Annotated in this window: 50 protein-coding genes, 1 tRNA gene and 3 pseudogenes (2 of these 54 cut by a window edge); 8 read left to right on the plus strand and 46 right to left on the minus strand. The window is 48.1% G+C overall.

The window, feature by feature from the left end; translation table 11 throughout:
* The 5 genes from EBB54_RS15500 to EBB54_RS15520 all read right to left on the minus strand — a co-directional run.
* On the minus strand, nucleotides 1–339 hold the beginning of the coding sequence (locus EBB54_RS15500) for a cysteine desulfurase family protein (RefSeq protein WP_125128104.1). The gene continues 819 nt to the left of window position 1, outside the view; the window shows 339 of its 1,158 coding nt (coding positions 1–339); it begins with the start codon at nucleotides 337–339; the stop codon falls past the left edge of the window.
* A 67-nt stretch (nucleotides 340–406) separates the two neighbouring features.
* Nucleotides 407–1,141: a 16S rRNA (uracil(1498)-N(3))-methyltransferase gene (locus tag EBB54_RS15505; RefSeq protein ID WP_004072757.1), complete on the minus strand. Its 735-nt coding sequence runs from the start codon at nucleotides 1,139–1,141 to the stop codon at nucleotides 407–409.
* Nucleotides 1,142–1,265: 124 nt separating this feature from the next.
* Complete coding sequence (gene prmA, locus EBB54_RS15510) at nucleotides 1,266–2,228, minus strand: 50S ribosomal protein L11 methyltransferase (RefSeq protein WP_125128105.1); 963 nt, start codon at nucleotides 2,226–2,228, stop codon at nucleotides 1,266–1,268.
* 21 nt (nucleotides 2,229–2,249) lie between these two features.
* Nucleotides 2,250–2,768, minus strand: coding sequence for a cyclic pyranopterin monophosphate synthase MoaC (gene moaC, locus EBB54_RS15515; RefSeq protein WP_004072759.1), 519 nt, complete (start codon nucleotides 2,766–2,768; stop codon nucleotides 2,250–2,252).
* 143 nt (nucleotides 2,769–2,911) lie between these two features.
* On the minus strand, nucleotides 2,912–3,424 hold the full coding sequence (locus EBB54_RS15520) for a ferritin (protein WP_125128106.1): 513 nt from the start codon (nucleotides 3,422–3,424) through the stop codon (nucleotides 2,912–2,914).
* Between the two features lie 385 nt (nucleotides 3,425–3,809).
* On the opposite strand from EBB54_RS15520, the gene EBB54_RS15525 reads away from it, so the two are divergent.
* Nucleotides 3,810–4,661, plus strand: a complete 852-nt coding sequence (locus tag EBB54_RS15525) for an SDR family oxidoreductase (protein ID WP_125128107.1) — start codon at nucleotides 3,810–3,812, stop codon at nucleotides 4,659–4,661.
* Nucleotides 4,662–4,705: 44 nt separating this feature from the next.
* Here EBB54_RS15525 and EBB54_RS15530 read toward each other — a convergent pair whose 3' ends face one another.
* The 6 genes from EBB54_RS15530 to EBB54_RS15555 form a co-directional block, all read right to left on the minus strand.
* A complete protein-coding gene (locus tag EBB54_RS15530) occupies nucleotides 4,706–5,212 on the minus strand; it encodes a helix-turn-helix domain-containing protein (RefSeq protein ID WP_125128108.1) in 507 nt (168 codons plus the stop codon).
* 136 nt (nucleotides 5,213–5,348) lie between these two features.
* Nucleotides 5,349–8,630 (minus strand): YfhO family protein, encoded by a 3,282-nt coding sequence (locus EBB54_RS15535; protein WP_125128109.1) that lies wholly within the window; start codon nucleotides 8,628–8,630, stop codon nucleotides 5,349–5,351.
* Nucleotides 8,631–8,644: 14 nt separating this feature from the next.
* Nucleotides 8,645–9,655 (minus strand): glycosyltransferase family 2 protein, encoded by a 1,011-nt coding sequence (locus EBB54_RS15540; RefSeq protein WP_125128110.1) that lies wholly within the window; start codon nucleotides 9,653–9,655, stop codon nucleotides 8,645–8,647.
* Nucleotides 9,656–10,186: 531 nt separating this feature from the next.
* A complete protein-coding gene (locus EBB54_RS15545) occupies nucleotides 10,187–12,862 on the minus strand; it encodes a hybrid sensor histidine kinase/response regulator (protein WP_125128111.1) in 2,676 nt (891 codons plus the stop codon).
* Nucleotides 12,863–12,879: 17 nt separating this feature from the next.
* Nucleotides 12,880–14,736: an ABC transporter substrate-binding protein gene (locus EBB54_RS15550; protein WP_125128112.1), complete on the minus strand. Its 1,857-nt coding sequence runs from the start codon at nucleotides 14,734–14,736 to the stop codon at nucleotides 12,880–12,882.
* A gap of 20 nt (nucleotides 14,737–14,756) precedes the next feature.
* Nucleotides 14,757–16,538: an extracellular solute-binding protein gene (locus tag EBB54_RS15555; protein WP_125128113.1), complete on the minus strand. Its 1,782-nt coding sequence runs from the start codon at nucleotides 16,536–16,538 to the stop codon at nucleotides 14,757–14,759.
* Between the two features lie 335 nt (nucleotides 16,539–16,873).
* Here EBB54_RS15555 and EBB54_RS15560 point away from each other — a divergent pair, with 335 nt between their 5' ends.
* A complete protein-coding gene (locus EBB54_RS15560; protein WP_125126599.1) occupies nucleotides 16,874–18,772 on the plus strand; it encodes an IS1634 family transposase in 1,899 nt (632 codons plus the stop codon).
* A 357-nt stretch (nucleotides 18,773–19,129) separates the two neighbouring features.
* Nucleotides 19,130–19,990, plus strand: a complete 861-nt coding sequence (locus EBB54_RS15565) for a phosphoribosylaminoimidazolesuccinocarboxamide synthase (protein WP_125128114.1) — start codon at nucleotides 19,130–19,132, stop codon at nucleotides 19,988–19,990.
* A 72-nt stretch (nucleotides 19,991–20,062) separates the two neighbouring features.
* Here the strand turns inward: EBB54_RS15565 and EBB54_RS15570 are convergent, their stop codons facing one another.
* The 4 genes from EBB54_RS15570 to EBB54_RS15585 all read right to left on the minus strand — a co-directional run bounded on the left by EBB54_RS15570 (nucleotide 20,063) and on the right by EBB54_RS15585 (nucleotide 23,629).
* Nucleotides 20,063–20,293 carry a hypothetical protein gene (locus EBB54_RS15570; protein WP_004072778.1) on the minus strand — a complete coding sequence of 77 codons (231 nt, stop codon included), beginning with the start codon at nucleotides 20,291–20,293 and terminating at the stop codon, nucleotides 20,063–20,065.
* Complete coding sequence (locus tag EBB54_RS15575; protein WP_125128115.1) at nucleotides 20,290–21,561, minus strand: DUF4317 domain-containing protein; 1,272 nt, start codon at nucleotides 21,559–21,561, stop codon at nucleotides 20,290–20,292. The genes EBB54_RS15570 and EBB54_RS15575 overlap by 4 nt, the downstream gene beginning before the upstream one ends.
* Nucleotides 21,562–21,664: 103 nt before the next feature.
* The gene (locus EBB54_RS15580; protein ID WP_125128116.1) at nucleotides 21,665–22,423 is read right to left on the minus strand and encodes an alpha/beta fold hydrolase; all 759 of its coding nucleotides are present in this window, start codon (nucleotides 22,421–22,423) and stop codon (nucleotides 21,665–21,667) included.
* Between the two features lie 120 nt (nucleotides 22,424–22,543).
* Entirely contained in the window at nucleotides 22,544–23,629 is a 1,086-nt protein-coding gene (locus tag EBB54_RS15585) for a hypothetical protein (protein ID WP_125128117.1), read from the minus strand.
* A 446-nt stretch (nucleotides 23,630–24,075) separates the two neighbouring features.
* On the opposite strand from EBB54_RS15585, the gene EBB54_RS15590 reads away from it, so the two are divergent.
* The 3 genes from EBB54_RS15590 to EBB54_RS15600 all read left to right on the plus strand — a co-directional run bounded on the left by EBB54_RS15590 (nucleotide 24,076) and on the right by EBB54_RS15600 (nucleotide 28,539).
* On the plus strand, nucleotides 24,076–24,987 hold the full coding sequence (locus tag EBB54_RS15590; protein WP_125128118.1) for a helix-turn-helix domain-containing protein: 912 nt from the start codon (nucleotides 24,076–24,078) through the stop codon (nucleotides 24,985–24,987).
* 144 nt (nucleotides 24,988–25,131) lie between these two features.
* Entirely contained in the window at nucleotides 25,132–26,796 is a 1,665-nt protein-coding gene (locus EBB54_RS15595) for an alpha-glucosidase (RefSeq protein WP_125128119.1), read from the plus strand.
* 75 nt (nucleotides 26,797–26,871) lie between these two features.
* On the plus strand, nucleotides 26,872–28,539 hold the full coding sequence (locus EBB54_RS15600) for a glycoside hydrolase family 13 protein (protein WP_125128120.1): 1,668 nt from the start codon (nucleotides 26,872–26,874) through the stop codon (nucleotides 28,537–28,539).
* Between the two features lie 162 nt (nucleotides 28,540–28,701).
* Here the strand turns inward: EBB54_RS15600 and EBB54_RS15605 are convergent, their stop codons facing one another.
* From EBB54_RS15605 to EBB54_RS15635, 7 genes are all read right to left on the minus strand, one after another.
* Nucleotides 28,702–30,267, minus strand: coding sequence for an alpha-amylase family glycosyl hydrolase (locus tag EBB54_RS15605; protein WP_243127686.1), 1,566 nt, complete (start codon nucleotides 30,265–30,267; stop codon nucleotides 28,702–28,704).
* Nucleotides 30,268–30,495: 228 nt separating this feature from the next.
* On the minus strand, nucleotides 30,496–31,596 hold the full coding sequence (locus EBB54_RS15610; protein WP_004072812.1) for an ABC transporter ATP-binding protein: 1,101 nt from the start codon (nucleotides 31,594–31,596) through the stop codon (nucleotides 30,496–30,498).
* A 101-nt stretch (nucleotides 31,597–31,697) separates the two neighbouring features.
* The gene (locus EBB54_RS15615) at nucleotides 31,698–32,513 is read right to left on the minus strand and encodes a YesL family protein (RefSeq protein ID WP_125128121.1); all 816 of its coding nucleotides are present in this window, start codon (nucleotides 32,511–32,513) and stop codon (nucleotides 31,698–31,700) included.
* 71 nt (nucleotides 32,514–32,584) lie between these two features.
* On the minus strand, nucleotides 32,585–33,445 hold the full coding sequence (locus tag EBB54_RS15620) for a carbohydrate ABC transporter permease (protein WP_125128122.1): 861 nt from the start codon (nucleotides 33,443–33,445) through the stop codon (nucleotides 32,585–32,587).
* Nucleotides 33,445–34,512, minus strand: a complete 1,068-nt coding sequence (locus EBB54_RS15625; RefSeq protein WP_004072816.1) for a carbohydrate ABC transporter permease — start codon at nucleotides 34,510–34,512, stop codon at nucleotides 33,445–33,447. Before EBB54_RS15625 ends, EBB54_RS15620 begins: the two co-directional genes overlap by 1 nt.
* Before the next feature lie 93 nt (nucleotides 34,513–34,605).
* Nucleotides 34,606–35,955: an ABC transporter substrate-binding protein gene (locus tag EBB54_RS15630; protein ID WP_004072818.1), complete on the minus strand. Its 1,350-nt coding sequence runs from the start codon at nucleotides 35,953–35,955 to the stop codon at nucleotides 34,606–34,608.
* Between the two features lie 397 nt (nucleotides 35,956–36,352).
* Nucleotides 36,353–37,552: a LacI family DNA-binding transcriptional regulator gene (locus EBB54_RS15635; RefSeq protein ID WP_243127687.1), complete on the minus strand. Its 1,200-nt coding sequence runs from the start codon at nucleotides 37,550–37,552 to the stop codon at nucleotides 36,353–36,355.
* 250 nt (nucleotides 37,553–37,802) lie between these two features.
* Between EBB54_RS15635 and EBB54_RS15640 the strand changes: the two genes are divergently transcribed.
* A tRNA-Trp gene (locus EBB54_RS15640) sits at nucleotides 37,803–37,873 on the plus strand.
* 447 nt (nucleotides 37,874–38,320) lie between these two features.
* Here the strand turns inward: EBB54_RS15640 and EBB54_RS15645 are convergent.
* The 4 genes from EBB54_RS15645 to EBB54_RS15655 form a co-directional block, all read right to left on the minus strand.
* Nucleotides 38,321–39,226 carry a DUF5688 family protein gene (locus EBB54_RS15645; RefSeq protein ID WP_125128124.1) on the minus strand — a complete coding sequence of 302 codons (906 nt, stop codon included), beginning with the start codon at nucleotides 39,224–39,226 and terminating at the stop codon, nucleotides 38,321–38,323.
* 14 nt (nucleotides 39,227–39,240) lie between these two features.
* Nucleotides 39,241–39,606, minus strand: a complete 366-nt coding sequence (locus EBB54_RS15650) for a hypothetical protein (protein ID WP_004073880.1) — start codon at nucleotides 39,604–39,606, stop codon at nucleotides 39,241–39,243.
* A 169-nt stretch (nucleotides 39,607–39,775) separates the two neighbouring features.
* On the minus strand, nucleotides 39,776–39,964 hold the full coding sequence (locus EBB54_RS29925; RefSeq protein WP_148099371.1) for a hypothetical protein: 189 nt from the start codon (nucleotides 39,962–39,964) through the stop codon (nucleotides 39,776–39,778).
* A complete protein-coding gene (locus EBB54_RS15655) occupies nucleotides 39,954–40,808 on the minus strand; it encodes a hypothetical protein (protein WP_243127688.1) in 855 nt (284 codons plus the stop codon). The genes EBB54_RS29925 and EBB54_RS15655 overlap by 11 nt, the downstream gene beginning before the upstream one ends.
* Nucleotides 40,809–40,981: 173 nt before the next feature.
* Between EBB54_RS15655 and EBB54_RS15660 the strand changes: the two genes are divergently transcribed.
* Nucleotides 40,982–42,454 (plus strand): DDE-type integrase/transposase/recombinase, encoded by a 1,473-nt coding sequence (locus EBB54_RS15660; RefSeq protein ID WP_125128126.1) that lies wholly within the window; start codon nucleotides 40,982–40,984, stop codon nucleotides 42,452–42,454.
* Nucleotides 42,455–42,732: 278 nt separating this feature from the next.
* Here EBB54_RS15660 and EBB54_RS15670 read toward each other — a convergent pair whose 3' ends face one another.
* From EBB54_RS15670 to EBB54_RS15760, 20 genes and pseudogenes are all read right to left on the minus strand, one after another.
* Nucleotides 42,733–42,918: a hypothetical protein gene (locus tag EBB54_RS15670; RefSeq protein WP_125128127.1), complete on the minus strand. Its 186-nt coding sequence runs from the start codon at nucleotides 42,916–42,918 to the stop codon at nucleotides 42,733–42,735.
* Nucleotides 42,919–42,985: 67 nt separating this feature from the next.
* On the minus strand, nucleotides 42,986–43,912 hold the full coding sequence (locus EBB54_RS15675; RefSeq protein WP_125128128.1) for a YqaJ viral recombinase family nuclease: 927 nt from the start codon (nucleotides 43,910–43,912) through the stop codon (nucleotides 42,986–42,988).
* Nucleotides 43,909–44,310, minus strand: a complete 402-nt coding sequence (locus EBB54_RS15680) for a DUF3848 domain-containing protein (protein ID WP_243127689.1) — start codon at nucleotides 44,308–44,310, stop codon at nucleotides 43,909–43,911. The genes EBB54_RS15675 and EBB54_RS15680 overlap by 4 nt, the downstream gene beginning before the upstream one ends.
* Nucleotides 44,298–45,230, minus strand: coding sequence for a DUF932 domain-containing protein (locus EBB54_RS15685; protein WP_125128130.1), 933 nt, complete (start codon nucleotides 45,228–45,230; stop codon nucleotides 44,298–44,300). The genes EBB54_RS15680 and EBB54_RS15685 overlap by 13 nt, the downstream gene beginning before the upstream one ends.
* Nucleotides 45,231–45,621: 391 nt before the next feature.
* A complete protein-coding gene (locus EBB54_RS15690; RefSeq protein WP_243127690.1) occupies nucleotides 45,622–46,551 on the minus strand; it encodes a YARHG domain-containing protein in 930 nt (309 codons plus the stop codon).
* 309 nt (nucleotides 46,552–46,860) lie between these two features.
* Nucleotides 46,861–46,965 (minus strand): annotated as a pseudogene (locus EBB54_RS32500) (zinc ribbon domain-containing protein); the annotation flags it as partial.
* Nucleotides 46,966–47,064: 99 nt separating this feature from the next.
* Nucleotides 47,065–47,643 (minus strand): hypothetical protein, encoded by a 579-nt coding sequence (locus EBB54_RS15695; RefSeq protein ID WP_148099372.1) that lies wholly within the window; start codon nucleotides 47,641–47,643, stop codon nucleotides 47,065–47,067.
* Nucleotides 47,644–47,746: 103 nt separating this feature from the next.
* Nucleotides 47,747–48,472: a hypothetical protein gene (locus EBB54_RS15700; protein ID WP_125128133.1), complete on the minus strand. Its 726-nt coding sequence runs from the start codon at nucleotides 48,470–48,472 to the stop codon at nucleotides 47,747–47,749.
* A 5-nt stretch (nucleotides 48,473–48,477) separates the two neighbouring features.
* On the minus strand, nucleotides 48,478–48,840 hold the full coding sequence (locus EBB54_RS15705) for a hypothetical protein (protein WP_125128134.1): 363 nt from the start codon (nucleotides 48,838–48,840) through the stop codon (nucleotides 48,478–48,480).
* Nucleotides 48,841–48,983: 143 nt separating this feature from the next.
* Complete coding sequence (locus EBB54_RS15710) at nucleotides 48,984–49,316, minus strand: LPD28 domain-containing protein (protein ID WP_125128135.1); 333 nt, start codon at nucleotides 49,314–49,316, stop codon at nucleotides 48,984–48,986.
* A gap of 165 nt (nucleotides 49,317–49,481) precedes the next feature.
* The gene (locus EBB54_RS15715) at nucleotides 49,482–50,480 is read right to left on the minus strand and encodes an Rpn family recombination-promoting nuclease/putative transposase (protein ID WP_125128136.1); all 999 of its coding nucleotides are present in this window, start codon (nucleotides 50,478–50,480) and stop codon (nucleotides 49,482–49,484) included.
* Between the two features lie 615 nt (nucleotides 50,481–51,095).
* On the minus strand, nucleotides 51,096–51,374 hold the full coding sequence (locus EBB54_RS15720; protein ID WP_170178096.1) for a hypothetical protein: 279 nt from the start codon (nucleotides 51,372–51,374) through the stop codon (nucleotides 51,096–51,098).
* Between the two features lie 14 nt (nucleotides 51,375–51,388).
* A complete protein-coding gene (locus EBB54_RS15725; RefSeq protein WP_125128138.1) occupies nucleotides 51,389–52,576 on the minus strand; it encodes a ParB/RepB/Spo0J family partition protein in 1,188 nt (395 codons plus the stop codon).
* 5 nt (nucleotides 52,577–52,581) lie between these two features.
* Nucleotides 52,582–53,406: a ParA family protein gene (locus EBB54_RS15730; protein WP_125128139.1), complete on the minus strand. Its 825-nt coding sequence runs from the start codon at nucleotides 53,404–53,406 to the stop codon at nucleotides 52,582–52,584.
* The gene (locus tag EBB54_RS15735; RefSeq protein WP_125128140.1) at nucleotides 53,403–54,278 is read right to left on the minus strand and encodes a hypothetical protein; all 876 of its coding nucleotides are present in this window, start codon (nucleotides 54,276–54,278) and stop codon (nucleotides 53,403–53,405) included. Before EBB54_RS15735 ends, EBB54_RS15730 begins: the two co-directional genes overlap by 4 nt.
* Nucleotides 54,279–54,412: 134 nt before the next feature.
* A complete protein-coding gene (locus EBB54_RS15740) occupies nucleotides 54,413–55,291 on the minus strand; it encodes an RpnC/YadD family protein (protein ID WP_125128141.1) in 879 nt (292 codons plus the stop codon).
* 527 nt (nucleotides 55,292–55,818) lie between these two features.
* The gene (locus tag EBB54_RS15745) at nucleotides 55,819–56,436 is read right to left on the minus strand and encodes a hypothetical protein (protein WP_148099373.1); all 618 of its coding nucleotides are present in this window, start codon (nucleotides 56,434–56,436) and stop codon (nucleotides 55,819–55,821) included.
* 411 nt (nucleotides 56,437–56,847) lie between these two features.
* Nucleotides 56,848–57,099: pseudogene (locus EBB54_RS15750) on the minus strand (Uma2 family endonuclease); the annotation flags it as partial.
* A gap of 69 nt (nucleotides 57,100–57,168) precedes the next feature.
* Nucleotides 57,169–57,535, minus strand: a pseudogene (locus EBB54_RS32640) (IS4 family transposase); the annotation flags it as partial.
* On the minus strand, nucleotides 57,529–57,671 hold the 3' end of the coding sequence (locus EBB54_RS15760) for a hypothetical protein (RefSeq protein WP_125128144.1). 307 nt of this gene lie beyond the right edge of the window; only the last 143 of its 450 coding nucleotides appear in the window; its start codon lies beyond the right edge, outside the window — the gene reads right to left on this strand; the stop codon is at nucleotides 57,529–57,531. The gene EBB54_RS15760 and the pseudogene EBB54_RS32640, both read right to left, overlap by 7 nt.

Raw genomic sequence — 57,671 nt, forward strand, 5'->3', positions numbered from 1 at the left:
CTCTTCCTCCTCCAGATGGCGCATCGTATTCAGGATGGCCGGGTGCTCAATGGCAGACGTGATCAGGTGGTTTCCCGCCCTGCGCGCCGCCCTTGCGGTTCCGATGAGCGCCAGGTTGTCACTCTCCGTCCCTCCCGAGGTAAAGAAAATTTCCTTGGGATTGACCTTTAAAAGCCTGGCAAGCGTTTCCTTTGATTCTTTCACATAGTGCTCTGCCTCCACGCCTTTGAGATGCATGGAGGAAGGATTGCCGTAATCCCTGCACATCACTTTATAAACCAGTTCGCCGACCTCCGGATAGCACCGGGTGGTCGCCGAATTATCCAAGTATACTTCCATGATATCTTTCCTTTTTTATTTCTTACCTATAAAATATGACGGAACCGGGAGAGACGTGCACATTTCCCTATTCCAGATGGTACAGCAGCATGGACAGCACGACAAATCCGGCCGTCTCCGTACGCAGGATGCGCCTGCCAAGCGTCACCGGAGCCGCGCCCTTTTCCATGGCCTGCTCCACCTCCGCTTCCTCAAATCCACCCTCCGGCCCGATGAAGATTCCCACCGACTGCCCCGGATAGATTCCTTCAATGGCCCGCCGGGTGGCCTCCATCCCCTCCGCCTTTTCATAGGGGATCAGAAGCACGTCCAGCTCCTTCGCGTATGCAAGCGCCTCCGAAAAGGTCATAACGCCCGCCACCCGCGGAATCAGGCTGCGCCCCGACTGCTTTGCGGCAGATTCGGCGATGGCGTTCCACCGGGCGTTTTTTTTCTCTGCCTTCTTCTCATCCAGCTTGACCACCGTACGTCCCGTCACCATCGGAACCAGCTCATACACCCCAAGCTCCGTGGCCTTCTGGATGATCAGCTCCATCTTGTCGCTCTTTGGAAGTCCCTGAAACAGGCAGATCTTCGAGGAAAGCTCCCGGTTTTCTTCCCAGGTATCCACGATCTCAAACCACACCCGCCCTGTGTCAAATGTCTCCAGCGCGCAGAGGTACTGCATCCCTTCCCCGTCGCTGACCATCACCTGGTCTCCCGGCTTCATGCGCAGGACATTTTTAATATGGTTCACATCCGCGCCTTCCACATAGAGCCTTTTGCCCTGTATCTGCGAATGTTGTATAAAAAAACGATGCATGTTCTATTCTCCTTAACAAAGAGTTTCGCGAAACTCGCGCCTGCGGCGGCCGCAGTGCGGCATCTGCCTCATACGCCGCAGTGCGCATCCCCCGGAGGTTTTTATTCTATAGGAAAATGGTCTGTTACGATTCACAGTGTTTTCTCGCCGTCACACAGACCCACTCGCCCTGGTAAGTCACCTCCATGACCTCCAGCCCGGCGCGCTTCACGGCCTCCACCACTGTCTGCTCCTTGTCGTCGATGATCCCGCTGGTGATGTAGATCCCGCCGGGTTTCATCCGGGATACGACCACCGGGGTCAGCTCCACAAGCACGTCCGCCAGGATATTTGCCGCAACAATGTCATAGCTCTCGCAGCCCACCTTCTCCTGGACCGCCGGATCATTGATGATATTTCCGATCATCACCTGGTACTGGTCCGGCCGGATGCCGTTCACCTGCATGTTTTCATGGGTGGCCTCCACGGCGCAGGGGTCCAGATCCGTTCCCACCGAATATGCGGCCCCGAACTTCAGCGCCAGCATGCCTAAGATCCCGCTGCCGCATCCCACATCCAGGATTCTGGTCTGATCCGTCACGTATTTGCGGATCTGCCGGATACAGAGCTGGGTCGTCTCATGCATCCCCGTGCCGAATGCCGTGCCCGGGTCGATGTGAATAACCATTTTTTCGCTGTCCTCCGGCTTCACGTCCTCCCAGGAGGGAATGATCAATATATCGTCTACATAAAACTGGTGAAAATACTGCTTCCAGTTGTTCATCCAGTCCAGGTCTTCTGTCTGGGACTCCTCAATGGAGCCTTCCCCCACGTCCGTCCAGGCCGAAAGCTCCTCCAGAGCGGAGCGCACATCTGCAAGGATCTGCCCCGCGTCCTCCTCCTCATCCAGATAAAAACTCAGGTAGGCCACTCCGTCGTTGACTTCGGTCTCCGGCAGGATGTCCACAAACATCTGCTCCTTGTCCGCCGCGGTCAGAGGAACCTTGTCCTCGATCTCCACCCCCTGGATGCCCAGATCCATCAGCATACTGCTGACAATGTCCTCCGCTTCGGCTGTCGTTTTCAAACGAAATTTATTCCATTTCATGGTTGTTCCTCCTCGTCTGTCTTACCACAGGTGCAGTTCCTTCGCCTTCTGCGTGGTACTCTGGTGGTTCTCATTCTGGATCTCCCCGCTTTTGCCGCCGGTCTTCCGGCAGAGGTAGATCTCCCCGATCTCCATGGACTTGTCCAGCGCTTTGCACATATCGTAAATCGTCAGCAGCGCGACGCTGACCCCGGTCAGCGCTTCCATCTCCACCCCGGTCTTGCCCGTTGTCTTTACCGTGCAGTAGCAGTAGATCGTGTATTCCTCAGGCACCATCTCAAACCGCACCCGGCAGTTTGTCAGGGGCAGGATGTGGCACAGCGGGATCAGCTCCGAAGTCCGCTTGGCCCCCATAATCCCCGCCGTGGACGCCACGCCCAGCACGTCGCCCTTGCCCACCGCTCCGGACCGGATCGCCTCGTACACCTCAGGGCTCACCTGGATCTTCCCGGTGGCCGCGGCCTCCCGGACCGTGTCCTCCTTATTGGTCACGTCTACCATGACCACCTTTCCTTCTTCATCAAAATGCGTCAGACCCATGACCATTTCCCCCTGTCTGTTTCATAGATTGATTCTGCTCCGTTCCCATTGGCTGATTCTGCCCTTTATCCGGCAAAAACGGGCTGTTTTATTTCCTTTATCATTGTATTGCATGCAATATACGTTCCTGCGGCGGTTCAAGGCTACAGTACCAAAGAAGGCGCGGAATAAACCCTAGCCCCCAGTTCATTGTCCAGCATATACAAACTCTTGGGATCGTCTCCGAACAATTCGAATTTCTTTACAAGCGTCTCCGCGTTGTTTTCTTCCTCCCCCTGCTCCTTCACAAACCAGTCCAGAAACTGCATGGTACGGAAATCCTTTACGGAATATGCCGCGTCATAGATCGTATGGATCAGTCCGGTCACGTACTGCTCATGCTTCAAGCCTGCTTCGAGGACAGACTTTGCATCCGTGATCTCCACAGAGGGCCTGTCAATGGCCTCCAAAACCACCTTTTCCCCATTGTTCTGCAGATACTGCAGCATCAGCATCGCATGGTCGCGCTCCTCCTGGGCCTGAATCCTGTACCAGTTGCCGAACCCCTCCAGCCCTTCGTCATAATAAAAATTTGAAAAATCCAGATAAAGGTACGCGGAATAGAACTCCTTGTTCACCTGCTGATTTAACAAATCCACCACTTTCTTATCCAACATCTGTATATCCTCCTTCTGTACTTAAAAGGCACTCCCACCCTTAAGTGTGTCTGCTTCCGTGAAACGGCAGGAATATATTTTCCGGCCGCTTTTTCTGTTCTCTATTATACACTTCTGCTTTCCTTCTGTAAATATGGAATAAACACGGCTGTTCTGTTCAAAACTCAGCGGCTTCCAGCCCCTGAAACATTCTTTACTATTATATCAAAAACAGCCTTTGCAGACAATGCGGTTTTCCAAAAATATGTTGTTGTATTTTCTCTGGGGGATAAAACCAGAAAAAGAGATTGAAGAAGCAGCAGCAAACCGCTATAATAACCACAGAAAATCCCACATCGGCAGCCCTGATGCCGTCCGGAAAAAAATATACGAAATGAGGTTCATCATGAAACGATTACTGATCACAGGTGCCTCCGGCTTTCTCGGCAGCCGGACCGCCGACTTTTACGCCGGGGAATACGACATCTGCGCCCCCGCCCACACCAGACTTGACATTACGAACCCGGAAAATGTATACGCCCTGTTCCGGGAGTTCCGACCCGGCTTCGTCATCCACTGCGCCGCCGTTTCCGACCTGGGCATGTGCGAAAAAGACCCGGAAGGCTCCCGCCGGATCAACGTGGACGGCAGCCGGAACATCGCCGCGGCCTGTGCAGAATTTTCCGCAAAATGCCTGCTCTGCGGCTCCGACCAGGTTTACTCCCAAAACGGACGCAAAGGCCCCCACCGCGAGGAGGAGCCCATCGACCCGCCCACCGTTTACGGCCAGGAAAAGAAAACCGCGGAGGAAGAATGCCTGGCCGCAAATCCCGACTGCATCATACTGCGGCTGTCCTGGATGTACGACACCTGCACAAAAAATGCAGGAGAGCACGGCGATTTCTTCCGAACGCTGGCCGCAAGGCTGCAGGCTTCGGAGACCTTCGCCTATCCCACACACGATATGCGCGGGATCACCGACGTAAACGAAGTCATCCGCAATTTCCGGCAGGCCCTGGAATGGAACGGGGGCATATATAATTTCGGTTCCCCCAATGACAGGAGCACCTACGAAACCGTCCGCGCCATGCTCACATCACTTGGGCTGGATACAGGCCGCCTTCTGAAAAATGAAGAGGCTTTTGCATCGAATCCCAGAGATATCCGCATGGATCTCCAAAAATCCATTGACGGCGGGATCACCTTCTCCGCAACCCTGGACGCGCTGATCAGACATGGGCGGACATTTTTAAAATAATTTCCAGCTGTGCGGTTGCTAATCCGACAGCCGGAAATTATTTTTCATGTTTTACGTGTTAAGAAAATCCCAATGACTGCGCCAATCAGGATCATCGGCGCTGCTCTCACAAACAGCCATTCTAATGCGTGAAATGCCACTCCGAGAACGGCGGTTTCGGGATCTCCATAATCCCACCCCAAATAAGGACTTTCCAATGCCGATAAGGCTGCAAAAATGACTGCTGTGACTATGCACAATACGATAAAAAACCAATGCAGAATCCGTTTACCTGTGGTTTTTCTCCGGGCAAGCTGCAGGTTTATCACCTCCAGCTTTGCGGAAATTGCTTTTAAGTCATCCGCCTCCGACTCAATAACGGTTTCTCCAAGCAGCGTACTCACGGGTGTTTCAAGCGCTTCCGATATGGAGATCAACATATCAGAATCGGGAACTGATAACCCTTGCTCCCATTTAGAAATTGTCTGCCGCACCACGTTCAGCTTGACGGCAAGCTCTTGTTGTGAAAGTCCTTTTGATTTTCTGATTGCTTTCAAATTTTCGTTAAGCATTAAAATAGACTCCTTTCTTTCTGTTGTTGCCGCTATTGTAGCCGAAACCGCCCGTTGCCGCAAGCAACGCAAATTAACATGGTCCATTTTTCCGTCAGAATGCCGAAAACGTCTGTGCGGCAGGATACTGACCACATCAGATCCGGCGTTTTTTCAGCAGGAAAAGCAACGCCGCCGCTCCGACGACAGAACACCACGCCCCGGCCGTTCTCCCCGGCGCATGATAGACCAGCTCCACATCGTGGCTTCCCTTTCCGATGGAAAATCCCAGAAACGCCAGATTCACCTTCCCATACTCCGCCGCTTTCCCGTCCACCCGGACTTCAAAATTGGAATCATAGGGGATGGACGTCACAAAATACCCGTCCTCCTCCACATCCACAGAACCCGCGATCACATTTCCTTTGGTCCTGTCCGGATCCGGATGAAATTCCGACCGATAGAGCCTGCTGCTTCGCTCCCGGTTCAGCGATTTTTCCCAGTCTCCCATATAACAGGTGAGATCCGAAATCTCATATTCTCCCTTTCCCAGCGAAAGCTCCGCCGATGTTTTCCCCTTTTCCAGCACAACCGCATAGGAAAATATAGTATTTCCATTATAGTAAAAATGATCCCTGGCCGTCAGTTTATTCCGCTCCCCCTCCAGCCACACCGTCACATCCTGGGTCCGACTGTTATAATTCTTCACCCGGAATCTGCAGAACAAAACCCGGTTCTTCTCTGCCGCGTCCCCTCCCCCCGATCCGGAAAGGTCTATTTGAACCGTGCTCTTCTGTTCCGCCCGAATCCGATAGCCCTCCCTCATCTCCGTAATCTCCAGGGAATCCCCGTTCTGCGCCGGCAGCACAAATTCCACCGGTTTTAATGCCTGCCGAACCTCTTCCAAGATCTGCCGATCCATTTTTCCGAGAACTGCTTCCTGATCCCTGTTTTCCATGTATCCGGCCGCTTCTTGTTGTATTTCCGCAGCATCCATGCTTTCGACATCCTCCGATACCATCGCATTTTCTCTGCCGGCGTTCGCTTCCCCCTTACTTTCTCCATCGTCTCCTGCGCCCCCTTCCCGGTCAGGCCGCACGGCCGCATAAGCCAGCGCCATCTGGTTATAAGGAAATTCCAGTCCTCGATAAGCCTGCTCCGAGAGCACCCGGTCCGTCGCATATGCCGCCGGAGCCGCTTCCAGGTTCTGATAGATCCCCCTGTCTCCTGCATTCCCGATCCGCTCATACCCCGGAACCTCTCTTTCCGATATCAGATACCGGACGCCCATGAACTGCAGAAACAGCGGATTTCTCGATACCGACTGCATCAGGTCATTGCGGAAGGGCTCCTCCACTTCAAAAATTGTTTTCCGAAACTCCTGATATTCCCGATTATAAGAGGAAGAATACAAAGAGGAAATGTATTGGCCCATGGTCCGGACCCGGTTCAGCTCCGCGGCGTTTTCCGTCTCATTCCCGACCAGCTCCAGCCGGTAGAATCCGCGGTCCTCCGCCAGTATGTCCCCAATTGCCTGCCCTATGGCCGGGTCGTTCACCTTCTCATAAAACTCCCGGCTCTCGATCCTGCCCGCCTGCTCATGAAACATCGAACCAAACAAAACCAGAAACACCACCGGAGGAAGCATCAAAATCATCGTCTGTTTCCTCCGCCAGTACAGCAGGAAGCATCCTCCCATGATCGCTCCATCCAATAGAAACAATTCTGTGTATTCCGAAGCCCCCGCACTCACTTGCTCTGCCCAGAGAAGCCCAAGGGTTATCACATAGGGAACGGCTCCCATCACGAAGGATATCCGTTTTTCCTGCAGTTTTTTCAGATAGCATGCTATAAGATAACAAAGGAGCGGCAGACAGGGGATCAATGCTTTGTCCCGAACATAGAGCCCTCCGTTCAGCGCCCAGGAAAAAAACGGAACCGTCAGAAGCACCGCGCATCCCCAGGACAGCACCCGGTCTTTTCGTTCCTGGTACCCGAATCCCGCAGCCAGAACCGTAATCATCAGGGTTGGAAGCCCGATCCCATAAGGCGTATAGAGCAGCCGCCCCATCTGTATATTCGGAATCCACAAAGAAGCCAGGCTGACCGAAGCCCTGGAGCCTTCCCTCCCTGCCAGCGCCGCAGCCGTAGGAATCAGGAGGATTCCGCTCATCAGCACAGCCGTCAGCATAGGCTGCAGAAACCGAATCCCGTCACACAGAAAGCCAATCACCGTGATCCTGCGCCCTGTTCTCCCCTCCATGCCTTCCGGCACAACCACAAACCCTGCTCTCCCCTCCATGCCTTCCGGCGCAACCACAACCCCCGTTCTCCTCTCCGTAACCCCCGGCGCAATCCCGAGGCCCCTTCTGTTCCTCACAAAAAACCTTTTTATCCCACCGAATTTTAGATTCCATGCTATATTTTTCGCAGCAGGATATTTTTTAATTTCTTTTATATCCATCTCCGTTTTTACATCGCATACTATGTTTTTATCAGCAGAATCTTTTTTGTTTCTTCCAGAAACTACATAGCATACTACTTTTTTTATCCCAGAACAAACACAGGTAACAGTATGCAAAGAATCTCCGCCAACGTTCCTTCCTCCGGACAACTCTCCCGTTTCTTTTCCGCGCAGCAGATCCGCCTTTCCTCCCTCCGCCGGAATACCTGCATCATCCTTTTCTCCACCCGCCGGAATGCCTGCATCATCCTTTTCTCCACCCGTCGGAATGCCTGCATCATCCTTTCCTCCACCTGCTGGAACGCCTGCATCATCCGCGCACTCCACGTACCTGTAAATCCCATACAGCACCAGCGTCAGCATCCCTCCAATGCTGAAATAAAAACTGGCCAAAATCATCAGGAATACACTGACCGTATACAGCAGTTTTCCTCCCGTCTCAAAATAACGATCCACTCCCAAAAAAGCCATGCACAGAAACGGCATATAATTGACAAACATGATCTGGCAGTAGGAATGGAAGATCATGGGCCCTGACAGAAGATACATCAGAGCAGTCATAAAACAGATGCTGCCGGAAAAGCCCCGTTTCAGAAGCCATCCATAGAACAGCTCCGCGGAAAGCACCAGGCTCACGATGGAAGCCCCCATCAGATAATCCCCCATTTTTACAAAAGGCAGCAGATAGGAGATCAGAATCACCGGGTGAAACAGCCCATAGTAAGAGAAGTTGTAGATATTCTGCCCGCCCCCGATATTTGCCGCAAACTCCGGAAACAAATTCCCCGTCTCATAGAACTGCTGCCGGAAATAGTCCGGAATCACACTGTGCTGGCTGATCCAGTCCACATTGGAACCGAAGATCCCGTACCGCCCCACAAAAAACCAGCAGAAGAACAGGCCCAGCGCCCCCAGAAAAAGAAACGGCAGCGCCCGTCTCCATTTCGCTCCAGCCCCCATACGTTTACTCTTCATCTTCCTTCACCTCTTCACTGTCCGCAGGTTCCCAAAAATCTGCCGGATACCCCCTGTTTCTCCCGGCTGTCCTGCAGTAAAATTACATTCTTTTCCTCCCGGCTGCTCTCCTTCAAGATAAACACCGGCCTGTGCTTCGTCTCCAGGTAGGTCTTGGACAGATACTGACCCACGATCCCCGTACAAAACAACTGAATCCCGCTGACCAGAAAAATGATGCACACCAGCGACGGCCAGCCGGACACCGGGTCGCCCCACACCAGCGTGCGCACGATGATGAACAGGATCATGAAAAAGGAAAGCCCGCAGAACACCATCCCCATGACCGATGCCAGAGACAGCGGCGCCACAGAAAATCCCGTGATCCCTTCCATGGAATACCAGAAAAGCTTGCGCACAGACCATTTCGTCTCTCCGACGGACCGCTCCACATTTTCATATTCCAGCCATTTCGTCTCAAAGCCCACCCATTCAAAGATCCCCTTTGAAAAACGGTTGTATTCGCTCATTTCCAGAACCGCATTCACCATCTTCCGGCTCATCAGCCGGTAATCCCTTGCCCCGCTGACCAGCCTGATCCTGGAAATGCGGTTGATAAAATCATAAAACTTTTCCGACAGAAACGACCGAATCCGCGGCTCCCCGGCCCTGGTCGAGCGTTTTGCCGCCACGCACTCATAGCCATCCTCGGTGACGATCCGGTACATTTCCGGCAGAAGCTCGGGCGGATCCTGCAGATCCACATCCATCACCGCCGCAAAATCCCCGGACGCATATTTCAGCCCCGCATAGATCGCCGCCTCTTTCCCAAAATTTCTGGAAAAGGAAAGAAAGCGGCAGCGTTCGTCCTGTTCACTCATCTTCCGCATGATACGGAGCGTACCGTCCGTCGAACCGTCATCCACAAACAACAGTTCAAACTCCACGTCCGCCATCCCATCCATCACGGCAGACATTTTCTCGTAGTATACCGGCAAAGCCTCCTCCTCGTTCAGGCAGGGAATTATAATACTGATCTTCTTCATATCTTGTCATCTCCTCTTTCCTATTTCAGCCGAAGTCCGCTCTTTTTGCAGCCCGGTTGGCTTCTTTTCATGCTGCAGGCCGCACCCTGACCAGGTGTGACCCGAAGCCAGTAATTACCATATCCATCACTTTAAACCACATATTTTAAAAACCCTTCCAATAAAATCTTAAGTTTTCTTAAAAAACCATCATAGTTTTTCTTAACTCCCTGCCAAACATACACAACCGCCGACCCCTTTTCCTTCTATATAAAAGGCTTCCCAAAATCCCCCGGCAGGATACCTTCTGCATTCACAAAACTCCCCTAAGGGCACCCCGTTATGGCCATTCGGCCTTTTTATAAAGTATATCCACAAATAATCACAAACTGTTCTCAATTTCAAATTATCACAAATTCGTGATTACCTGCTCCGGGCTTTTTCAAACGTCCCCTCCCCCTGGTATCCCCCCGTGCCGCACCGCTGCCCCAAAAAAAGACCGCATCCCCTTGTTACAGGAATACGGTCTCCAAACGTCCGCGCTATAAAATTTTACACTTCCCCGGTTCCGATCACCGTCTTTACGGTCTGCTCCAGAACCGCCATGTCGATAGGCTTCGCCGCATGGGCGTTCATTCCGGCCTCCAATGCGTCCCGGATATCCTCCGCAAAGGCATTGGCCGTCATGGCAATGATGGGGATCTTCCCGGCCAGCGGGTGGTCAGAGCTCCGGATCTTCCGGGTAGCCTCATACCCATTCATCACCGGCATCTGTACGTCCATCAGAATCATCTGGTACTGTCCCGGGACAGAATTTGCAAAGGTGTCCACCACCACCTGCCCGTTCTCACAGATCTCGCAGGAAGCTCCCGCCATATCCAGCAGCTCGCTTAAGATCTCCGCGTTGATCTCATTATCCTCCGCCACCAGGATATGCATACCGTGGAGAGGGCTCAGCTCTTCCGGTTCCGCAGACACTTCGTTGGGCTTCGGATTCCGGATATTCCTGCTCAGCACATCATCCACCTTCTGACGAAAACTGGTAAGGAAGAAGGGTTTCGGCAAAAAGGCATCCACCCCCGCCTCCCTGGCTTCGTCTTCGATTTCCGGCCAGTCGTAGCTGGTGAGCACCAGGATCGGGATATGGTGGGGCACCTCCCGGCGAATGCGCCGCGCGGTCTCCACACCGTCCATTCCCGGCATTTTCCAGTCCAGAAGCACGATATCGTAAGGACAGCCCTTCTGCTCGGACTCCTTGATCCTGCTGACTGCCGTCTGCCCATCCAGGGTATACTCCACCGCAACCCCGGTTCCTTCCATGGTCAGCTCAATGTTCTGGCAGATGACCTCCTCATCGTCCACTGCCAGCAGCCGTGTAATACCGTGTTTCTGCCAATAGCTCTGATCAAATGCATGTTCGCTGATGTGCAGCTCCAAATCCACCGTAAAAGTGGTTCCCTTTCCCTTTTCGCTCTCCACCTGGATATTGCCGCCCATCAAATCCAGAAGGCTCTTGGTGATGGCCATGCCGAGGCCCGTGCCCTGGATTCGGTTCGTCACGCTGTCCTCCTCCCGGGTAAACGCCTGGAACAGCTTCTTCTGGTATTCCTCGCTCATGCCGTAGCCGTTGTCTGCCACAATAAAACGAAAATGAGCAAGCTGCTTGGCGAACTGGGGCAGCTCCTGCACCGTCAGCGAAACACAGCCGCCGTCCGGCGTATACTTCACCGCGTTGGACAGCAGGTTTAAAAGGATCTGGTTCAGCCGCAGCTTATCCATCACCACATGCTCATGCTTCAACTCCCTGCTGTACACCTCAAAAGTATGCCCCTTCGCTTTCATCTGGGGGCGGATGATGGAATCAATATTCTCGATCAGATCCACCATATTCTCATCAGACAGATTCAATGTCGTCTTGCCCGCTTCGATCTTGCTGATATCCAGAATGTCATTGATCAGCCCCAGCAGATGCTGACTGGACGAAGCGATCTTTCGGGTGTACTCCCGCACCTTATCCGGATTGTTCACATCCCTGGCCAGAAGCGCCGCGAAACCTACGATGGCGTTCATAGGTGTACGGATGTCATGGCTCATATTCGACAAAAACGAACTCTTGGCCCGGTTCGCCTCCTCGGCAATCCGAAACGCCTGCTCCGCCGTCTCCTTGGACCGGGCCAGCATGGCATTGGACTCCTCCAGACGCTGGTTCATCTCCTCCTGCCTGCGCAGATTTTCCTGCTCCTGCAAAAACAGCCGTACACTGCTCTGCTGCCTGATAAAAAAGACCAGCGCCAGGCTCAGAAGCACCAGCAGCATCACCGCAAAAATAAGCAGCATCCGTACCACCGCGTTCACCAGGCTCACCGTCCCGGAAGCCACAAATTCCGCCGGGATCAAAAACAGCAGCAGCGTATCGTACTCCGCCAGTGAGGTCAGGCAGTAATAATATTCCGTCCCATTGTGCAGAAAACTGCTGCTGACCGTATCCGTACTCTTTAACACAGACCGCAGATCCCTGCATTTCTGGCCTTCCATCTCCTCCAGCACCTTGAGCACATTATATGACTGGATGGCATTCTCCCTGGAAACGTCGTCGTGCATCCGGGTCCCGTTGCTTTTCAGTATGTATGTCTCATTTTGGCTGCCATAAGCCGCACTGTCATAGTATTCGGTCAGGGTATAGACGTCCTTGAGCAAAACGGCGTGGGTATACACCTCCGCGCCCCCTTCCGTCTGAATCGGGGTCTCCAGCTTCTGCACAAAGGCCCAGTAGCTTCCCTGGTCATAAATATAACTGTCCGAGATAAACGTATACCGCTCCTCCCCGCCGGAGATCAGGCCGATGTCAGACCAGACGCCGTGCTTTCCTTCCCCGTCGCAGCAGTTCCCCTGGCTGTCCAGCAGGACCAGCCGCGAGCTGCTGTCCTCGGTTTCCATCACCTGCTCCAGTTCCCGGATATACGCGCTCACATCCTCCGCCGTATCAAATTGCTGCCGCTTTAGCAGGTTGACCGCGGCGGTAAGGTAGTTCCAGTGAAAATCCAGCGCGTTGCACAAGTTTACACGCACCTGGGAAGTAATCTCGTTGAGCTGCGCAGTACGCTCCACGAAAATCTGCTGCTGCAGATAGTTTGTAATGTAAGAACCGCCGGCCAGCAGAAATACAAGCAGGCCAATGATCAATACTGCCGGCAGGGCAAGTTTCCGTCTATGTTGATTGGACTTCATACAGCCCTCCTTCTTTCTCAATGCAAAATTATATAATCGGTGGGCTCTGCCAGCTGCCTGCCCTCCGTCAGACGATCCGCAATCAGCTGCTTGAAAGACAGCTCCACCTTCTCATACTCCGATGCCCCGGCCTCTGCAAGGATATCCCCATGCATAAGCTGTTCATTTCCAAGCACCGCCAGGTCATAGGTACGATCCCGGTCCAGCTCCCGGCCTTCCAGGGTCAGCCTTTCCAAGTCATAGCCCTGATCCGTCCTGCGAAGTTCCATCTCAAAACCGCTGGAAACATAGAGCGTAGAGTCATTGACGACCGATCCCCGTTTGCCTTCAGCGGCCAGGACATTGTCCAGGTATTCATACAGCTGCCCACCCGTCATCTCGCACCGCAGGATCTCGACAGTCTCCCCTATGGTCAAAAACCCCAGCTCCTCCTGTGTATACTCACCGGCGTAAATATTCCCCGCCACATTGGAGGACTGGCCCACCAAAAGCTGGGCGTCCAGCTCTTCCCGCAGGGAATTGATCACCGCGGATGCCGCCGGACTCCCGCCGTCATCCTGGAATGCATACGGATATTCCGTCTCAATGCAGACGGCTGCAGGCACTTCCTCCTCCTCTGAACGCATCGCCTCATTGAATGCGTCAAACGCAGAACCTGCGTCTGGATATTTTCCCGTAATCATCCCCTGGATCACCATTTCCGATATGGAAAACATGTCCGATGAAGCCAGACGGATATAAAGCCTGTTGTCATCCACATAGGATTTCATTTCGCTGAACATAGGCGATAGCTTCTGCTCCGAACCCTTGCTGTAGGTAATCATATCCTGCCCGCCGGCAATATGCTGCTGTCCGTCCTGATCAAGCATGGCTTCCAGAACATCCAGGATCAGCTCCTTCCGTTTCGGATTTTCATCCGCCCTGGCGCTTGCGGCCACCTGGAATGCCGGGTAGGTCAGATACCAGTTGTCCTCCTTTGTATCCCCCGGATAAGGAATCATGACAGACTCCCCTTCCACTTCGTACCGTCCGGCCTCCCCGCAGGTACCGCGGATCATTGCCGCCTTATGGGAACCGTATGCCGCAAATACCGAGGCGGTATCTCCTTTCAGATCGGCTTCCCCGATCCCGGCGCAGTCGATCAGTTCCCGCATCCGCTCAAATACCGGCATCCAGACCTCCTCGCTGAGCTGATCCGTCTGGCCGCTCTCATAGCGCTGCCGCCACTCCCGTCCCTCCTGGGAATTGAGCCTTGCTATGGAGAACCCCTGGAGGATCTCCATGCACGTATAATCCGCGCCGAAGTTGGAAAGAAAGGGCCGGATGCCCATATTTTTCAACGTCTCGCAGAGATCTAAAAACTCCCGGTAATTGGTCGGGATGCCAAGCCCCTTCGCCTCCAGCAGCTTCTCATTTACCAAAATGCTGTCTACCTCCGCCCAGGTGGGCAGCCAGTTGACCGTGCCGTCACTGTAGGTATAGCTGCGCAGATAAGATGGGTGAAACGCGCCGGCCAGTTCGCTGCCGCTTAAGTCCATCAGGGAATCCTTCCACGCGGCCACATCGCTCAGCGCAAACCGCCTGACCGTCAGGATATCCGGCAAATCCCCATGCTCCTCTTTATACGCATAGAAATCGGTGGAGTTGGTCGCCACATAAAACTCAAAGTCCACCTCCGGAAATGTCTCCTGCAGGTAAGGGCCGTAGCGCTCTGTAAGCTGGTCGCTCCACAACGCAATGGAAACCTGCTCCCGTCCGGCATCCTTTGCCTGCCTCTCCTGCCCCTCAGGAGACTGCCCGCCGCATCCTGCCAGCGTCACAGCTCCTGCCAGCATCACAATTCCCGCCAGGAACAGACTGATCCCTTTCCTCATTTTTTACACCTCTTTCCCGCTTACTCCCACGGATTTCCACCCGGTGAGACTGTCTTCTGTTCTTCCAGCCATTTCCGCAGAAATGTCCGCAGAGATCCTTTCTCCGGCCGGATGCCGTAGGCTTCTGCCGCCTCCTCGGTATAGCCCTGCATGAGGAAGGCGACCCGGTAGGTCTGGTCCTCCTCCAGTTCCTTGTCCCCACGGGTGACCAATAGATACGGGGACGGATCATGATCCCCTGCCTGTTCAAACCCCGCCCGGGCCAGTTCGCTGATCTGTCCGCCGGTCATCTCGGCAGCCGCGTACTCCCCGTCAAATGCGGGAAGCAGGGTGCTGAGCACCTCGGCGTTGATCTTGCCCACGTACAGCTTTCCGGTGATGCCGTAGCGCAGATCCACACCTTTTTTATACTCCCCGCCCACAGGAAGCAGCACGGCATCCGCGTCCACTGCGCTGCCCAGCGCCTTCCCTACCAGGGCGGCCGTCTCCTCCAGCGTAAAGTCTCCGGTGCTCTCAGAAAAATCTATGACTTCGGTATTATGCAGGACTCCCTGCTGCAGCTCATCCATCCGGGCAATACACCCGGCCCCGTCCATGCCGCCTTCTCCCCGAAACCAATCCTTATATGCCTGCCCCATATCGCTGAGGACATTTTCCCAATGGACATACGTCATAGGAAACGCCCGGCCCTCACGCAGAGCCTCATGGGCATCATAGATCATAGAGTCCTCCCCGATGTCCGCACTCTCCAACACGCTCAGCACACAGGGGGTCTCCTCGTTGAGGAATGCTTCCTGCCCCTCAGGAGAATACAGAAGGGCCAGAAGCCGTACCGCGTTCTCCAGCTTTTTCTCATTGCCGGGCTCCGTCAGGCGGCTGCTGATACCAATATAACTGGATGGGCTGTACATATAAATATTCTTGCTGCCGTCCTCGCCGATGTAAGGCATCATTCCCAGCTTGTCGCCGTTAGGCAGTTCCGTAATATTTACACTTTGCACCATCGTACAGAACATGGCCCTGCGGTTTCCCATCTCATCCAGGATCAGTTCCGGATTGATCCGGTCCTCCGGGTCGGTACAGAACATGCCGATATCCAGATACTTTTGAACATAGTCCATGGTCTCCTCCCAGTGTCCCGCGGCAGACGCATCCCCATTCAGGAAATCCTGCTCCCAGTTCACCCCTGCCGGCGTCGTCAGCCAGCCGGTCTTGGCCAGATTGAATACTGCGGAAAATGTATTGCCCGTCAGATGGGTGCCGATCAGTCCGGGCGTCATGCCGGACTGCCTGATCTGAGCGCAGAGCGTCTCCAACTCCGCAAAATCAGCAGGCACCTCCCAGTTGTTCTCCTCCATCAGCGTCTGATTATAGTAAATGCCGTACAAAACGTTGGTGACAGGCAGGAGGTAGACTCCGCCGTCAATGGCCACCTGATCCAGAATCGAGGTAGAAAACCCGTTCAGAAAATCGTAACTGGACAGATCCACCAGGCGCTCCTCTGCCAGATCCTCATCCAGGATCTGGGAGGTAATAAAAATATCCGGAATGTCGTCCGCCCGCATCTGGACCCAACTGTAACCGGTGCGGTTAGCCCCTGCATAATTCGAAAACTCCAATTCAATATCCGGGCAGTTTTGGGCCGCCAGTTCCAGAAAATTTTCATAACCGTTCCATGCACAGAATGTCAGAGCGTCGCTTTCCTCTTCCCGGTCGGGCGCTTTCTCAGAAACCGCGCAGCCGGACAGCAGCAAAACCGCTGCAGCGGACAGCGATAAACGGCGCAGCACTTTTGAACTCATATAAAAAAGCTCCTTTCAAAATACACATAAAACTTTTTTACAGCTTATAGCTATGTTATTTCTTATTATTAGTATGTTTTACCTCCAAAGAAGGTTAATGCAGTGTTTGTATTATACCATATCGATCCTCCTTTTTCAATTTTTAGTTGCCCTTCAGGCTCAGGGTGTCCGCAGCATGGTGCACGGTCCAGGAGTGTACAGCAAGGATTTTTACGGGTTTTAAACACTTTTGAACCGCAAAAAACGCCATAAACCGCAAAAATGCGGCTTTTTTTATGTCAAATTTTATAAAATTATATGTTGTACGGAGTTGTATATTGTGTTATAATGGTATTATGAAATTGAATTATGACAGAAAATCAAAAAACCCAACTTATTTTATCCAGCAAGGATTCCGCAATGGCAAAAAGACTTCTACCAGAAATGTAGCTGTGATCGGTAAACACTTGGATCTTCTTAAGATCACTGATGATCCCCTTGCTTATGCCAAGCAAAAAGTTGCCGAATATAACGAGCAGATGAAAAACAGTAAGGTCTCTATGGAGGTGACAATCGACTTTGACGAAAAGATCAAAGCATCAAATGACCTTATTTCATCGGACACCAGCCGCAATATCGGCTACTTTTTCCTGCAGTCCGTTTATCATAACCTTGCAATTGGCAGCTTCCTCAAAAAAGTATCCGCTGATTCCCGGATCACCTTCGACCCCAACCTTGTGAACCGGTTTCTGACCTGCGCAAGAATACTGGAACCAGAATCCAAGTTTGCTACGCTCCGCCATCTGGGCCGTTATTATGAGCAGCCGGAAATTGGGTACCAGCATATCCACCGGACACTGGATCTTCTGGCTGAAAACTATACCGGATATCTCCAGAACCTTTTCCAATATAGCTGCAGGATTGTCAGGCGTAATACTTCCGTATGTTACTTTGACTGCACAAATTTTTATTTTGAAGTTGAGTCGCCTGATGATGATTATGTTGATGAAGTGACCGGGGAATTTATAAAAGGCTTCCGTAAATACGGCCCTTCCAAACAGCATCAGCCCGCACCATTGGTAGAGATGGGACTCTTCATGGACGCGGACGGGATTCCTCTTTCCATGTGTCTTGCCCCGGGGTCAGATAATGAACAGACACTTGCCATCCCCTTGGAAAAAGAACTGACAAAAATGTTTAAAGGGAAGACGTTTATTTATTGTGCAGATGCAGGGCTGGGGTCACTCAATATCAGACGTTTTAATTCCATGGGTGGGCGGGCTTTTATTGTGACCCAGTCAATCAAAAAAATGGCAGGCACTCTGCAGGAAGCTGTTTTTAACGATTGCGACTACCGGCTTCTTTCTTCCGATGATCCGGTTACGATTGATAGCATGAAAAGCTTTGACCATCATAAAAAAGAAAATTATCGTCTTTATCAGGACAAGGCATACAAAATAATAAATGCTGACCGTCTGGAAGACCTGGGTTTCTATGAAGAAAAAATATGTAAAAATGGAAAAAAGAGACAGGTAAAAGCCAAAGGGATGCTCAAACAAAAGATTATCATCACGTTTTCCAGAAAAACCATGGAATATCAGCGCTATATCCGCAACCGGCAGGTTGAACGAGCCAAGCGCCTGCTAAAGGATTTGGACCCTGAAACATATAAAAAAGGCCCAAATGATGTGACAAGATTTATCAAAAGGGTATCGGATGGGAGCGTGAAGGATATTTACGAGATTAATGAAGAACGGATCAGGGAAGAAGAAAAATACGATGGTTACTATGCGGTTGCTACCAGTCTGGATGATGATGCCGCCCAGATTCTTGAGATATCTTCAAAACGGTATAAAATAGAAGACTGTTTTCGGATTATGAAGACAAATTTTTCCGGCCGTCCTGTATATCATCATACCAAAGAACATATCACCGCTCATTTTATGATATGCTACACAGCACTGCTGATCTACCGGCTGATGGAAAAGCAGCTTGAAGATTACTGTAAAGATTATGACCGCAGGTGTGGTATTGACCACAATGATCCTGCGGAAAGAATGCATTTTACCATTGATAATATCATTGAGATGCTGAAAAATATGAATGTTGTAAATGTCCAGGATATGTACTATATGTCGACCTATACGGGGTCAAAGCTGTGCACTGCACTAAATAGCATTTATGAGCTTGGTCTGGATAAAAAATACTATCAGCCAAAAGAGCTAAATAAAAGAATAAAAAAAATTTCAAGCTAGGATTTCCATACAACATTTTCAAAACACCAAAAAGAAGGCAAAACCTCGTGTTTTCAATGGTTTCGCCTTCTTCTATTAATTCAAAGTGTTTAAAACGGGATTATACCATATCGATCCTCCTTTTTCAATTTTTAGTTGCCCTTCAGGCTCAGGGTGTCCGCAGCATGGTGCACGGTCCAGGAGTGTACAGCAAGGATTTTTATTTTCTTTCCTGCAGGCAGGAAAAAACCTGTTGATTTTTGCGGGAAAAAATGTTTATCTATATATAGGGTTGTCCTGCCCGGAGCGCAAGTTTCCCCGCGGCTTTGGCATAATTCCCACAGAGAACTGAAAATTTAAAAGAGTGAGGTGTACAATATGAAACCAATCAAAGAAGGAAAGGTACGTGAGATCTACGACAACGGCGACAGCCTGATCATGGTTGCCACAGACCGGATCAGCTGCTTTGACGTGATCCTGAAAAACGATGTGACCAAGAAAGGAACCGTACTGACCCAAATGTCCCGTTTCTGGTTCAATATGACAAAAGATATCCTGCCCAACCACATGATCTCCACCGATGTGGCGGACATGCCGGAATATTTCCGCCAGCCTCAGTTTGACGGCAACAGCATGATGTGCCGGAAGCTGAACATGCTCCCCATCGAATGCATCGTCCGGGGCTATATCACCGGCAGCGGCTGGGCAAGCTACCAGAAGGACGGCACGGTCTGCGGCATCCGCCTGCCGGAAGGGCTTCAGGAATCCGACCAGCTTCCCGAACCTATCTACACGCCTTCCACCAAGGCCGAGATCGGAGACCATGACGAAAACATTTCCTACGAACAGAGCATCACCCACTTAGAAACCTATTTCCCGGGCAAAGGGGAAGAATATGCCTCCAAGCTCCGTGATTACACCATCGCGCTCTACAAAAAATGCGCCGATTACGCAAAGACCCGGGGTATCATCATCGCGGATACGAAGTTTGAATTTGGCCTGGATGAGGACGGCAATATTGTCCTCGGAGATGAGATGCTCACCCCAGACAGCTCCCGTTTCTGGCCCGCCGACGAGTACGAGCCAGGACACGGACAGCCCTCCTTCGACAAGCAGTTCGCCCGCGACTGGCTCAAGGCCAACCCGGGAAATGACTGGATCCTGCCCGGAGATATCGTAGAAAAGACTATTGCAAAATATCTGCAGGGATACGAAATGCTGACCGGAGAAACGCTCTGATTATACTCCGCCTGCAAAAGGGCTGTCAGGAAACAGGCAGCCCTTTCGTACTCCTACGGCGTATCTCCCTTTTCATTCCTCAAATTCCAGCACCACAATGTCAAATTTATCCGTTGATTTGATCTCCCGCACGATTCCCTTACGTGCCTTTAACCGCTCATAGCTCCGGTAATTCGCACTCATCCCCAGCATATGCTCCAGTATATAATAGTAGGAGGACGGCAGCACCCCTTCCGTAATGCTCATCTCCTGCCCGATCTGAAAGGCATCCTTGTCCTCAATCGTAAATTCCATCAGCCTCATGCTTCTGCCTCCGCACTTCCGTCATGCTCCAGGTTTCCTACACTTCCGGCATACCCGCCTTCCTCTGCGCTTCCCGCACTTCCGGCATACCCGTCTTCCTCTGCGCTTCCCGCACTTCCGTTATACTCCCCATTTGCGGGCCGTTTGATCGTGCGCACATTGATCCCATTCACTTCGATATGGTCGTCCACCGCGATCACCAGGCACTGCCTGCCGTCGATCACCCGGGTTTCCACCAGATCCGCCCGATCCGGGTTCACCTTGATTACCACGTCGGGCGTCTCTATATTAAATTTCCGCGTCTCCGCGATATTCTCCGCCAGAAGGGACGTTTTTTCCCCCGCCGCCGCGTCGTAATTCTGTTCAAACAGCTCCATATTCTCCGAAGGCACCCCGCTGTTCTCGAACACTTTCTTCATATCCGTCTTATCCAGCTCCAAGGGCTCCGGCTCTTCCTTGTGCTCCGCGATCATATCGTTGAGGGTATCATGGATATTACGGATGATCTCATAATCCCCGTCCTCCCCCAGCGTATCCTCGATGAGAAGCTGGAACGCCTCCTTCTGGGTATCTGCCGACATAGGGCTCCTTGCGCCCAGCACCTGGTCGATCAGCTCCGGCTGCAGATCCTGTGTCTTCTTCGTATAATACAGGATTCCATGGAGGTCTGTATTCCGGTCATTGAACGCAGGAAACAAAAATCCCTTGTCCGGCATTTCCACAATCCAGTCCCGGATTCGATCCTGAATCCGGTTATCCTCCGCATTGTAGGACAGCCCCGCCTTGGAAAGCGTCACCGGACAGATGCTGCACATCAGATATTCATACACATAATCCGAAGAGTCATACATTTCCAGGTTGTCCGATGCCTTTCCCGGGATATCATACATGGCATGGATCAGGATGATATAATAATTTCCCTCATATATGTAATTCTCAATGATTTTGTCATAAAATTCCTCCAGAAGCATGTCGTCTTCCAGCTTACTGTTCTTTAACTTCATCAAAAATTCCTGTGTCCCGCCGGGCATCTCCTGATCCAGCGGGAACTCCATATTGAGCATATTCCGCCCGATCCCTCCGGACAGCGTTTTTTTGAAAATATCAAAATACTTGAACGCCTCTTCCTCCGGCAGCGAAAGAAATGCCTCCTTCGTCTCCATCTGCTTGTTCTTCTCATGATCCACATAACATCCGCAGATCCGCGTAATTGCGCAGTTCGCCGGGGTGAACTGCTTCCGAATCTCCAATACTTCCTTCTTATTCATCTATCTTCCCTCTCTTTTTGTAACCAATTTGCGAAGCAAATTTTAAATGCGCGCAATACCCGTATCATTTTTTCATACGATACTTTACACTACCCCTGTACCATTACCGCCCTCCTGCCAGAAATCCCTTCACCGCCTCTGCGATCTCCTCCGCCCGTGAAGCAATCAGCGGGTGCGCGCCGGTGTCGTAGATTTTATAGCTGATGTCCGGATTCGCGGCATGCAGCCGCGCGCATTCCGCATCCATGTCATTTGCAAGCATTTCATCCTCCCTGCTGACCGTGATGAACAGCGGAACCCGGATGGTTTCTATGGGCCTGCCAAAAATCCGCACCTGGCTGCGCTCATAATTGACAAGCACCTCTGTATCCTGATCCACCACCGTTTCCCAGTCCTCCCCCTGGCACCATTCGTAAAAGCCCCGGGCCTGCACATCCTTTTTGGCGGACTGCCTTTCCCGGATGATGGCGTCCGCAAATCCCTCCGGCAGGGCGCTGCCGTCAAAGCTGTCCGCCACGACCCTGGAAAAAAGCTCCGGCATTTCCAGCGCTGCGTTGATGGCGGCATAAGCCCCGCCGCTGGTGCCGACCAGATTGACCTTTCCGCAGTTCAGCGCTTTACACAGCTCCACGATCTGATGGCCCTGATCAATCCACAATTCATCGGGAAATTTCGCAACCCGTTCCGATTTTCCGTTTCCCAAAAAATCAATCAGGATCACTTTTACATCAGCCGTATACAACGGCAGGATAAACTCGAACATCTTCGAGGAAGCCGTGTTTCCATGAAGAAAGATGCAGGGCTCACCCTCACCGGTCTCCGTGTAAAAAACCTGCTTCCCATTGTAATCAAAATATGCCATACATACCTCCTTATCCTTTCATCCAGAGCCGCACATTCCCGTTCACACCACCGCAGCGAATCCGTCCTGTATAAAACAGCCCTGCGCCGATGAGCCGGATACCTTGCCTAAAAAGCACAATTAAGCATTTACCGGAATGTGATACTGCTCTAATAATGCTCTCATGCGGGCAAGCTCCGCATTTTTGTCGGCGAGCTCCACATTTTTATCGGCAAGTTCGAGAGCCAAAGCATCTCTGTCGGCAGCCAGCACTTCCTTATCGGCAGTCAGCGCTTCTTTATCAGCGGTCAGCGCTTCTTTATCAGCGGTCAACGCTTCCTTGGCTGCAGCCAAAGTCTCATTATCCGCAATCAATGCCGCTTTATTCGCATTCAAACTGTCAATCTCCGCGTACAGACGTTTTTGAAGGACGCTGGGCAGTTCAATCATTGGTTTTGTCATACGATCCACCTCTCTTCCAAAATCGGCATGCTTCTCAAATATGTTTTCTGCGGCACGGCGGAACAGGTTCACATAATCGTCATATTCCTGCTCTGTCAAATATCCCTGTTCCACTTCTTCTTTTAGTATTATCATAACCTTGTCAACGAAGGCTGTCAATTCATTTCTTGTCAATGGAACCTTCCTTTCCGGATTTAACTGGGGACGCAGCCGGAGCAGTACATAGGGCAGAAAAAGGTTCAGGTGCTTTTCCTGGATCTCCTCCAGGGAGTAGGACTGGATTCTCACAGTGGGGATCTGGTAAATGTGTTCGCTTCCGTCCTGAAAAATGATGCGGCAGCGCAGAACATCCGGAATCCGGCTGTTCTTCTCCGGATAAATAACGGCAGAGCGGGGAAAGTGCATGACCAGTCCGTCCAGGTTCTGTTCCCCGGAGGTGGTGTGCTGCATGGCAAAATGCAGATCATAAGCGACCATGCGGATGACCATATCCCGGTCATTGTGCATCTGACATTCCAGATGATAATAGTCCGTGCCATTTACCAATAGCGCGATATCGGACAGTCGGGAACCAGGCGGCGCATCCGGGTGCTCCCGGTAAGTGGAAGATTCTGTGGCCAGCAGGGTGATGGGGGTTCCTCTTGGGTACTCTTTTCCGTAGAGTTCTTTAAAAAGCGGAAAAAGCTGTTCCGGCATGGCATCCACGATGGCTTTGAGAATTTCATCCCACAGCATCGAGCTGCCAGGTTTGTTTTTTGCAGACATAGATGATCCATCCTTTCTTTTGTAAACTATAAACCAATGGGTTTCAATTGCTGTGAAATACGGCGAGATGCCAGAATTGCCGGACAGCCGGAATGGCGTCCGATAGGTTTTCACATGTCAAGTATAACAGACAGAGCTGCGAAAGTAAAGACAGAATTTAGGCCGCTCATAGTAACGACATCGTTACTGAAGCACCCAAAAAGTGTGAACAGTAACATGACATCTGCCCCAACCCGGCGCGTCCTGTAACTCTTTATTGACTTTTCCTCAAAACAATGTTAGGTTGTTATATATGGAAAATCCGCCGCCGGCGTTTTTTCTTCCTACAGAGCTGTACAGTCATCCCGCTGCAGCCGGCAGCCGTCCTGTACACAATGGTATCCAAAAAGGCCATTCCGTACCATGCCTTACCAACGAATTTCTGAAAAAAACAGAGGAGGATCTACATGCAGCCGCAATTATCCAATCTGAAAGAAATCCGCCCCCACGGCACGAAAGCCTTTCCCTGCGCTATCTATCAGACCCGTTCCGGGGGCAAGGGAGTACTTGTGAAGCACCACTGGCACGACGAAGTCGAGATCCTGTATTTTTCCGGCGGACAGTTCCGCTTAGAGATCAACATGGAACAATTCCGGATTCGCTCCGAATGCCTGTACTTTATCAATCCCGGCGAGCTCCACAGCATCATTACCGAGCACTCCGGAAGTCTCGGAGAAGATGCGGTCGTCTTTTCCCCCGGCATCCTGAACTTTGATTCCTACGATGCCGCCCAGATGCAGCTGATCCAGCCCATGCAGAACGGGAAAATACGTTTTCCCCGGTTTCTTCTCCCCGACCACCCCGCATTCGGCCCCATTTACGGAGCGTTTAAGGATGTGATGCAGTCCTTCGGCCCCCTGGCCAAAGACCTGTCCCAGTGCGACGGCGCAGTCACCGACGACCTGACCAGCCAGCTTTACATAAAGTCCTCTTTGCTCCGCATCCTTGCAGTCCTTTCCAGCCATCAGCTCTTCACCCCCATGGAAAAAAACCATGACAAACGGGTAGAAGGAATCAAAAAAACACTGACCTACATCAAAGAAAATTATAAAGAAAAAATATACATCCGGGATCTGGCAAAAGAAGTCTGTATGAACGAACAATATTTCTGCCGCTTTTTTAAAAAGGCCATCGGCCGCTCGCCCATTGAATATGTCAATGAATACCGCATCAAACAGGCCATCCGCCTTCTCGAAGAAACCGACCTGCCCATCACGGAGGTCTGCCTGGAATGCGGCTACAACAACCTGGGCAACTTTCTCCGGGAGTTCCGGAAATATACGGACACCACCCCGCTGCAGTACAGGAAAAAAGGATAGCAGACGACTCGTCCAAAAAATCCCAAAAAGTCATAATATCGTATTTTTTAATCAGATAAGCGAAAGACAAAACCATTTTCAGATATTATAATACAGCTATAACGAACGGAACACTAAAAAAAGAACACAATAGGAGGCAGCATTATGACGAAAAAATGGTGGCATGACAAGGTAGCATATCAGATTTATCCAAAGAGCTTCTGCGATTCCAACGGGGACGGCATCGGCGACCTCCCGGGCATCATCGGCAAGCTGGATTACCTGCAGGACCTGGGCGTAGACATTATCTGGCTCTCCCCCTGCTATCCCTCCCCCCTTGCGGACGAAGGCTACGACATCTCCGATTATTATGATATCGACCCCCGTTTCGGCACCATGGAGGACATGGACCGTCTCCTGGCCGAGGCAAAAAAACGCAATATGTACATCCTCATGGACCTGGTAGTCAACCACTGCTCCGACGAACACGAGTGGTTCAAAAAAGCCTGCCAGGACCCAGAAGGAAAATACGGCAACTTCTTCTATTTAAGAGATAAAAAAGAAGGGGAACTCCCCACCAACTGGCGTTCCTATTTCGGCGGCCCGGTATGGGAGGATCTTCCCGGAACCAACAAGCAGTATCTGCACGTGTTCCACAAAAAACAGCCCGACCTGAACTGGGAAAATCCCGAAGTCCGGGAGGAAGTCTACAAGAACATCAACTGGTGGCTGGACAAGGGCCTGGGCGGCTTCCGCATTGACGCCATCATCAACATCAAGAAGGCGCTCCCCTTCCGCAATTACGAGCCCGACCGGGAGGACGGCCTGTGTACCATCAAGGCCATGCTCAGCGAAGCAAAAGGGATCGGCGAATTTTTAGGGGAAATGCGGGACCGCACCTTTAAGAAATACGACGCCTTCTCCGTGGGAGAGGTCTTTGACGAAAAGCCCGAAGAGATCCCGGATTTCATCGGAGACAACGGCTACTTTTCCAGTATGTTCGACTTCAACGAGACGATTTTCGGGGAAAGCGACAAGGGCTGGTACGACATGCGGCAGATTACGCCGGACGACTACAAAAAATGCTGCTTTGAAGCCCAGGCAAAAGTCGGCGATATGGGATTTTTATCCAACATCATTGAAAATCACGACGAACCCCGCGGCGTCAGCCGTTATATCCCCGAAGGCGACTGCTGCACGGAAAGCAAAAAGATGCTGGCGGCACTCAATTTCATGCTCCGCGGCCTTCCGTTCATTTACCAGGGACAGGAGCTGGGTATGGAAAATGTCCCCATCTCTTCTATAGAAGAAGTGGATGACATCTCCGCCATCAACGAATACCAGGTTGCGCTGGACGCAGGGCTTTCCGTGGAAGAAGCGGTGAAGGTCATTTCCAAATACAGCCGCGACAACGCCCGCACCCCCATGCAGTGGACCGACGGAGCCAATGCCGGATTTACCACAGGCAAGCCCTGGCTCAAGGTCAATCCGAATTACACCGATATCAACGCAGCCGCACAGCAGGACGATCCGGATTCCGTGAGAAGCTTCTACAAACAGCTCATCGCCCTGCGCAAAAACCCGGAATACAAAGAAACCGTGGTATACGGCGCTTTGGAGCCGGTATGGGAGGAACAGCACAACCTGATGGCATATTACCGCAAGGGCGACAAGACGCTGCTGGTGATCGGCAATTATCAGAAGGAAGAGCAGGCAGTGACATTACCGTCCGCATACAAAAAGGTACTGCTGAACAACTACTCCGACATTGCACAGACAGACAACACAATCCAACTGCACGGATACCAGGCGGTCATATTAGAAATGTAAAAAACGATTTATCATACATCGCATGTAAGGGCCTGAAACACAGGCCCTTAGTACTCAAGGAAGGAGCCTACAATTATGAACAGAACATGGTGGAAAGAAGCAGTCATTTATCAGATTTACCCACGCAGCTTTATGGACAGCAACGGCGACGGCATCGGCGACCTTCAGGGTATCATCAGCCGTCTGGATTACCTCAAATACTTAGGGATCGACGTAATCTGGATGTCCCCGGTCTACAAGTCCCCCAACGATGACAACGGCTACGACATCAGCGATTACCAGGCAATCATGGATGAATTTGGAACCATGGAGGATTTCGACGAGCTGCTGTCGGCCGCTCACGAAAGGGGCATCAAGATCGTCATGGACCTGGTGGTAAACCACACCTCCGACGAGCACAGATGGTTCGTGGAAAGCCGCAGATCCACAGACAATCCCTACCGCGATTACTACATCTGGCGGGAGGGAAAAGATGACCAGACCCCGCCCAACAACTGGGGATCGTGCTTCAGCGGCTCCGCATGGCAGTACGACGAAGCAACCTCCATGTACTACCTGCACCTGTTTTCTAAAAAACAGCCTGACCTGAACTGGGATAACCCGAAGGTACGGCAGGAAGTCTTTGATATGATGACCTGGTGGTGCGACAAGGGCATCGACGGCTTCCGCATGGACGTAATCAGCATGATCTCCAAGGTAAAAGAACTTCCCGACGGCCAGGTTAAGGGTCTCTACGGCGATTACGGCCCCTACGCGGTGAACGGCCCCAATGTCCACAAATACCTCCAGGAAATGAACGAAAAGGTATTGTCTAAATACGACCTCATGACCGTAGGCGAGACCCCCGAGGTCACCACCGAGCTTGCCAGACAGTATGCCGGAGAAGATACCCATGAGCTGAACATGGTCTTCCAGTTCGAGCACGTAGGCAGCAACGGAAAATACGCAAAGTGGACGGATGAAAAAATGCCCCTCACTACGTTGAAGAAGATTCTCACCCGCTGGCAGACTGAGCTCTACGGGAAAGCATGGAACAGCCTGTTCTGGGATAACCACGACCAGCCAAGGGCTGTCTCCCGCTTCGGCGACGACCGCCCTCAGTACCGGGAAACCTCCGCAAAAATGCTGGCCACCTGCCTTCATATGATGCAGGGCTCCCCCTATGTATACCAGGGCGAAGAGCTGGGCATGACCAATTACCCGTTCCAGAGTCCGTCGGATTTCCGGGACATCGAAAGCATCAACGCTTACAAAGAATGGTGCGAGAGCGGCATTGTCTCCCACGAGGAATTTTGGCCCTGCCTGCTCTGGCTCAGCCGCGACAACGCCAGAACCCCGATGCAGTGGGATGACAGCGAGCACTCCGGCTTCACCACCGGCACCCCCTGGATCACGGTCAATCCGAACTACAAGGAGATCAATGCCAAGGCAGAGACCGCAGACCCCAATTCCGTATTCCACTATTACAAAAAGCTGATCGCCCTGCGCAAGCAGACCCCGATCATGGTGTACGGAAAATACGAGCCCCTGTTCGAGGACAGCGAGGACTGGTTCGTCTACACCCGAACCCTGGACAGCGAAAAGCTTCTGGTCGTCTGCAGCTTCACCGACCAGGAGACCGAGTTTACCATCCCGGAAGAGTTCGCAGGCACAGACGTCCTCATCTCCAACATGGAGCCTGCAGGCAATCAGGGTACGGTCACCCTCCGGCCATACGAAGCGTTTGTACTGTGGAAAAAATAATAGACTATACAGAAAGGGACTGACGCCATTCTCCGCGTGTCAGTCCCTTTACTATATGCTGCCGGACATACTCACACCTATTCCGAATCGTAGGAATGAATGTGCCTTATGCAACAAGTACTTATGAAAAACCTAAACTTAATCGCATCAGTAAGCCTTTCCTTACCTCTCTTCCCGCACAAACACCGCCGTAGCCGCCGGAACCACCAGCTTCCCATCTTCCGCTTTCAGATCCCCGCCGTTTTTGTACACCACTTCGCCCAGCTTCCCGCCGTACTCAAAGCTGGCTTCCTTCCCGGACGGATTGATCACCACCAGCACCGAATCCTTCCCGTTGGTCCTGCGGTATGCCAGGGGATACGCCTTCTCCTCGCAGTACAGAAATTCGATCTTCGCCTCACTCTGCAGCACCGGATTGGCCTGCCGGATCTGGATCAGCTTCTTCACCTCATGGTAGATCGAATCCGGGTCCGCCATCTGCTTCTCTGCCGTAGGCCGGTTCTTGTCCGGGTCGATGGGGATATAGAGCAAGTCCGCTGCCCCGTCCGAGAAGCCCGCATTCAGGCTGCTGTTCCACTGCATCGGGGAGCGGGAGCCTGTCCGGTGATATCCGCCCTCCACAGACACTACATCCGGGAGATACTTCATTCCCAGCTCATCTCCGTAATAGATGAACGGCGCACCCGGCAGCGACAGCACAAACGCAAACACGATCTTGATCTCCTCCGCATCCAGCCATTTCGAAAGCCGGTCCATGTCATGATTTCCCGACGGCACGCAGATCATGCCCTTGCCGTTGGTGGGCTCATAGCACATCTTATAGTAGTCGATAAACTCCTTCGCATTCCCCTTGCCCTCTCGTGAAAAATAGGGATCATCCCCATGGAACAGATCCGGATAATGGCTGGGCCCGAAATGCAGCATAAAATCCATATGGAACCCGGATTTTAAACTCCTGTCCGGCTGTCCCCATTCCGAGATCATGGCCGCATCCGGAAATTCCTTTGCCAGGAAGTCCATGAAATCCTGCCACAGCAGAATCGTCCCTTCCTGTTCCGGATCATTTTTCACAAGGGAGCCTGCCATATCCACACGGAAGCCGTCGCAGCCCATTTCCAGCCAGAACCGCATGATATCCTTGATGGCTTCCCGGGTAGCCAGCGCGTCCTCAGAATCCATCGGCTGCTGCCATTCCGGCTCATCCACTTCAAAGAACCCATAATTCAGACAGGGCTGGTGGGAATAAAAATTCACCGCAACACAGCCGTCCCGCTGGCTTAAGCCCCGCAGGAAGCCCCGGATGCTGCCCACGCCCTCGAAGCTCTTCCATGCTTCATCCGTCCACACATACCGCCCGGTATACGCGTTGTTCTCCGGCTTCAAAGACTCCTGGAACCAGGGATGATCCCAGGAGGTATGCCCCGGAACCAGATCCAGCATCACATGCATGTCCCTCCGATGCACTTCCTCAAACAAACGCTTCAAGTCCGCATTCGTCCCGTACCGGGGCGCCACCTTCATGTAGTCGGACACATCATATCCCGCGTCCAAAAACGGAGATTCGAAGCAGGGGTTCAGCCAGACGGCATTGCAGCCCAGCTCCTGAATATAATCCAGATGATCGATGATCCCCTGGATATCTCCGATCCCGTCCCCGTTCGTATCCGCAAAGGACTGGGGATAAATCTCATAAAACACCGCATTTTTCAGCCAATTCACCATCATCATTTCCTCCTCTTTCTAATTGGTATCCACCGCAGCCGTGCATATTTACAAAGAAAGCCCTGAAAGATCGTCCCGGTCCGCGCACTGCCCGAACCATCACAAATGCTTCTCTTTCAGGGCTTAATCTTTTTTATTACAGTCACTCAAAGCGGCACAGAGCTTCCCATTCATATCTGCTGTGCGCTCATACGCGTAAACCGCCGGCAAAGCTGTCTGCCGGTGCTTCACCATTTAATGGCAGATCGCCTTTTCCGTTTCTTTGTCAAAGAAATGCGCATGATCCATATTTGCCGCGATCCGGTACGCACCTCTCTCAGGCTGCTTTCCGGCTGCCGGAATCTTTACGATGATCCGGATATCACTTACGGTCATATACAGGTTATAGTCCGCGCCCAGCAGTTCGCTGAAATTCATCTCCGCATCCATCGCGTTGTCCTCGGTCAGCATATTCTGTCCCAGGAAATCCTCCGGACGCAGTCCCATGATCACCCGTTTGCCGGCATACTTCGCCAGGGCGTCGCACTTAAATTCCGGAACAGCCAGCTTGTTCTTGCCAAGCACCGCATAGAGCCTGCCGCCTTCCGCCGCGATCTCCACATCCAGGAAGTTCATCTGCGGGCTGCCGATAAATCCTGCCACAAACAGGTTCACAGGCTGCTCATACAATGTCTGAGGCGTATCAAACTGCTGTACAATTCCGTCCTTCATCACCACGATGCGGTCGCCCATGGTCATAGCCTCTGTCTGGTCATGGGTTACATATACGAACGTAATGTTCAGCCGCTGGTGGAGCTTCGCGATCTCCGTCCTCATCGACGCACGGAGCTTCGCGTCCAGGTTAGAAAGTGGCTCATCCAGCAGGAATACCGCAGGATTCCGAACCATAGCACGTCCCAGGGCCACACGCTGTCTCTGACCGCCGGAAAGCTCCTTCGGCTTCCGGGTCAGCAGATGCTCCAGATCCAGGATCTTTGCCGCCTCATGCACACGCTTGTCGATCTCAGCCGGATCCTCCTTGCGCAGCTTCAAGCCGAACGCAATATTCTTATACACATTCATATGCGGATACAACGCATAATTCTGGAATACCATCGCAATATCACGGTCCTTGGACGGCACCTTGTTCATCAGCCGGTCCCCGATATACATCTCCCCTTCCGTTATGGACTCCAGACCCGCGATCATACGCAGAGTCGTAGATTTTCCACAACCGGACGGCCCGACCAGAATAATAAATTCTTTATCTTTTATCTCTAAGTTCAAATTCGGGACAACCGGAGAGGTCGCGCCCTCATAAGTCTTTGTCACGTTTTCAAAACGAATCGAAGCCATAATAATTTCCTCCAATTGTTAAAGTTTAAGCAGCAGTCCGGTCACTGTCCGCAGCAGCGGCGCAGACAGCAACGCAGCCCGCACTGCACACCACACTCCTGCTATCTCCTTTTCTTCGCGCCCTTTGCGGCGCCTCCCCCGGCTGCCGGCGTCTTCCCCTGTCCGGGATATGCCTGCCGGTTCCAGTCCGGATTCGAATAACTGCTCTCCTGGAAGAACACCTCAGACGTTCGGTGCTCTTCATCAATAAACACAGCCTCCCTCGGAGCCTCATGCTTCACTTCCAGCTTTTCCGGATCAATCCTCTGAAACGCCTTTTGAAAAAAGAAGCTGTTCAGATAGGCCACGATCCCGAACCCCATCATCCCCCACAGGAAAACAGCCAGATTCAAGCCGTCCGGATTCATAAAGAAAGAAATATAAACCGCCGCTATGACCAGAAGGATGCTGAGCATCGTCCACGGCAGCGCCGCGATACTGAGCAGCCACGCATTTTTCAGCGTATTCTTCACATGGTTCTCATACCTTGCCTGCAGAGGGAACAGATACTGAAACCCAAAGAGCAACAGGATGCACATCATGAAGAAGCTGATCCGGTATACCTTTCCCATCATGCCGCCCATACTGGACACGATCAGATAGTAAATCCCCAAAAATACGAATGCCAAGAGGCAAAGCAGCCAGATCACGGTTGCCTGTTTAAAATTCCGCCGAAACGCGTCCCAATACTGTTTGACAATGATGTCATCCTCATCATCCGCCAGTATTGCCTGCATGCAGGCGAACAGTGCCGCAAGCGCCGCCCCCACCGTAAACAGCGGCAGCGAAAGAAGGCAGAATGCAATATTGCACAGGATAATGTTCGCCAGCTTTCTCAGAGCATTCATCAGCGGTCCGTTCATATCAAATAAATTCATAGCGGACTCCTTTCCGAAAAGAAGCTTACCGGTATATGCGCAGGCAGACTTTCATGAACCATTCTGTGCAATTACTTAATCGCACCTTCTACCATACCGTTCATGATCTGCTTCTGAGCAATCAGGAAAATGATCACCATCGGGATGATCGCCAGCAATGCCGCTGTCAGGATCAGATCCCACTGTTTTACATAGGAACCCACAAAAGCCTGCACTGCAACCGGAAGGGTCTTGACCTTGCCGTTCTGTCCCAGCATCAGGGAAGGCAGAAGGTAGTCGTTCCAGATCCACATTCCATTGAGGATCGTAACCGTCGTGATAACCGGTGTCAGAAGCGGGAAGATGATGCGGAAGAACGTGCCCTCCGGGGAACATCCGTCGATGGATGCCGCCTCCTCCAGCTCATAAGGGATACCCTTGATAAAACCGGTCAGAATAAATACAGTCATCGCGCCGCCGAATCCGCAGTATGCGAACACGATTCCGGGGATTGACTGCAGCAGGGAGATCCCCACAAAATTTCCCACATCACGGAAAGTAGAGATCAGCGGCAGCATAACAACCTGGAACGGAATGATCATGGAAGCGATAAAGATCATGTAGATCGTTGTAGACCATTTCGTCTTGTTCCGGCAGATCACCCATGCCGCCATACCGCCGAACAGGGCCAGTACAACCAGCGAGATCACGGTAATGAGCACAGATGTCCCGAACGCATACCAGAAATTGAAGTTCGAATTATTTACAACAGAGGAAAGGTTTGTCATCAGCTGTCCAAGGCTGACGCCCTCAAAGCCTACCGGGCTGGCAACGATACTGTTGGCGTTCTTGAACGTATTCATAACCACCAGATAAAATGGAAACAGAGTATACAGCGCGACAATGATGCCGATCACGGTCAGAATAATCTTTCTCGATTTCTTCATTTCCATTACATCTCCACCTCCTTCTTGTTAGAGATCCGTACCTGGATGATGGATACACAGGCCAGGATGATAAAGAACAGAACTGCCTTCGCCTGTCCAAGCGCATAGCTGTTCTTGGAAATTGCCGTATTGTAAATGTTCAAGGCCAGCATCTGGGTACCATTGGTCAGATAGCTTCCGAAGAAGTCTGTCACGGAGCCTGTACCGTTTGTCAAAGCCATATTCACGTCAAACTGCTTGAACGCGGAGGTCAGTGTCAGGAAGGTACAGATCGTGATCGTGGATGCGATCATCGGAACCTTGATCTTCATCAGAGTGGTCCATGCGTTGGCGCCGTCAATCTGAGAAGCCTCCAGCACATCCTTCGGCACAGTGGTCAGACCTGTTACATAGATCAGCATGATATAGCCTGCATACTGCCAGATATATACAACAATGATCGCCATAAACGCGGTCTTAGTATTGGCAAGGACAGAATTCTGATGGCCGCTGATGGCCGCGGTGATCTGAACGAGCACGTTGTTGAATGCGAACTGCCAGATATAGCCCAGTACGATACCTCCGATCAAGTTCGGGAGGAAATACGCCGCACGGAAGAAATTCACGCCTTTCAGCTTGCTGGTACACAAAAGGGCCAGCGAAAAGCCTACCAGGTTCACCAATACCATATTAAATACCACAAACAGGAAGGTCAATAATACAGACCAGATAAATGCCGGATCCTTAAACATCGTAGTATAGTTCGTCAGCCCGATAAATCCTGTAAATTTGATGCCGTTCCAGTCTGTGAAGGAATAGAAAATACCCAGAAGCAACGGGATGATCACTGTCACTGCAAACGTGAACAATAGTGGAAACAAAAATATAAAATTAATGATGCTGCGATGATGTTCTACTGTCGGGAATAAATAAAGTCCGATCAAAAACGCAATCGCCCCGATGATCAGCAATGGTCCCCTGACCGGACTTCCGCCGCCGGAAAAGTCCATCACTAAGGAAACTACCATACCAACCACCCCTGCGGCCAGAAGAACAAGAGACAGCATTTTTCTGCTTGATGAGTTCTCAGACATTTTATAGCTCCTCTCTATTGGTTCATATTTTGTAATGGAGACAGGAGAACATGTCCCCTGTCTCCTTTCATTTAGAGAAAATAATTCTTTAAGTTAGTTTGCGTAGCAAGCCTGAATTACCTGCTCCATTGTCTGTACAAATTTATCTGTATCCAGATTGCCTGCCGCGTAGTCAGAGAATACCTGGCCAGTGTAATTCTGTGCAAGTCCTTCCTTCATGCCCAGCCAATGCCATCCGGAAGTCTTTCCTGCTGTCTGGTAATCTACGATCGTCTGCGCGAACGGATCATTTGCAACATACTTGCAGGAATTGTACGGGCTGATAAATCCAGCTTCCTCTACCAGTACCTGCTGTGCCTTGTCTTCGGAGCACCACTGCAGGAATGCCTTAGCTGCCTCTGCGTTTCCATCAGAGAATACAGACCACCAGGAAGGTGAATTTGTCAGGATCGTGTCCATACCGTCCTCAAACGCATATGGAACCATTCCAACCTTGAAGTTGCCTGCTGCTTCATAAGCTTCCGCGTCATCGCCTGTCATGGTAGCGCCGATCCAGGAACCCTGGGTAACAAACGCATACTTACCTGACGCAAAGTTCAGGATCTGCTGATCATATGTACCGGAAACCAACAGCGCCGGATCGGAGTACTGATTCAAAAGACCTACAAACTTCGCAAAATCTGTCAGACGGTCTTTGTCTACTTTTCCGCCGTCATTGAGCATATCAATATAGGTTGTATCATCACGGTCCAGACCGCCGTCAATGTAATTTGCAAACAAGTGGTTTCCTGTTGACCAGTACAGGTTTGTAGCCTCTGCACAATAGCCTACAACAGCATCCAGGCCAAGGTCAGCTTTTTTGGAATCCAGTGTCTTAAAAGCCTCTTCGATCTTACCCGGGGAGGTCAGTGTAGCCGGATCAATCTCAGCCTTCTCCAGAATGTCCGCATTGTATGCCAGGCCGACTGCTTCTACCGTATACGGGAATCCGATGGTGCCGTATTCCTCATCAACATATGCAGCGTCTGTATCGGAAGCCCATGCCTCACCGCTCATATCCTCCAGCATGCCTTCCCAGTTGCCGAAGTCTGTAGAACCGCCGTTCACAAAGATATCCGGCATATTGTCCGCCTGATAGTATCCCTTGAGGGTACCCTGGATATCAATACCGCCGCCCATGGACTCGATCTCAACCGTAACACCGGTTTCTTCTTTATACATCTCAGCCAGCTTCTTCAGCTGAGAGTCGATCTCGATCTTGCCGTTAACCAGACGGATCGAATCACCGGAACCGCCGCCTGATGAACCGGAATCAGACTCAGAAGATGAACCGGAGTCCCCTGCGTCTCCGCCTGATGAGCCGTTATCTCCGCCGCCTCCGCAAGCTGCCAAACTCATTACCATAGTTGCTGCCAACAATGTTGCAATTACTTTCCTCTTCATTATTTTCCTCCTTTTTTGTGCGGTGCCACACAATATTTTTCGACCTTTTGCGCATAAGGTTTTCTATGTAACCCATGTTAACACTTTTTTCATAAATGTCAATACCTTTTGCACATAAGTTTCAAAAAAAGTTAAAAACAGTCGTCTTTTTGTGCATTTTTCGCATCACTTTTCTACATCCCTGATGATTCACACATGAAAATAGCATTTTTTCACGCTCAATTCCACAAAAACCTCACAATTTTCTACAGAATTTTCACTTTTCCATTCTAAAACCATACAAAAAAAGAACTGATCCCGCCCGGTAAAGGCGTATTCTCAGTTCTTTCTTCCGTCATCTCCCGCTGGTTATCCGCTTTTTCAGCGGCACTTTTCACACCCCCAGGCCAAAAAACGATTATGCTTCCTTTTCATCCATATTACAGCAGTTCCCGCAGACATCCGCCTTTTCAACAACGTCCTTCGAGTCAGCAGCTCCGTCCCCTGCATCCTCCTGACGGATCTCCCGCACGCTGTCGCGGATCACAATTTCAATCGGGAGCTTCACATCCCACTCGGAAAACTCCGTCCCCTGTATCATTTTCAGCAGGTATTCCACAGCGAGACGTCCCTTCTTTGTCACGTCCTGCCTCACCGTCGTAAGGGCCGGCCGGACCACTCTGGACATCAAGTTGTTGTCAAACCCGGTGATCGAGAGATCCTCCGGAATCCGTATCCCCCGATCCATAAAATAATTCATCAGCAGCACGGCATAATAATCCGAACAGCACATAAACGCCGTATAATTTTTCACCCGGTAATAAAGTTCCCTCAAACTGGATTCCCGTTCCACCGTCCCCGGATGGAAGATCAGAAGATTCTCTTCCTTCATCTCCAGCCCATAATCCGCCAGAGCCCTCAAATGTCCCAGATAGCGCGTATAATCCACACCTTCCATATTATCCGCCAAAAAAGCGATCCGCCGGTGTCCCATCTTCAGAAGGTAGCGCGTGATCTCGTATGCGCCCTCCTCGTCCTCCAGCCCGATGTTCACGTAATTCATAATTTCCCTGGACGCGTAGCTGTCAATCAATACCGTGGGATTCTTATACCGGCTCTTGATCCGGATAAAATCATCGTGGAGCATGCCAACCAGGATCAGCCCGTCCACATTCCATGTCAATACGTTCCGAATGATCTCGCTGATATCATTGGACGTATAGATCATCATAAAATACCCCTGGGCGCGGATTTCCGCCTCCAGCGCACCGATCAGCTCACCGAAAAAAGGATCGCTGAACAGGTTCGCGTACTTGTCCTTCCGGCATTTCAGCGCCACGCCGATAATCTTAGAACTGTTCTGTGAAAGACTCCTGGCGCTGATATTCGGCACATATTCATACTTGTCCAGAAGCTTTTCCACCCGTTCTACCGTCTTCTGTGAAACCTCGCTCGTCTTTCCATGAATCACATTCGATACCGTCGTAGTACTGATTCCCAGCATCTCTGCCATGTCTTTAATTGTTATCATATCCTGTCCCCCAAATAACTCGCTTCTAAGCACTCCCGAACCGCTCCGGAGCACCCCTCTTTCGCAGACCTGATCCAATCTCAGCAACTTGCAGAAAAGCAAAGCTTCCTGCATTTTGATCTGTCATTTTTGCTCTCGGCCTCACCTGTCAAGATTATACCATCAATCCCTATAGAAACTCAATATCATTTCTTCACGTAATGCAAACTATTTTTTTGTTCACTTATTCACCGACAAATTTTATTACTATTTTTTACATACTTTTTCATTTTTTTCTTGACAAACCGTCTCCGGGTTGATATACTAGTCAAGTACTTGCGGTAGCAAGCTGCAGCACAGGGGATTGGTCAAATGGTATGATAGGGGTCTCCAAAACCTTTGGTGGGAGTTCGATTCTCTCATCCCCTGCTCACAGGAAAATGGCTGTAAACCTTGATTTTACAGGGTTTACGGCCATTTCTGTTTTTTCAGTTCAGTGTATTTCAGAGTGATTGAAAGTGATTCAGAGTGATAAAAATGGGGTATATTTGGGGTAAAGCGGGGTAAGTTTGGGGTAAGACAGAAGTGTATTTTGAACACAGTGCGGAATCTTATATGAAAAAAATACAGTTATTTATTTGAAATGGCAGTCAGACAAACGAGCATGACTGCCTTTCATATGATAAAAATTTTCGTGATCGCCATTAATCCTGATCCGATTCGTCTACAGTAAAAAAGATGGGATAGATCCTATTCTTTGAAGAGAATACCTTTTGCAAGATTCCGAAATGTATTCTAAAAAATTTTCAAATGCAAAATGCTATTGCAATGTAACATCTGTAATCAATATATAATTTCTCATTTTTTACGAATCGTCTATTCCGGAATTAATTCTACTGCCCCCGTACTTCTCCTGAAATAGTACACTTCATCTGACAGCCATTCCTCCTCATTCACAATCTCTTCATTGGTCTCCCGAACAATCCTGCGAAGCTCCGCTGTATTTTCATCTTCTTTGGCCGGAAGTAAGATCACCTCATGGACTGATGATGGCAGTATAAACAGATCACTCCCATGTGCTTCGGCAAACCTGTTCAGCAGATCGGTACGGAGCATTGCTGCAGCTCCTTTTATTCTGCTTCGATTGGTAAATACATATGCCCATCCATGAAATTCACCCTTTTGTTCTACATCTATGTGCTCTTCTATCATATCCTGGAGCACCTGATGCAGCCCTATGATCTCAAATTCCTCCTTCTGTAGATTAGTAAGCGCTGTCTCATATAATTCTTCTTCGGTGATATTCCAGTGCTCCATCATCTCGTTTGTTACCGTGTGGACTACATCTCCAGATTTACATTCCCACATCTTAAGCCTGTAAATGACTGCCAAATCCAGAAATGCTTTATAAGGGATCTCCACCAGCAGTTCCTGATTCCAGGACTCCTTGATCAGTTCTACGATGATCCGCCCTTTTGCGCTTTCCCAAGATTCCATCAACTGATCTTCATCAATTCTTTTCACATTCTTCAAAATAGAAACTGCCATGTCTACACACCAGTCCATTCCATATTCCTGATACTGCTGATACAATTCTTCCAGCCAGATTGATGGAAACAGATTATAATCTCGGCTTTTATATGTTAAATTCTCACTTTTTATCTGGTTATTCTTTATGATCTGGACTATTTCGACTTTCATATCACTGTCCGACTTCTCCTGGACCAGATTTTTCAGGGATTCTTTAAATTCTGTATACTCCATTTTTTTCGTATTCTCCATTCATTGATCCTCTCTTAATCTGCAAAAAGTTCCATTATAAGATGTACCGCATCTTTAAATCCAAGACTGTATGCAATCCTGCCATACTGGGAATCGTGATAATTGCATATAGACAATGCCTCGTCTACTGCGTCCAACTGTTTCTGATCCAGTCCCATCCGGTTTATTTTTCTTAGAACTTCTTCTATTTTTCTTTCTGATTTCTGGTAGATCTCATCCTTCTTTAAACAATCTTCCAGCGCATGGTGTGACCTTGTTTTAAAAAGAATATCTAACATTGACTTTGTTCCTGATCTACTGCAGAAGGATTTCTTATGTACTTTATATTTTTTTAGAAGTGGACACTGCACATCCATATTCGTTTTTTTCTTCCTATCCATAGATTCCTCTTTTCATGATAATAGTTATCTGTAAGCAATTGATTCCGTGATCCAGCTTCGATGCAAGAATCGGGGGATGTCACCTATTGTAATTCAAAAATACTGTGTTCTTTGTATGAAGCATCAATTAATTCCTATGGTGCTCCATGGTGTTCGTTTCGAACCCAAATCACGTCGTGTTATTTATAGAAGGAACTGCCATAAAATCAATTTCATATTCTGACTTTTTAAATCCTTTTACAGCAGTTCCTGAATGGTTTCCGTTTTCATCCAAAGATCTCTGTGAGCGTTCATGTAAGTTTTTATTACAATGATATTCCCATTGTGTTCGTTTCGAACCACTTACTTTATGCGGCATCTTTTGTCTTTTTCAGCCCGTTCATCGCCCTTGAATAAATATCCTCTGTCATCTGCTCCACACCTGTCAGGTGGTATCTGGATAATACTGCCTCCATGGAGATTCCGGTTCGTTTCAGTTCTTTTTCAAGCAGCATGAACTGTTTGTCTGAGGCCGGCTTCTCCTGCGTCTTTGGGTGCTCTTCCGGCTTTTGTTTCTTTCCTTCTGTTTTCCGATTCTTATCCTCCTTTGTCCGATTCTGTTCCTCCGATCTCTGGCTATTTTTCTCCGTTTTTCTATTTTGATTTTCTGTTTTCTGTCCTTGTTTTTGCTCTGGCTTCTGTTTCAGTTCAAATACCTTCTGCCCGTTTTGGTTGATGATCACAAGAGCGGATATCTCCCTCTGATGGTTGTAGCCTATGGAATGCACAAAGAACTTATTAGTAGTAGTATAACGGTCGCCTTGCCTCTGGATATTTACTTTTGTTTCCGGAACCCAGATAAACGGCGCTGTATAAAGCTCCCTTCCAAGCCCCCAATTAAAGCAGGCCCGCTTAAAGGAATCGGATGCCTGCCCCTTTTCTTTTTCGGAATAGCTGGTCGTGCCCACATCTTGCTTCGCAATCCACTGTCCTTTTTCTTCGTCCCAGATTTCTACGGTACAGTACAGGTTCCCGTCAATGCACTGGTGGGTCCTTTTCCATCCGAACGGCGTAAATGTCTCGTCCAGAATCCGTTGGTCTACACGGGCATCCTTGAAAAGAAACAGACTCAGCCCTTTTTCATTGATCGTTGATACCCGGCACTCGATCTCATCCGCTCTCAGTAGTCGGATGACTCTTTTCTCACTGTCTGGATTTATCATAGCCTCCGGTTCCGATATCTGCATGGTAGTGTCAAGTTAACTACCATATTTTTTTTAACAAACCTTATTATTTCAAGGGTTTCACCACTTTTTCAAAGAAAAAAGCAATGACCTCCCTTTTTTGTGTCAATACTATTACCATCCCACAAACACTGAAAGGAAAATCATTGCTTATGGATATTATTACCTATTTACTCTTTCTCATTCAATCTCTTTACCAACAAAACTGCTGGCTGATTCATTTTATCTGCAGATATATCCCACTGAAACAGTGGGCTTTTGATGATTCCCATTCTCCAAAGTACCAGAAGTTTAAAATTGACGATCTCCCTCTTGTCACTGACTTCCGGCAGGACTGGACTTATCAAGATCTCATCCCTTACTTTGAAAAGCGTTATGGTAAGAAAATACGCCCTGTCAGCCGACGGTCAGAATGCGATATTCCGGACAGCTGTACCTGCCCCCGCTGTGGTGCCCCGAAGCCTTTCCTTTATAAAAATAATGGTTCCAAAGGACAGCTTCTCTGCAAAGTCTGCAGCGCAAGGTTCTCACCCGATGAAAGCCGCTTCTCCTCTGTAAAACTACGCTGTCCCCACTGCGGCAATACCCTGGTCCCAAAGAAGGAGCGCAAACACTTTATCATCCATAAGTGCATCAATCCCAAATGTCCTTATTACCTCTACAACCTCAAAAAGGTAGATAAAGAAGATCTCAGGCAGGACTACGGCAAAAATAAATATAAACTCCACTATATCTACCGTGAGTTTACGATGGATTTTTTCAGCATGGATCTCAATACCCTGCCTAAAAATGCTTCATCCCTGAAATTCACCAAGCATAATGCCCACGTAATGTCCTTGTGCCTGACCCCACACGTCAACCTTGGCCTCTCCCTTAGGAAAACCTCCCAGGCTCTCAGAGACCTGTACAACATCGGCATTTCCCACCAGCAGATCGCTAATTACTGCAAGACCGCAGCTATCTGCGTGAAACCTTTTGTTGACCAATACCCCTACGAAAAAGGGCCTGTTTTTACTGCCGATGAAACCTATATCAAAATCCGTGGGATCAAATCCTATGTCTGGCTCATTATGAATGCCGCATCCCGATCCATCATTGGCTACCAGATCTCTGATAACCGTGGTGTCGGCCCCTGTATCCTCGCTATGCGTATGGCTTTCCGGGGACTTGCAAAACTGCCGGAAAACTTTAAGTTCATTGCTGACGGTTACAGCGCCTACCCGCTCGCTGCAATGGAATTTGTAAAAAAGCTGGGAAACGATTTTACATTCAAAATCACTCAGGTGATTGGACTTACCAACGACGATGCTGTTTCCAAAGAACACCGTCCCTACAAACAGATGATTGAACGGCTCAACCGTACTTATAAGGCATCTTACCGTCACACAAACGGCTTTGACCACATCGACGGTGCCAACTATGACCTTGCCCTCTGGGTCGCATACTATAACTTTCTCCGTCCGCATAAACACAAGAACTACAAAGTTCTTAACGAAGTAGAAATGCTGCGGGGCGCTGACAACATGCCTGGAAAATGGCAGCTTCTCATCTTCCTTGGCCAGCAGACCATCCTGAACCAGCAGAAAAACGGCGGCTCTGCGCCGGAGCGGAGCTGTTGTCAATAGAACCGTGGAATACCGCAGCCGCCGTCAGGCGGTGAGGATATGCCGCGAAAGTCTATTGACATAAGGCTCACGGATGATCCTGTCTGTCAGAAAAGGGGCCACTGCGCCCTTTTCCTGCCTTCCGGCGAGGATGGGTTCGGGCAAAGCCCGAAACCGGGTCAAGGGATTGGTCCCTTGTGGGTTCTTAGGGCAACGCCCTAAGCCCTCGGAGAGCTTTTCGGAGTCGATATCTACAGTTTTCAAGGTTCATTTGAGCCTGTTTTTTGCAGCTCAGTTTTTCATAAATTACTTGACACTACCATCTGCATTTGTTTCTCTGCTCCCTGGATTTGAGCCTGCTTCTCTGATTCCGATATCTGCACTTGTTTCTTTGGCTCCGATATCTGAGCATGTTCCTTCGGCTGTTCCCCTTTGATCGCTCCGGCTTTCTTTGCCAGTTCTTCTTTTATATTTTGCTTTGCCAACGTCTATTTCTCCTTCAACAAAGTTTTGATCGCCCAATATAAAAGCCGTTCTCTCCAGCTCATTTTTTTACGCCGCTTTTACCATGAGCCGCCTGCTCTGGATCACCTTCTGGTACTGTGCATAAATCTCAGGCTGTTCTTCTTTCAGACGTGCTTCATCGACCCGGCTGCTGGAAACGGATTTCCAGGAGACTCTGTACTGTTCATTTTCTGCCTGCTCCGCTTCTCCGAGGTAGAGTTTCAATTCCTGCTCGATCTTCTTTTTCTCCCTCTCCATCTGTTCCATATCCTCTTTCAATTCCTGACGGCGTCTTAGTTTATCATCAAATCCTTTGAGCGGCAGGATCTCTGCCACGGAATTTTTATAATATTCCGCTATTACACTGTCCGCAAGTTTGGAACCGTCCGGTTCAGGAAGGATTCTTTTCTGCACATGGCTCTCCCAAAAATCCTGTTCGATTCGAACCAGATCTGCCAGCATGGATTCATCCCGTTCCAACCGATAGTATTTAAAATCTCTGCCGTAAATAAGTACGGCGATAAACCATGCATCAGCGTTGCAGACCGTCATGTAATGGTAGCACTGTATCTGGTAGGAGAGCGGAATCTTTCCATCTTTCCAATGCTCCGCCATAAAGGGGCTTGCAGTCTTGCATTCCAGCCCTGCGTTTTCCCCCACTACCATCCGGTCTACATCTGCCAGCATGAACGGATAGGATTCGTGACAGAACATAGCGTTTGCCCTGCGTACTTTCTTTCCGGTGGCTTCCGTAAATCTTCTTGCAACATAATCTTCAAATTCCCGTCCCTGACGCATGGCTTCATTGTCGATCTCCTCAATCGTATCTGAGGTCTTGTCGTTGTATACCTGCATTGCAGTGCGGTAGGGATTCAGGCCGCATACGGCTCCGGCATCGCTCCCTCCGATCCCTTTCTTGCGGTATTTCAGCCATTCCTTTTTATCCAGGTTCAATGTCGATACTAATTTCTTCATGCGATTTCATCCATCCTTTCCGTCCTGTAATAATTTTTCAGGGATTTCAGTTTTTTATCAATGTTTTTCAGTGCTTCCAGCTCCTGATCAATACAGCCCTGTAGGTCCTCCGCATAGGAATCCCCATATTCAAGCCACCTGCCATACAGGAAATGCAGAAGTTCCGGAATTGTGATTGCAATGATAAGGAGTTCCTCTTTCATTGTCCGGCACATTTCTATCAGCAGTTCATACAGATGAATCATGCTGTCAATCTGATAAGCGGCATGATAGATCTCCTCTTTCTCCTTTTGAAGGATGCCATACCGAAAGGCGCTTAACTCTGCGCTGATCTTTAAACTAAAAATCTCTTCCAGTTCTTTATGTTCCAGTTTCATCCCGTCACCTACGCTGCGCATACCATCTGGTATGCCTTGTCAATCAGCGGATTCCCTTCCATTGTCCTTGCAAACAGGTTCTCCTTGTAATTTGCAGTCTTTCGAAGCGGTTCTACATGGGTGGCAAAATCAGATACCGCATTTACAAAGCGGTACGCATTTTTTCCTACATGCTGCAGGTCCGGCGCGTCAAAATAGCGCATCTTCATGTCCTCCCTCAGCTTCCGGATGTTCTTGGTCTGCTGCGGGGTGGAATTATCTTCCAGCGGGAGAAGGATTTCAATGTATTCCGTCACCTGCCTGTCTGAGAGCTTCTTCATGCGGAGGTTTTCAAACTCCTGCCCTAATTCCTGCATATAATTTTCTGCCCTGAGCAATGTGTCCCTGGCCTCCTGCATTTTTTCATGGATATCCCCGGTGTGGATCATGGACCAGCAGCGATTCGCCTTTGCCAATGCCAGATTCAGCGTGTTCTGACATACCACACGGATCGGAGTCAGAGCGACCTTGATCGCGCCGGAACCGTCGTGGGTGTTAGAAAATACCAGGTATGGGCTGATCTGTTCCCCGGAAATAATGTACTCCCGGGGCATATGTGCCAGTAACCAGACTTTTTTTCCTCCCTGCAGGCTTCCGGCTGTCTCATACCGGACTCCTTCGCCTAATAATTCATCTGTGAAGGCAAAGGCTTCGTTATTTTGGATGACCTTGTATCGGTCAGTCACCACGCCCAGGGCTTTCCTGTCCGAATCACGGATATTGACCTTGTAGCCCTCAATCGGTTCACTTGCGGCTGTGAAGATCGGCTCCTGGAGCACCTGCCAGTTTAAGCCGGCCAGGATCAGTGCGTCATTGGATGCGGGTGCTTCTTTTACCTTTGTTCCCAGGCCATGCCACGGTGTTTCCCTTACATAAAACATACTCTCAACGTTTGCTGCCATAATAAAATCCTCTCTTTCTTCTGCTTTTACTTATACGAATCTCCATAATAGAGTTGCAAAATAGCTGATAAACCGCCGCTTCTAATCATCGTTAAAAACTTCTTCGAGTACGGCAGCCGCAACGTTTATCAGTGCCAGTAGAATCCTTCCCATCCAAGCCCTCCTTTCTTGAGCCAAAAAGAATGGGCAGAACCCGGTAGGTGGATTCTGCCCTGTATGTAGTGTGATTACGATTAAGACTCATTATTATAATATATAATTATAATCTGACATTTTTTCAGGGGATAGGATTGGCAGGTTCCATGAGGAATGTTCTAAAAGAACACCTTGGCCACTGACATGATCTTATCTATATATATTTATAACAATTATAAATTTTCTACTCTTATCATTACCATTTATTGAATTCATATGGTCTTACATATCCCTGATTATTTGTTGCATCAAAAATTGATCCTGAATCCATACCAGTTATTTCCCCCTGATTTGTTACATATAGATTTTCTCCATCTGTCCATGTAAACGTAATTACAAATCCATATAAATTAATTTGTGCCGTATTACTATTTATTATTGCGGCATCTTCCGTCAATATAGTATTTGACCAATCTAAAATTCCAAGACTGAACCGAATTGTATTTTCTCCAATGTCTAAGATTTCAATTTTTCCTGTATTCCCCATTGTGGTTCCACTTAATGAATTAGCAGATACATACACTCCCGGCATGCCTATGAATGTTTCAGAAGGAGCACTTACTCCGTTAATCTCATCCTCTATACGCTTAATTAACTCCGCATTCTTTTTCTCAAAATCATTAAAAACCGCATCTGCATTAAACTGTTCTGCCGTCACGGTTCCTGAGTACCATGGCATACTATTAAAATGCTGCTGCAGTCCTTCGTCCTGAAAAATATATCCATGCCTTGCAAATATTTCATTCCTTCCGATAAAAAGCCTGCCAGTTTCTACACCCCTTACCTCTTCTTCGGAAAGATACCGGCTGTTGCTGTCGGGGAAGATATACTGTGCCCGCATCTGTTCTTCCCTGGCCTGCCTGTAATTTCCGATTTCTTCATCCGACAGGAAACTGACATTGATATTGGCAACATTGTTCCCATTTAATCCGCAGACTACATTCCTCTTTGTATCAAGGTTCATAAACTGTATGCTTTCCCCGGAATCAACAATCTCAGGATAAGCGTCACTCATCTTACCTGCCGCTTCTTCCTTTGGCATTCCGATTCTGATTCCATGGAAGGATGGCCCTTCTTCTCCGCTGCTCTGGATCACAATGTTTACAAGATTCCCTTCCTGATACACAGCTTGTACACTGCCATCCAGTCCCGTATAAGCCGGATTCCCTTCTGAATTTTTCAGTCCGAGTTCTACCGCGTAGTCCTCTGGCTGTCCTAACAGCGTTTCCATATCAATACCGGAAAAATCTGCTTCTTTTTCCTCTTTCTTTGGTTCCGTTCTATTTTCATCCTTTGTTCCTTTTTGGGACAGAATGCCTATGTATGCCGCAAGCCCCAGCACAAGAATCAGGAGCAGGATCATCACCCAAAACCACCAGTTTTTATATACTGCTTTTTTCTTATGCTGTGCTGACTTTTGTGCCCCGGTCGGTGTTCCGCAATTCGGACAAATCTTCCAACTGCTTTCCAAGAGGGCTCCACATTTTTTGCATTTCATTCTCCGATTCTCCTTTATTCTATATTTAATGAACAGGCCCATTTTCTAAACAATACGATATCTTTTTATTTTCTCCGCTGTTTTCAATATTACTACCCGAAAACAAAACCGTACACACCAATAGCGAATTTATTTCACCAACTAATCTATTTCCTCCATGTCCTCTAAGAGAGAATTAACCAACAACATTTTCACCAAAGAGACCACTTCTTTGAAATTTTCCTGATTCTCTCTGAACGCTTCCTCTGTCTGCTCCTGAAGCACATTCGTCACCTTCATAGCAAGATTATTTAGGGACTCCCGTATTATTTTTTTACTGAATTTTTTCATCGCCTTTTCTTTTTCTTTACCGGAATCCAGCTTTAATATTTTCAGACATTCCGGATCATCCAATGACATCCTCTTTGCAAGCGGTTCCTTTAAACTGCCGATAATTGTGGTACGGATTTTCGAACGATTCCGTTTAACACGTTTCAGATTAGAGGTATCTTTCGTAAATTCTGATGATTCCTCCAATAAATCAATCAATGCATTACAATAATCCTCTACCTCTTCAATGCACTGTTCTTCCAGCTTCTCACAATGATGCAGATACTTTTCAGAGAACGAAACCAGTATTTCATTCAACCTCTCTGTAGTAAGGACATTCGCTACATTTTTATCATAAGAGCCCTCTTTAGATACTTCCTCGGAACAAATATCCTGTATTGCCGTTCCCAATTCGCTTATCCCATACCATCCTGTCTTTTCTGCAACCTTATCTCCTATTTTTTCTATGCCTTTGCCAATTTGTCTACCAATCCAACCAATTAAGCCCATCCCTTCACCCCTTCAACACATATTCAGCCACACTGCAGTCAATGATAAGATCATTTGCATTTGCAATGATCCGTTCAGACTGTTCCTCACAATTATCGGCATTTATATTTTCTAATTCACGGCTGTTCCTGTCTGCAGTTTCTTTGGCTGCTTCGATTACAGACAGGACCCCTTCTTCTATCTCTTCAAAAAAAACTGAGAGTTCTTCACGGATATGCTGACAATAGGTATCTAATGCTTCCCTGAACACTCTGTCAGCAAATTCATTCATCGCCTGTTCTTTTTGATTTCCAGGTATCATTCGAATGACATCTCTCAATTCCTGATTACTCAACGTTATACTCTTACAAACCTCATTGTCGATATATCCTCTTACTTCCGCCAATAAATGATGAATCTGCCGCGCAATACGCTTTCTGCTGATTCCATATTTTTTTATCAGTGTTTCCCGATCGTCAAAAAGAATCTCAAGTTCTTCTGTAAAGGAAGATACCTCTGCATAAACTGACTCTTCAATCTCACTTGTTTTTTTTCTGGTTTCTTCCTTGTATGTTTCAAATATCTCGATGAGATTGTCCACATCGGAAACCGAAGATTTTTCATCAATAGAATCTATGGATGATACCTTTTTCCCAATGATAGATATTATATCTGCAATCGTTTTTCCAACGCATTTCAGTATTTTTTTAATGCGCTCTGAATCATACGGTATATACGGCTTCTGCAGCATTATAATCACCTCCCCAATGACTTGATTGCCTGTTCGAGTTCCCCTGCTCTTTTCTGGGTGATTGCCTGGAGCCTGCTGATAAGGCCTTCTAATTCCTTTTTATCGTCGCTTGCTTCTTTATACTTTTGATTACATTCCATAAATAAGCGATATGCATACTTGAACCCTTTTATAAAACCGTTTTCTTCCCCAGCAGCTCCTATCATAAAGGCTATATCGCGGACTCTTTCAAATTCTGATTCATTCTTTTGCTCTATTTCTGTTCTCAGTATTGCAACAATTTCCTTCTGAAATTCCTTACTGATCGCCTCTTCCTGATTTTCTTCTTTTCTCGTATAAAGGTATAGTTTTCTTATCATTTGCTCCATATATACATCCTTCACTATTCCTGATGGTTTGTCCCGATTATCTTAACAGAATATAATGGACACCCCTCTGTCCTTCCGCTAAAATTCTGACAAAATTTTTCTTATATGTCTATCCATCATACATTCATAGCTATCTGCGGAACTTATAAATGTTCCTCTATCTCCTTCCCCTGTAGTTCATCCAATGTGATACTCCTGTCTGTCATCCAATGCCAATCCTCTTCTGAAAGATATATAGTCCCCTGCGTTTCTTCATCTTCCAGTTTTTCTCTGCATAAAAGACTCCCATAAAAATTTACCAGTATGCCCTTTGCAATCTGTACCGGATTGCCAAATCCATCGTCATCATGGCGGACTTCATATTGATACAGCCCCTCCGGCACAGAATCCCTTTGTATCCTGTCGCAGGTAAAGAATGCTTCTTTTTCAAGTATCCTTACCCTCTCATAATGCAATTCATCTGCACAGTATCTCATTTGTAATTCCTCTTGTAAAATATTTAAGAGCGGCAGGATATAACCCACCGCTCCATGATTCTAATTCGTATACGCTATTCCGATGTAAAAGACTGTGATGAAAAGAAACTTCTTTTCCATATAGCATTAATGTGTTCGATCCGAACACTTTTTACTACTGTATATCTATGGCTGCATGGTCTGCTTTTTAAACAGATTCAAATATTCCTGTGCCTGCTGTAAGGAGATATCCAGTTTTTTCTGCAATCTTGCCAGAATATCGTTTTCGGGGAGCTTAAAATCATATCCTGATTCAATAATTCCCAGAGCCCTTCCTCTTGCTTCACCACGTGCTTCTCCAATCGTTTCGCTTTCTTTTGCAATCTCATCAAATAAAGTACACATAGTCACATCTCCTTTCTCAAAAGCGTTATAATCAATCTTACTATTCGTTGCACCTGCGACAGTCATAACAACTGACTTATCGACCTGATGTTCCTCACCATACTGTATCGCTCTTCTCTTCGACTCGTTCTTCGATATGCTCCTGTCAAGAATAATTTCCAGCAGATTGAATAAATCCACGTTATTTGCATTATGCAGGATCAGATCATTGCGTCTTGCTTCTGCCAGCAGCACTTTATAATCATTTACATATTGAGCGAGTTCACTTGGAATATCCAGCATCCCATGCAGGGTAGTCGGGCCGTCCCATGGCCTATCACCATAGTAGACCACAACTGTAATAACAGGTGCAAACCGGTCTGTCTTTTTCATTCTTGACAGATATTCGTCTTCATCCATTCCTTTTGCGGTCTGATATTTTTTTGCATTGTCGTCATACTGTTTTTTGTATGTGCCATAATCATATCCCATAATACGCATAGGAATAGCATAATGAATATGCTGCTGACTCTCATTTCCAAGCAGTACATATTCCACTCCGTGAACTACAGATTTCTTCCTTATTTTTATATTGTCCCTGGAAGCCTGAATGCTCTCCGCATATTCCTTATGCTCTAATACAGAAGATTCTTCCGTATCTACATCCTCTAATTCTTCGGGTTTTATAACTGTTCTCCCATCAAACAAAACCGCATTGAAGAGATCTGCAAACTGCTCGTTATTACGCCAGTAATTTTTCAATACTGTATCTGGTTTTAACTTCTGTATTTTATCAGACATCTTGTGGTCCTTTCTTTGATATGTTCAGTATACTATATGAGTTATCGTGTTTTCAAGGTTTGCCAAAAGTATTTTTTAATCTGAATTTACTCAGAATACTGCCCCCTTTCAAAAAATAATCGCAATGGACTCGTTCATGATCCCCCCTTCTTTTAGGCAGACAGGGCAACCCGTCCTGTCTGCCGCAACATAATATTTTTCAAATTTTTCTGTTTGTGCGTTTGAAATGATACATTGAAAATACAGACGAAACCTTTTTTTAAATGTTTCTGAAATGTGGATTCTGATTTTTTGCCGATAATCTGACAGGGAAAGACAATCTGGTGATCCAATACTGAATGAAGATTTGAAATATCTTATGAACAATTATAATGCCCTTTGGCTGGAAATGTCAATTCCAAACGCACATATACGTGTCTGCTTTTACATTTTTATATAGAGCGCATATCTTCCTTTGGATTTATTTTTCTGAATGTTTTGCTGATTGCTGTCGTTATACTGCCCTCCTTTTTGCAGATCCATTTTACAGGAAATTTTTTCCTGCGCTAATCAGCTTGCTTCACATTTATAATATATCATTGATTTTTTGAAGTTTTACGCCACCTGCACAGTCCGTCAATCCATCGTGATCCTTTCGAAAAATGAGTGCGAGATTTCCGCTATTTCAGAGCACAGATCCGTAAAATCCATACCCTCAGGCAGGTGGCTGTATATATGGATATCCTTTGCAATTTCGATGATATCCTCCGTTGTGATATTCGGTTTCCTGCATTTGTTCAGCATCTTCCCCAGGCATTTTTCATCGCCCATCGTATACAAGTTTTTATCCGCACATAAATTTTTCAGGTCGTCTACAAAAATCAGACGTCTTTCAATAAATTTTATTCTCTCCATGGTTTCATCCATCCTTATTTCCCTTCGTTCTTTTTCTGACAGCGGCTCATGATATCATGCAGCAGGTACAGATCCTCTTCGCTCACCTGGTCTGCCCGGTGCATGATTGCCTTCGTAAGGAATACGGCCCAGTCGATATCCTTCCAGTTTTTTTGCGGTGCGGTGTTCGATTCGGACACCTTTTTTATCGCATCAGCAACCCTTTTTGTCGCGCGGGTAATCACTGTACTCTGCTTCTCCCATTCACGCAGGATTTTCTTATGCTGGAATACCTTCTCCGTATGTGACATTTTTTCCACCGGTTTTTCTTCTTTCTGCGGCTGCTGCACCGTGTTCGATTCGAACCCTTCCTTCTGCTTCTCCTTCTGAATTGCCTGTTCTTGGATTGTCCGTTCTTGGATTGTCCGTTCTTGGATTTCCTGTTCTGGAATTGATTGCTCTGAAATTGACTGATCCGGCGTATTCTCTTTTGAGCCGCCTTTATTTCCGCCGTCTTTTTTTGCTGTACGCTTCCCTGCAATCTCTTTCACGGAAATATTTTTGCCCTCTGCGGTTTTCTCTGCGACTGCTTTCTGTTCCTCCGGTGACAGCTTTGCCGCCTCATATGCGGCGGATATTCCCATATTCCCGTTTTTAAACTGATCCTGTATCTCCTGTACCGCATTGTGGGTAATGCTCTCCATCTTTGCGATATTCGAGCTGCTCTCATTCATCAGGCCCGCGACCACATCCCTCAATTTTCCCGGTATTTCCAGTCCGTCCTCTTTCTTTGCCCTCATCAATGCCTCTTTCAGCCTTTTTGCCTGCTGGGTTTTCTCCCACGCCGTCAGTTCCCGGTTGTATGCGTTTCCCATCAACAGGGAAAGCTCCAGCATTGGCTGGGTCATATCCTTATACAGATAGCGTACCTGCTGGTATTCCTGATGCCCCCTTTCTATATTCAGGATATTTGCACGGTTCCTCCGATGGCCGCTTACGATCCAGAACTGGCCGTCCACCTTCCCAAGGACTGTCGGCTGCTGCTGTCCCACCGCAAGGAAGCTGTCCGCAAGCTCCTCGATATTTTCCTGGGCATAAAAGTTACTGTCAGATGGCTTCACCTCGTATGGGTTCAGCCAGATCTCTTTATAATCATTTGCCCCGTCTGCACCGGAAGTTTTGCTCTTGATATCCATAATGTCGTTGATTCCAAATTTTGCCATGTCTCTTACCTTCCTTTCCCTGTATAGTTTGTCACGAACCGCTTATAATCCTGTGCGGCGGCACAGCATGGACTGTACTCATAGATCGGCTTTCTCAGGAAGGAATTTTCCGCAACCTTCCGTGAATATCTGATAATTCCCAGAACTGGATATTTCCGATACAGGCGGCTATCCGCATTATCCCATTCCCTTTCCAGCCATTCCAAGCCCGCTTTCTCTCCGTCTGTATTCTGGTATGCAGTGACTAAAACGCCGCGCAGTTGGAGAGAAGGGTTCAGCGCCTTTGCATCTTCAATCTGCTCTGCAACGATATCCAGCCCTTCCAGAGCGTCCTCGTCAATTTTTACCGGCACAATGACCTCATCCGTGACCGCAAGGGCATTGATTACATTCAGGCTGATATCTGGCGGGTTATCAATGATGCAATAATCATATCCTGCAGCAGAACCATGATCTGCAGTATTCTCTTCTTCCGGCTTTATGGCTTCCATGAACTTCTTATATTTCCCTGCAAGATTATCTGTTTCGCCTTTTATCAGGTTCCAGACCGCTCCGAAGAGCGACATATTAGCCGTTACGATGTCTATGCCGTCATAATCGGTAGGCTGTATCAGTTCCTTTGGATTCTGCCAGTTTCCGCAGAGAAGGTTTGTGATCGGAGCTATATTCTCAGGGTCATATCTCTGGTATGCCTTGCTTAAATTCCCCTGCTTATCGTTATCCAAAAGTAAGACCTTATAGCCCCTGCGCCATAACTCATACGCAATATTCACTGTTGAAAAACTTTTTGCGACACCGCCTTTTAAATTCAATAAACTGATTGTCTTCATTTTCTTTCCTTCTTTCTACTTTGTATTTTACGGATATTTCGATTCCGATTTTCCTCTTTTGCAACGAAAATATACCTGCCATGCCACCCCTTTATCTCAGAAAAAGAGTATTCTTTATACGGCATCATATGATCGAGAGACTCCAAGTCCTCACTGGATGCAAGTGCAGTAAAAACTGTTGAAAGCTCGGCCATAAAATAGTTTCCATCTGAACTGTTTGGCTTTTCAAGAGTTCTTATTTTTTCAACAATCCGCTTTGCTTCTGTCTCAATCCTGCCAATCCGCAGAGATACAATATGCTCCTGAAAATCCCCCTGTTTGAAACGGTCACGGTTCTGTTTTTCTTCCCACAGGATATGTCTGTGTGCATCCGATTCATTTGTCTGGTATTCAGAATACAGGTACTTTCCGAACAGCAGATCCTCCTCACTGGAAACAGTTTTTGTTACAGACTGTTTCCTGCTCCCATGCTCATAAACTACTCTCACATAGTCCGTGGGAAGCGCTTTATCCTCCACATGCCTGCTGTGCTGCCCAAAATCCAGTTCATACAGGTTTCCCAGGATTTTATCCCCCTCATCGTGCGTAATCTCTGCCGCATAAGCAAGCACCCCGTTATGGTTTCGATTTCCAAAGAACTGCCATACGCCGTATGCGGGGGAGCCTTTAAGAAACACCTCACGTTCCCTGAGGCAATGCGTTCCGCAGGGGCGGGAAAGCCACAGGAACGTCTTGTCCCTGCCTTCCGGTTCAGACGCCGCCCTCGCCAGGATCTGTCTGTCGATCTCAAAATCGCTCTGATAGAATCCTGTATTTTGCTGCAGGACAGCTTTCAGAGATTGGATCAAATCTACATCCATAAATTTTTTCATCAACTCCACCTTCTTTCTACTTTCTGTACTGCTTTTTGATTTGTGTTCGAAAATAACACCTTTTCAAGGCATAAAAAACCAGGACATCTCTGCCCCGGTTCTACTAGTATACAATAAATAAACACATCTATGATTTAGTTTTGCTTAATAAATTTATCCGCTTCATCTTTTGTAAGCTGGTACTTTTCTATCAGCTTGCCTATGATATCTTCATCAGGAATGGCAAATGCCCTGAGACTGTCAACCAATACTTTCATTCCCTCGGTTCTTTCTTCTTCTCTTCCCTTATCTCTTCCCTCTTCTAATAATAACTGTGCAACCTGTGTCATACGAATTACCTCCTTAATCTGATCGGCCGTTCTTGCATCAATAATCTTATCCGCAAAGACCAGAATCCCTGACAGTACAAACATCTGGTTCTTTTTGTCCGTGATCTTCTTAGCCAGATACACAGCGTCTTTGACTGCCACTCTTTTCGCTTCTTTTCCTTTATAAGTAAGCGGCAATATGATAAACTGCATCAGTTCATCATCTGACAGCGGTACGCCATCTTCCAGTTTTTTCTCTAATACATCCCTTATGCTTTTGGAATCTACCTTCCTTAAATATGCCTGTTCCAGTCTCAAAGTCAGGCAGCCTGCATGAAATTCATCCTCCGCCTGCTCAACGTCTGCTGTATAAATCACAATCATGCGGATATACTTTGCTTCCTGCTTATACCGTTCCAGAATGCGTACAACATAATTCAGGTATTTCAAATAGTTTTCCCATTTTAGAGAACTTTCATAATCGATGATTGCTATAGAGCCGTCCTCTAAAAGGAACAGGTTGTCAATCCGCATCTCATTGACCTGAATCTCAGGAAGGTTTGTCGGTAAAACCTGTTTGATTTTAGGGACGTCAATTCCATAGACCTTCAAGGATTTGTCCTTAAAGTTCTCCGCCATGACCTTGGACAGGACATCCTTATTGTGATATGTAATATCGCTCTTGCTCTTTCCTTTTTTATCCATATATTTCTCCTAAATAGACCTGTATCTTGGATACAGTTATATTGTATCAGAAAACGTTCCTGATAGATACATTTTCATTGAAATTTTACTAACTTTTTTATTTGCTGTCAAATATTTTTCCGCTTCTGTAAACCTAATAAAGGATAATAGCTGCAAACTTCTTTTGTGGGCAGAATTTTTCTCTGCCCACCACCATAATTTTTTTCAAATCATTTTTTTCTCAATGTGGATGTGCAAATTCACCTTAATCATACTATTTTACAGTTCCACTATTAGCTGATAGTATGCCGCCCTCCTTTAAAATAAATTAGTGCCGGGAACATATCTTCCCGACACCTGTATCAGCTTCTTATATATAATATACAATTCAAATTTCCAGCTTTTTCAAAGATAGTACAGCGTCGCATGAATCTTCTGTGTAATAAGCATCCGATGTCTGCAACAGTACGAGCATGAAACTGGAAACGATGCTGCTTGCATCGTTGACGGGCTTCAGCGCAGTACTGGCGCAGGCATCGGATGCTTATCTAGTTAGGGATATTTTTAAGACCTTCTTCGGTATTATCATAAACATTCCTTATAACGTCTGACATTTCTTTATCTATATGAATCTGATCGAAGAAAGAAGTACGCATATTTTTTACTGCATTCACAAGTATTTCATTATTTCCTGCTCTGTAAGCTTGTATTATCACAATGAATATATTTACTCTTTGGTATACTGCTAAACATTCTTCGGAATGCATAGATTTATTGTATTCTATTTCCGTAGATTCAAACTGACTACATAGATATTTAAAACGCGATTGGACTTCCTGCATACTTGGATGGCATATTGATAATTTTTTTATAAGCAGACGGTATTCATAATAGATATAACTAAATCTTACTATAAACCAAAAATCTCTATTCATATCATCTTCAAGTGAAAATAATCGTTTGTAATACAAATTCGCTTCATTTACATTTTTTAAAAAATTTTTTTCAGAGCCGCAGTTATACAATGCCTGTAGATAATAAAATATTCCATAATAATAGTCCACATATAAACAATTCGGAAAATCTGTACATTCAATAAGCAGCAAGGCCATAATCCCATGAAAACCATTAAACATTTCCACTATTAAAACGTCATGACTATACATATTATTATCTATATGCTTATCATTTGGTGTAAAGCATATGAGATTATCTAATCCTTTAATGTCTATTCCACATTCAAGTTTATCTAATATTTTACGTATAATCTTTATCCACTCTTCTTGCCAATATTCATGTGAAATATTAGGAACCTTTTCAGGAATTTGGTCTATTAATGGTTGCCGCCTTGACTTACATAGATAATCGTAACAACCGTAAATAGACAGAAAAAAGGCTATCCTCTACTCGCAATAGGGGATAGCCTGTTGTCTTGTAACTCATTGTTATAATTCATCAAGTTTCCGTCTAGGGTAATGGGGACGTTCCAATATCTCCGTTACCTTCTACATTGATTATAAATGATTCCTTTAGGATTTTCAAGTGAAAAGTTTAGAAATAGGGCTTTTGTTCCCCCACTACATTATCTTTATTGAGAATCCTTCATATATTCCCACAGGAACTTCTTCACCAAATGTATATTCTATCATGGTATCAGCTTCAAAATTATAGACTATTACAATATTCTTGTCCGGATCAACCACCCAATACTCCCTGACTCCTGCAGTACGATATTTGAATAGCTTTTTATAATAGTCCATCTGCTTGCTACTAGGTGATACAATCTCAATAATCCAATCAGGCGCACCATGACAACCCTTATCATCTAACTCAAACTTCCCACATCAAAAGTGGGATTCGCACCTTGAAAAATCAATACTTTAGTCCACAAAATACCTTTATGCGGCTGTTTCTCTCCGTTCTAATGCGTCCTGCATGTATTTGGGGAGACGCTGAACAAAGCTGGCTGTAAATTCCACCAGCTGTTCTTCTGTGATATGAAAATATTCCATCACAGTATCCGTCAGCGCATCTATGATGATACACATGGGACGGCTGAACGTGATATCCTCCATTTCATCCAACACAGAAACACAGTTCGCATATCGTCTTGTCATCCGCATTTTCCCGTTGCGCCACCGACAGCATCATGTAACGGGCAAAGACAATGGCAACATGGGCACCCATGGCATCATAAGAAATCCCGCGGTATTCCTTCACAAGCTTCAGATAGGATTTGCAGGCTTTGAAAAAGACCTCTATATCTTACACGAACTTTCGTATAAAAGATTGAATAATGCTTTCACTTCCGTTGTGTTATCTATTGATTCCGTTAGTCTGGTAAGAAGATTATCCAGACTTTCAAAATCATGAATACATGCATTTTCATTCAACCATTTGA

This window comes from Schaedlerella arabinosiphila (assembly GCF_003885045.1).
In the GTDB taxonomy this organism is placed as follows: domain Bacteria; phylum Bacillota; class Clostridia; order Lachnospirales; family Lachnospiraceae; genus Schaedlerella; species Schaedlerella arabinosiphila.

What these genes read in the sequence shown, in the direction of transcription:
- EBB54_RS15615 (WP_125128121.1), bottom strand. Translation starts at nt 32,513, where the DNA reads ATGAATTTATTTGATATGAACGGACCGCTGATGAATGCTCTGAGAAAG.
- EBB54_RS15705 (WP_125128134.1), bottom strand. Translation starts at nt 48,840, where the DNA reads ATGGAGCAAATGATAAGAAAACTATACCTTTATACGAGAAAAGAAGAA.
- EBB54_RS15625 (WP_004072816.1), bottom strand. Translation starts at nt 34,512, where the DNA reads ATGTCTGAGAACTCATCAAGCAGAAAAATGCTGTCTCTTGTTCTTCTG.
- EBB54_RS15545 (WP_125128111.1), bottom strand. Translation starts at nt 12,862, where the DNA reads ATGAAGTCCAATCAACATAGACGGAAACTTGCCCTGCCGGCAGTATTG.
- EBB54_RS15570 (WP_004072778.1), bottom strand. Translation starts at nt 20,293, where the DNA reads ATGAGGCTGATGGAATTTACGATTGAGGACAAGGATGCCTTTCAGATC.
- EBB54_RS15685 (WP_125128130.1), bottom strand. Translation starts at nt 45,230, where the DNA reads ATGGCAGCAAACGTTGAGAGTATGTTTTATGTAAGGGAAACACCGTGG.
- EBB54_RS15560 (WP_125126599.1), top strand. Translation starts at nt 16,874, where the DNA reads ATGAAATTGAATTATGACAGAAAATCAAAAAACCCAACTTATTTTATC.
- EBB54_RS15505 (WP_004072757.1), bottom strand. Translation starts at nt 1,141, where the DNA reads ATGCATCGTTTTTTTATACAACATTCGCAGATACAGGGCAAAAGGCTC.
- EBB54_RS29925 (WP_148099371.1), bottom strand. Translation starts at nt 39,964, where the DNA reads ATGCCGCATAAAGTAAGTGGTTCGAAACGAACACAATGGGAATATCAT.
- EBB54_RS15700 (WP_125128133.1), bottom strand. Translation starts at nt 48,472, where the DNA reads ATGCTGCAGAAGCCGTATATACCGTATGATTCAGAGCGCATTAAAAAA.
- EBB54_RS15740 (WP_125128141.1), bottom strand. Translation starts at nt 55,291, where the DNA reads ATGGATAAAAAAGGAAAGAGCAAGAGCGATATTACATATCACAATAAG.
- EBB54_RS15550 (WP_125128112.1), bottom strand. Translation starts at nt 14,736, where the DNA reads ATGAGGAAAGGGATCAGTCTGTTCCTGGCGGGAATTGTGATGCTGGCA.
- EBB54_RS15525 (WP_125128107.1), top strand. Translation starts at nt 3,810, where the DNA reads ATGAAACGATTACTGATCACAGGTGCCTCCGGCTTTCTCGGCAGCCGG.
- EBB54_RS15630 (WP_004072818.1), bottom strand. Translation starts at nt 35,955, where the DNA reads ATGAAGAGGAAAGTAATTGCAACATTGTTGGCAGCAACTATGGTAATG.
- EBB54_RS15530 (WP_125128108.1), bottom strand. Translation starts at nt 5,212, where the DNA reads ATGCTTAACGAAAATTTGAAAGCAATCAGAAAATCAAAAGGACTTTCA.
- EBB54_RS15520 (WP_125128106.1), bottom strand. Translation starts at nt 3,424, where the DNA reads ATGTTGGATAAGAAAGTGGTGGATTTGTTAAATCAGCAGGTGAACAAG.
- EBB54_RS15650 (WP_004073880.1), bottom strand. Translation starts at nt 39,606, where the DNA reads ATGGATAGGAAGAAAAAAACGAATATGGATGTGCAGTGTCCACTTCTA.
- EBB54_RS15720 (WP_170178096.1), bottom strand. Translation starts at nt 51,374, where the DNA reads ATGGAGAGAATAAAATTTATTGAAAGACGTCTGATTTTTGTAGACGAC.
- EBB54_RS15660 (WP_125128126.1), top strand. Translation starts at nt 40,982, where the DNA reads ATGGATATTATTACCTATTTACTCTTTCTCATTCAATCTCTTTACCAA.
- EBB54_RS15745 (WP_148099373.1), bottom strand. Translation starts at nt 56,436, where the DNA reads ATGTATAGTCATGACGTTTTAATAGTGGAAATGTTTAATGGTTTTCAT.
- EBB54_RS15585 (WP_125128117.1), bottom strand. Translation starts at nt 23,629, where the DNA reads ATGTCTGCAAAAAACAAACCTGGCAGCTCGATGCTGTGGGATGAAATT.
- EBB54_RS15655 (WP_243127688.1), bottom strand. Translation starts at nt 40,808, where the DNA reads ATGATAAATCCAGACAGTGAGAAAAGAGTCATCCGACTACTGAGAGCG.
- moaC (WP_004072759.1), bottom strand. Translation starts at nt 2,768, where the DNA reads ATGGGTCTGACGCATTTTGATGAAGAAGGAAAGGTGGTCATGGTAGAC.
- EBB54_RS15595 (WP_125128119.1), top strand. Translation starts at nt 25,132, where the DNA reads ATGACGAAAAAATGGTGGCATGACAAGGTAGCATATCAGATTTATCCA.
- EBB54_RS15680 (WP_243127689.1), bottom strand. Translation starts at nt 44,310, where the DNA reads ATGCGCAGCGTAGGTGACGGGATGAAACTGGAACATAAAGAACTGGAA.
- EBB54_RS15725 (WP_125128138.1), bottom strand. Translation starts at nt 52,576, where the DNA reads ATGGCAAAATTTGGAATCAACGACATTATGGATATCAAGAGCAAAACT.
- EBB54_RS15675 (WP_125128128.1), bottom strand. Translation starts at nt 43,912, where the DNA reads ATGAAGAAATTAGTATCGACATTGAACCTGGATAAAAAGGAATGGCTG.
- EBB54_RS15575 (WP_125128115.1), bottom strand. Translation starts at nt 21,561, where the DNA reads ATGAATAAGAAGGAAGTATTGGAGATTCGGAAGCAGTTCACCCCGGCG.
- EBB54_RS15610 (WP_004072812.1), bottom strand. Translation starts at nt 31,596, where the DNA reads ATGGCTTCGATTCGTTTTGAAAACGTGACAAAGACTTATGAGGGCGCG.
- EBB54_RS15710 (WP_125128135.1), bottom strand. Translation starts at nt 49,316, where the DNA reads ATGAGATACTGTGCAGATGAATTGCATTATGAGAGGGTAAGGATACTT.
- EBB54_RS15735 (WP_125128140.1), bottom strand. Translation starts at nt 54,278, where the DNA reads ATGAAAAAATTTATGGATGTAGATTTGATCCAATCTCTGAAAGCTGTC.
- EBB54_RS15540 (WP_125128110.1), bottom strand. Translation starts at nt 9,655, where the DNA reads ATGAAGAAGATCAGTATTATAATTCCCTGCCTGAACGAGGAGGAGGCT.
- EBB54_RS15715 (WP_125128136.1), bottom strand. Translation starts at nt 50,480, where the DNA reads ATGTCTGATAAAATACAGAAGTTAAAACCAGATACAGTATTGAAAAAT.
- EBB54_RS15535 (WP_125128109.1), bottom strand. Translation starts at nt 8,630, where the DNA reads ATGAAGAGTAAACGTATGGGGGCTGGAGCGAAATGGAGACGGGCGCTG.
- EBB54_RS15555 (WP_125128113.1), bottom strand. Translation starts at nt 16,538, where the DNA reads ATGAGTTCAAAAGTGCTGCGCCGTTTATCGCTGTCCGCTGCAGCGGTT.
- EBB54_RS15600 (WP_125128120.1), top strand. Translation starts at nt 26,872, where the DNA reads ATGAACAGAACATGGTGGAAAGAAGCAGTCATTTATCAGATTTACCCA.
- EBB54_RS15565 (WP_125128114.1), top strand. Translation starts at nt 19,130, where the DNA reads ATGAAACCAATCAAAGAAGGAAAGGTACGTGAGATCTACGACAACGGC.
- EBB54_RS15605 (WP_243127686.1), bottom strand. Translation starts at nt 30,267, where the DNA reads ATGATGATGGTGAATTGGCTGAAAAATGCGGTGTTTTATGAGATTTAT.
- EBB54_RS15590 (WP_125128118.1), top strand. Translation starts at nt 24,076, where the DNA reads ATGCAGCCGCAATTATCCAATCTGAAAGAAATCCGCCCCCACGGCACG.
- EBB54_RS15730 (WP_125128139.1), bottom strand. Translation starts at nt 53,406, where the DNA reads ATGAAGACAATCAGTTTATTGAATTTAAAAGGCGGTGTCGCAAAAAGT.
- EBB54_RS15580 (WP_125128116.1), bottom strand. Translation starts at nt 22,423, where the DNA reads ATGGCATATTTTGATTACAATGGGAAGCAGGTTTTTTACACGGAGACC.
- EBB54_RS15620 (WP_125128122.1), bottom strand. Translation starts at nt 33,445, where the DNA reads ATGGAAATGAAGAAATCGAGAAAGATTATTCTGACCGTGATCGGCATC.
- EBB54_RS15645 (WP_125128124.1), bottom strand. Translation starts at nt 39,226, where the DNA reads ATGGAGAATACGAAAAAAATGGAGTATACAGAATTTAAAGAATCCCTG.
- prmA (WP_125128105.1), bottom strand. Translation starts at nt 2,228, where the DNA reads ATGAAATGGAATAAATTTCGTTTGAAAACGACAGCCGAAGCGGAGGAC.